Annotated in this window: 39 protein-coding genes and 2 tRNA genes (1 of these 41 running past the window's edge); 31 read left to right on the forward strand and 10 right to left on the reverse strand. The window is 73.0% G+C overall.

Features of this window, described 5'->3' with window-relative positions; all coding sequences use genetic code 11:
* A protein-coding gene (gene clpX / locus AB0C21_RS12200) for an ATP-dependent Clp protease ATP-binding subunit ClpX (protein WP_149261596.1) crosses the window boundary here: on the forward strand, window positions 1-346 show its 3' end. The gene continues 929 nt to the left of window position 1, outside the view; only the last 346 of its 1,275 coding nucleotides appear in the window; the start codon falls outside the window, past its left edge; its stop codon occupies window positions 344-346.
* Between the two features lie 117 nt (window positions 347-463).
* On the opposite strand, the gene AB0C21_RS12205 is transcribed toward clpX, so the two are convergent.
* Window positions 464-1,057 (reverse strand): TetR/AcrR family transcriptional regulator, encoded by a 594-nt coding sequence (locus tag AB0C21_RS12205; protein WP_500204069.1) that lies wholly within the window; start codon window positions 1,055-1,057, stop codon window positions 464-466.
* A 107-nt stretch (window positions 1,058-1,164) separates the two neighbouring features.
* On the opposite strand from AB0C21_RS12205, the gene AB0C21_RS12210 reads away from it, so the two are divergent.
* Window positions 1,165-2,349, forward strand: coding sequence for a GDSL-type esterase/lipase family protein (locus tag AB0C21_RS12210; RefSeq protein WP_500204070.1), 1,185 nt, complete (start codon window positions 1,165-1,167; stop codon window positions 2,347-2,349).
* A 35-nt stretch (window positions 2,350-2,384) separates the two neighbouring features.
* Here the strand turns inward: AB0C21_RS12210 and AB0C21_RS12215 are convergent, their stop codons facing one another.
* Window positions 2,385-3,038, reverse strand: coding sequence for a response regulator transcription factor (locus tag AB0C21_RS12215; protein ID WP_149261599.1), 654 nt, complete (start codon window positions 3,036-3,038; stop codon window positions 2,385-2,387).
* On the reverse strand, window positions 3,035-3,835 hold the full coding sequence (locus AB0C21_RS12220; RefSeq protein ID WP_500204071.1) for a sensor histidine kinase: 801 nt from the start codon (window positions 3,833-3,835) through the stop codon (window positions 3,035-3,037). The genes AB0C21_RS12215 and AB0C21_RS12220 overlap by 4 nt, the downstream gene beginning before the upstream one ends.
* Window positions 3,836-4,009: 174 nt before the next feature.
* On the opposite strand from AB0C21_RS12220, the gene AB0C21_RS12225 reads away from it, so the two are divergent.
* Window positions 4,010-6,631 carry a valine--tRNA ligase gene (locus tag AB0C21_RS12225; RefSeq protein WP_500204072.1) on the forward strand — a complete coding sequence of 874 codons (2,622 nt, stop codon included), beginning with the start codon at window positions 4,010-4,012 and terminating at the stop codon, window positions 6,629-6,631.
* A gap of 155 nt (window positions 6,632-6,786) precedes the next feature.
* Complete coding sequence (locus AB0C21_RS12230) at window positions 6,787-7,734, forward strand: hypothetical protein (protein WP_500204073.1); 948 nt, start codon at window positions 6,787-6,789, stop codon at window positions 7,732-7,734.
* On the opposite strand, the gene AB0C21_RS12235 is transcribed toward AB0C21_RS12230, so the two are convergent.
* On the reverse strand, window positions 7,706-8,908 hold the full coding sequence (locus AB0C21_RS12235) for a folylpolyglutamate synthase/dihydrofolate synthase family protein (RefSeq protein WP_500204074.1): 1,203 nt from the start codon (window positions 8,906-8,908) through the stop codon (window positions 7,706-7,708). The two genes, AB0C21_RS12230 and AB0C21_RS12235, sit on opposite strands and share 29 nt — an antisense overlap.
* Window positions 8,909-9,030: 122 nt before the next feature.
* Between AB0C21_RS12235 and AB0C21_RS12240 the strand changes: the two genes are divergently transcribed.
* The 18 genes from AB0C21_RS12240 to AB0C21_RS12325 all read left to right on the forward strand — a co-directional run bounded on the left by AB0C21_RS12240 (window position 9,031) and on the right by AB0C21_RS12325 (window position 32,734).
* Entirely contained in the window at window positions 9,031-10,401 is a 1,371-nt protein-coding gene (locus tag AB0C21_RS12240; protein ID WP_500204102.1) for a bifunctional folylpolyglutamate synthase/dihydrofolate synthase, read from the forward strand.
* Between the two features lie 5 nt (window positions 10,402-10,406).
* The gene (locus AB0C21_RS12245) at window positions 10,407-10,751 is read left to right on the forward strand and encodes a DUF4233 domain-containing protein (protein WP_500204075.1); all 345 of its coding nucleotides are present in this window, start codon (window positions 10,407-10,409) and stop codon (window positions 10,749-10,751) included.
* Between the two features lie 125 nt (window positions 10,752-10,876).
* A complete protein-coding gene (locus AB0C21_RS12250) occupies window positions 10,877-12,382 on the forward strand; it encodes an MFS transporter (RefSeq protein WP_500204076.1) in 1,506 nt (501 codons plus the stop codon).
* Between the two features lie 46 nt (window positions 12,383-12,428).
* Window positions 12,429-12,839 carry a nucleoside-diphosphate kinase gene (gene ndk, locus AB0C21_RS12255; protein ID WP_500204077.1) on the forward strand — a complete coding sequence of 137 codons (411 nt, stop codon included), beginning with the start codon at window positions 12,429-12,431 and terminating at the stop codon, window positions 12,837-12,839.
* A gap of 866 nt (window positions 12,840-13,705) precedes the next feature.
* A complete protein-coding gene (locus AB0C21_RS12260) occupies window positions 13,706-14,740 on the forward strand; it encodes a rod shape-determining protein (protein ID WP_067794123.1) in 1,035 nt (344 codons plus the stop codon).
* A gap of 142 nt (window positions 14,741-14,882) precedes the next feature.
* Window positions 14,883-15,860, forward strand: a complete 978-nt coding sequence (gene mreC / locus AB0C21_RS12265; protein ID WP_500204078.1) for a rod shape-determining protein MreC — start codon at window positions 14,883-14,885, stop codon at window positions 15,858-15,860.
* Window position 15,861: 1 nt separating this feature from the next.
* Entirely contained in the window at window positions 15,862-16,461 is a 600-nt protein-coding gene (mreD, locus tag AB0C21_RS12270; protein ID WP_149261608.1) for a rod shape-determining protein MreD, read from the forward strand.
* Entirely contained in the window at window positions 16,458-18,530 is a 2,073-nt protein-coding gene (mrdA, locus tag AB0C21_RS12275; RefSeq protein ID WP_500204079.1) for a penicillin-binding protein 2, read from the forward strand. The genes mreD and mrdA overlap by 4 nt, the downstream gene beginning before the upstream one ends.
* Window positions 18,527-19,711: a rod shape-determining protein RodA gene (rodA, locus tag AB0C21_RS12280; protein ID WP_500204080.1), complete on the forward strand. Its 1,185-nt coding sequence runs from the start codon at window positions 18,527-18,529 to the stop codon at window positions 19,709-19,711. Before mrdA ends, rodA begins: the two co-directional genes overlap by 4 nt.
* Before the next feature lie 61 nt (window positions 19,712-19,772).
* Window positions 19,773-21,695: a TIGR03960 family B12-binding radical SAM protein gene (locus tag AB0C21_RS12285; RefSeq protein ID WP_500204081.1), complete on the forward strand. Its 1,923-nt coding sequence runs from the start codon at window positions 19,773-19,775 to the stop codon at window positions 21,693-21,695.
* A gap of 149 nt (window positions 21,696-21,844) precedes the next feature.
* On the forward strand, window positions 21,845-22,702 hold the full coding sequence (locus tag AB0C21_RS12290) for a TIGR03936 family radical SAM-associated protein (RefSeq protein ID WP_500204082.1): 858 nt from the start codon (window positions 21,845-21,847) through the stop codon (window positions 22,700-22,702).
* A 201-nt stretch (window positions 22,703-22,903) separates the two neighbouring features.
* Window positions 22,904-26,137, forward strand: coding sequence for an Rne/Rng family ribonuclease (locus AB0C21_RS12295; RefSeq protein ID WP_500204083.1), 3,234 nt, complete (start codon window positions 22,904-22,906; stop codon window positions 26,135-26,137).
* A gap of 289 nt (window positions 26,138-26,426) precedes the next feature.
* A complete protein-coding gene (gene rplU, locus AB0C21_RS12300) occupies window positions 26,427-26,741 on the forward strand; it encodes a 50S ribosomal protein L21 (protein ID WP_149261614.1) in 315 nt (104 codons plus the stop codon).
* Between the two features lie 14 nt (window positions 26,742-26,755).
* Window positions 26,756-27,013, forward strand: a complete 258-nt coding sequence (gene rpmA / locus AB0C21_RS12305; protein WP_067640985.1) for a 50S ribosomal protein L27 — start codon at window positions 26,756-26,758, stop codon at window positions 27,011-27,013.
* Window positions 27,014-27,104: 91 nt separating this feature from the next.
* Window positions 27,105-28,502, forward strand: a complete 1,398-nt coding sequence (gene obgE, locus AB0C21_RS12310; protein ID WP_500204084.1) for a GTPase ObgE — start codon at window positions 27,105-27,107, stop codon at window positions 28,500-28,502.
* Window positions 28,503-28,529: 27 nt separating this feature from the next.
* Window positions 28,530-29,636, forward strand: coding sequence for a glutamate 5-kinase (proB, locus tag AB0C21_RS12315; protein ID WP_500204085.1), 1,107 nt, complete (start codon window positions 28,530-28,532; stop codon window positions 29,634-29,636).
* A gap of 16 nt (window positions 29,637-29,652) precedes the next feature.
* Window positions 29,653-30,912, forward strand: a complete 1,260-nt coding sequence (locus AB0C21_RS12320) for a glutamate-5-semialdehyde dehydrogenase (protein WP_500204086.1) — start codon at window positions 29,653-29,655, stop codon at window positions 30,910-30,912.
* Window positions 30,913-30,976: 64 nt separating this feature from the next.
* Window positions 30,977-32,734, forward strand: coding sequence for a TIGR03767 family metallophosphoesterase (locus AB0C21_RS12325; RefSeq protein ID WP_500204087.1), 1,758 nt, complete (start codon window positions 30,977-30,979; stop codon window positions 32,732-32,734).
* A 57-nt stretch (window positions 32,735-32,791) separates the two neighbouring features.
* Here AB0C21_RS12325 and AB0C21_RS12330 read toward each other — a convergent pair whose 3' ends face one another.
* Window positions 32,792-33,826 (reverse strand): M48 family metallopeptidase, encoded by a 1,035-nt coding sequence (locus tag AB0C21_RS12330; RefSeq protein WP_500204088.1) that lies wholly within the window; start codon window positions 33,824-33,826, stop codon window positions 32,792-32,794.
* 90 nt (window positions 33,827-33,916) lie between these two features.
* On the opposite strand from AB0C21_RS12330, the gene AB0C21_RS12335 reads away from it, so the two are divergent.
* From AB0C21_RS12335 to AB0C21_RS12370, 8 genes are all read left to right on the forward strand, one after another.
* Window positions 33,917-35,203, forward strand: coding sequence for a phenylacetate--CoA ligase family protein (locus AB0C21_RS12335; RefSeq protein ID WP_500204089.1), 1,287 nt, complete (start codon window positions 33,917-33,919; stop codon window positions 35,201-35,203).
* Window positions 35,204-35,256: 53 nt separating this feature from the next.
* Window positions 35,257-35,856 carry a nicotinate-nucleotide adenylyltransferase gene (gene nadD, locus AB0C21_RS12340; protein ID WP_149261620.1) on the forward strand — a complete coding sequence of 200 codons (600 nt, stop codon included), beginning with the start codon at window positions 35,257-35,259 and terminating at the stop codon, window positions 35,854-35,856.
* 146 nt (window positions 35,857-36,002) lie between these two features.
* Window positions 36,003-36,416, forward strand: a complete 414-nt coding sequence (gene rsfS / locus AB0C21_RS12345; RefSeq protein ID WP_149261621.1) for a ribosome silencing factor — start codon at window positions 36,003-36,005, stop codon at window positions 36,414-36,416.
* Window positions 36,409-37,071 carry a histidine phosphatase family protein gene (locus tag AB0C21_RS12350; protein WP_500204090.1) on the forward strand — a complete coding sequence of 221 codons (663 nt, stop codon included), beginning with the start codon at window positions 36,409-36,411 and terminating at the stop codon, window positions 37,069-37,071. Before rsfS ends, AB0C21_RS12350 begins: the two co-directional genes overlap by 8 nt.
* A gap of 79 nt (window positions 37,072-37,150) precedes the next feature.
* A tRNA-Ala gene (locus AB0C21_RS12355) sits at window positions 37,151-37,223 on the forward strand.
* A 357-nt stretch (window positions 37,224-37,580) separates the two neighbouring features.
* Window positions 37,581-37,811, forward strand: coding sequence for a hypothetical protein (locus AB0C21_RS12360; protein ID WP_500204091.1), 231 nt, complete (start codon window positions 37,581-37,583; stop codon window positions 37,809-37,811).
* Between the two features lie 114 nt (window positions 37,812-37,925).
* Complete coding sequence (locus tag AB0C21_RS12365; RefSeq protein ID WP_500204092.1) at window positions 37,926-38,306, forward strand: hypothetical protein; 381 nt, start codon at window positions 37,926-37,928, stop codon at window positions 38,304-38,306.
* Window positions 38,307-38,395: 89 nt separating this feature from the next.
* Window positions 38,396-38,468 (forward strand) — tRNA-Ala (locus AB0C21_RS12370).
* 45 nt (window positions 38,469-38,513) lie between these two features.
* Here the strand turns inward: AB0C21_RS12370 and AB0C21_RS12375 are convergent.
* From AB0C21_RS12375 to AB0C21_RS12385, 3 genes are read right to left on the reverse strand one after another with little or no spacing between them, the layout of a single operon-like run.
* Entirely contained in the window at window positions 38,514-39,614 is a 1,101-nt protein-coding gene (locus AB0C21_RS12375; protein WP_500204093.1) for a baeRF2 domain-containing protein, read from the reverse strand.
* Window positions 39,615-39,671: 57 nt separating this feature from the next.
* Window positions 39,672-40,181 carry a DUF1360 domain-containing protein gene (locus tag AB0C21_RS12380; RefSeq protein WP_353821894.1) on the reverse strand — a complete coding sequence of 170 codons (510 nt, stop codon included), beginning with the start codon at window positions 40,179-40,181 and terminating at the stop codon, window positions 39,672-39,674.
* A gap of 60 nt (window positions 40,182-40,241) precedes the next feature.
* The gene (locus AB0C21_RS12385; RefSeq protein ID WP_500204094.1) at window positions 40,242-40,499 is read right to left on the reverse strand and encodes a DUF7218 family protein; all 258 of its coding nucleotides are present in this window, start codon (window positions 40,497-40,499) and stop codon (window positions 40,242-40,244) included.
* A gap of 68 nt (window positions 40,500-40,567) precedes the next feature.
* On the opposite strand from AB0C21_RS12385, the gene AB0C21_RS12390 reads away from it, so the two are divergent.
* Window positions 40,568-43,801: an ATP-binding protein gene (locus AB0C21_RS12390; protein WP_500204095.1), complete on the forward strand. Its 3,234-nt coding sequence runs from the start codon at window positions 40,568-40,570 to the stop codon at window positions 43,799-43,801.
* Between the two features lie 96 nt (window positions 43,802-43,897).
* Here AB0C21_RS12390 and AB0C21_RS12395 read toward each other — a convergent pair whose 3' ends face one another.
* Both AB0C21_RS12395 and AB0C21_RS12400 read right to left on the reverse strand, forming a co-directional pair.
* Window positions 43,898-44,719: an ABC transporter permease gene (locus tag AB0C21_RS12395; protein WP_500204096.1), complete on the reverse strand. Its 822-nt coding sequence runs from the start codon at window positions 44,717-44,719 to the stop codon at window positions 43,898-43,900.
* Window positions 44,716-45,693, reverse strand: coding sequence for an ATP-binding cassette domain-containing protein (locus tag AB0C21_RS12400; protein WP_500204103.1), 978 nt, complete (start codon window positions 45,691-45,693; stop codon window positions 44,716-44,718). Before AB0C21_RS12400 ends, AB0C21_RS12395 begins: the two co-directional genes overlap by 4 nt.
* Window positions 45,694-46,482 lie beyond the last annotated feature (789 nt).

The raw sequence follows: 46,482 nt of genomic DNA on the forward strand, positions 1-46,482 counted from the left end.
CTCCGTGCACAACCTGGACCGCGAGGCCCTGATCAACATCCTCACCGAGCCGAAGAACGCGCTGGTCCGCCAGTACCACCGCCTCTTCGAGCTCGACGGGGTCGACCTGGAGTTCACCGACGACGCCCTGGAGGCCATCGCCGACCAGGCGATCCTGCGCGGCACCGGTGCCCGCGGCCTCCGCGCGATCATGGAGGAGGTGCTCCTGTCGGTGATGTACGAGGTGCCGAGCCGCCAGGACGTCGCCCGCGTCGTCATCACCCGCGAGGCGGTGCTGGAGCACGTCAACCCGACCCTCGTTCCGCGCGACCGCCCCAAGCGCGAGCCGCGGGAGAAGTCGGCCTGACGCCGCACGAAACGGTCTGAGACCACCGAAGAGCAGCGGGCGCCCACCGGGCCCCGCTGCTCTTCGCCTTTCCCGGCCAGGGCCTGTCTCGAAGTGGGCCGGGACTTTGGAACACGGCTAGGGGCGCGGCTCTTGCGCGGCGGTGCGGGACGGGTGGTTCCTGAGGGCGAAGTCGACCGTGTCCAGCGCCCACGACCAGGACGCGTCGGCGTCGCGGCGGGTGTGGCCGAAGGCGCCCGCCAGTTCCAGGCTCACATAGCCGTGGAACACGCTGCCGAGGAAGCGCACGGCGTCGGTCTGGTCGGGCTCCGGAAGGTCGTATCCGCGCAGGATCGCCCTCGTCATCTCCGCGTGCCGGGGCCCGGCGCTCGCCGCCGCGGTCTCGGGGTCGAGCTCGAACCGGGCCGCGGCGTACCGCCCGGGATGCTCCGCGGCGTAGGCCCGGTAGGCGCCGGCGCAGGCGACGAGGGCGTCCTTGCCCGCGCGTCCCGCCACCGCGCCCGCGACCCTGTCGGCCAGTTCCTCCAGCGCCAGCAGCGCGACCCGCACCTTCAGCTCCCGCGCGTTCTCGATGTGCGCGTACAGGCTCGGGTCCTTGACGCCGAGCCTGCGCGCCACCGCCGAGACGGTCAGCCGGTCGAAGCCGGTCTCGTCGGCCAGCTCCGCCGCCGTCCGGGCGAGGCGTTCGGGGGTGATGCCCGCGCGCGCCATGGGACCTCCATGCCTTAAATGATTTTGTATTTGCCTAAATATATTAGGTAGCCTCGCCACCGCAACGCCCGCCGCCGCGCGGGCCACCCGCCGGCAGGGAGGCCGACATGACCGAGTGGACCACGACGCCCATCGACGCGCGCATCCTGCGCGGCGCGCTCGAACTGGAGCGCACCGGCCGCGGGGTGCTGCCGCACCGGCTGCCCCTCGCAGCCCGCGCGCAGTTCCCGGACGAGTACCTGGCGAGGACGGAGGAGCAGCCGTCGGGCGTGCGGCTGGCCTTCCGCACCCGGGCCACCGCCGTGGAACTGGACGTCCTGCCCACGAAGCGGGCCTATCACGGCACTCCGCCGCAACCGGACGGCGTCTACGACCTCGTGGTCGACGGCCGCCCGGCGGGCCGGGGCACCGTGCCCGGAGGGAACCTGGCCGTCATCGACATGGCGACCCAGAAGGCCGTCACCACGCCGGGCGAGCCGGGCACCCTCCGGTTCGCGGGGCTGCCCGCCGAGGCCAAGGACGTGGAGATCTGGCTGCCGCAGGTCGAGACCACCGAGCTGATCGCGCTGCGCACCGACGCGCCCGTCGAGCCCGTCCCGGACAGGGGCCGCCCGGTGTGGCTGCACCACGGCAGCTCGATCAGCCACGGCTCCACCGCCGCGAGCCCCACCTCCACCTGGCCCGCGGTGGCCGCCGCCCGCGGCGGGGCCGACCTGGTCAACCTGGGGTTCGGCGGCAACGCGCTGCTCGACCCGTTCACCGCGCGGGCGATCCGCGACACCCCCGCCGACCTGGTCAGCGTCAAGATCGGCATCAACGTGGCGAACGCCGACGCGATGCGCCTGCGCGCGTTCGTGCCCGCCGTGCACGGCTTCCTCGACACCGTCCGCGAGGGGCATCCCGACACGCCGCTGCTGCTCGTCTCGCCGATCCTGTGCCCCATCCAGGAGGACACGCCGGGCCCCCTCGCCCCCGATTTCGAGGCCACGCGCCTGCGGTTCCGGGCCATGGGCGACCCGGCGGAGGTCGCGGCCGGGCGCCTGACGCTCACCGTCATCAGGGACGCGCTGGCGGCCATCGCCGAGCGGCGCGCCGAGAGCGATCCCCACCTGCACTACCTCGACGGACGCGCCCTCTACGGCGAGGCCGACTACGCCGAGACGCCCCTGCCGGACGAGGTCCACCCCGCGCCCGAGAGCCACCGGCGCATCGGCGAACGCTTCGCCGCCCTGGTCTTCGAGGACGAGAACGGCGCCTTCGCGCGCCGCTCAGCCGGAGCCGGGCACCGCTGAACCGGGGGAGTGGAGCGCCGCCGGGCCGGGGCGGGTCAGCCGCGCGACTCGCCGAGGCCGGCCTCGCGGGCCAGCACGATGGCCTGGGCGCGGTCGGCGACGTGCAGCTTCATGAAGATGTTCGAGACGTGGTTGCGGACGGTCTTCTGGCTGAGGAAGAGCGTCCCGGCGATCTCGGTGTTGCTGCGGCCCTGCGCGACCAGTTCGAGGACCTCCCGCTCCCGCTCGGTGAGCTGCGGGAACGCGGCCTGCCTCGGGTCGGGCATGTCGGTGAAGTAGGTGAGCACGCGGCGCGCGATCTCCGGGCCGTAGATGGCCTCGCCCGCCGCGACCGCCTTCACGGCGCGGGCGATCTCCTCCGCGCCCGACTCCTTGAGCAGGTAGCCGCGGGCGCCGGCGCGCATCGCCGCGAAGACCGAGTCGTCGTCGCGGAACATCGTCAGCACCAGCACGCCGATGCGCGGGCTGGTGCGGGTGATGGTGCGGGTCGCCTCGATGCCGTTGCCGCCGGGCATGTGCAGGTCCATGACGACGACGTCCGGCTGGAGTTCCGCCGCCAGCCGCACCGCGTCGGGCCCGTTCTCGGCCTCGCCGACGACCTCCACCCCGAGCGCCTGCAGCAGGCCCTTCAGCCCCTGCCGGAACACCGGGTGGTCGTCGGTGATGAGCACCCGGATGGTCTCGGTCATCGTCGCCCGTCTCTTTCGATGGATGGACGATGGTACCCGGCGGCGGTCTCCGCGGCGGCGAGCGGGAGCCGGACGGCGACGACGGTGCCGCCGCCGTTCCGGGACGTGATCGCGCAGCTGCCGCCGACCTCGGCGGCCCACTCCTTCATCGCGGCCAGGCCGCGGCGCGGCCGCGGCTGCCCGCCGTTGCGGGCCGTGTCGGCCAGGCCGGGCCCGGTGTCGGCGACCATCAGGTGCAGGTCGGTGTCGCGGGTCAGCCTGACCGTCGCGACGCTCTCCGGGGCGTGCAGCCGGACGTTCGTCAGCGCCTCCTGCGCGATCCGGTACGCGGCGACCTCCACCGCGGCCGGCAGGCCGGCGGGCTCGCCGTCGAACCGGACGTCCACCCGTTCGCAGCAGCCCTCGGCGAACGACTCGATGGCCGCGACGAGGCCGAGGTCGTCCAGCGCGGGGGGCCGCAGCCCGTGCGCCAGGTCCCGGATCTCCCCGACGGCCGTGGCCAGCCGGTCCCGGACCTCGGCGAGCAGCGGGTCCATCCGCTCCGGCTCGCCGGCGAGCGTGATGCGCGCCGCGTCCAGGGACATCGCGAGGCTCGCGAGCGTCGGGCCGAGCCCGTCGTGCAGATCGTTGCGCAGCTGCCGCCGCTCCTCCTCCCGGCTGGCGAGGATGCGCTCCCGGGAGCGCTGGAGGTCGGTGGTCAGGCGGCGGAGGTGAGGGAGGGTCGCGGCGCGCGCCGCCACGGCCCCCGCTGTGAACGCGCCGGCCAGCACGGCGGCGCGTGCCAGTACCGCTCGCATCCCTTCCCTCTCCCTCCGCCTGCCGTTGCGGGACTACGCCGCCCACCCTTTCCGGCGGGACGACCCGATGTCAGGTGACCAGTGTCCCGAACGCGGCGGGAAACCGCTCTCCGCCCCGGTTCCGCGCGCCGTCGCGGCCGTCCCACCCCCGGCGTCCCCGTAGAATCGTCAGCCGTGACACAGCCCAGCAATGAGCGCGGCCAGGGCGCCGCCGCGGACGTCGACCTTCCCACCCAGTACCGACCGGCCGATGTAGAGGGCCGGCTCTACGAGCGGTGGGTATCGGCGGGGCTGTTCACCGCCGACCCCGAGCGCGCGCCGGAGCGGCCCGCCTTCTCCATCGTGATCCCGCCGCCGAACGTGACCGGTTCGCTGCACATGGGGCACGCCCTCGACCACTCCATCCAGGACACCCTCGTCCGGCGCCGCCGGATGCAGGGGCACGAGACGGTGTGGGTCCCGGGCATGGACCACGCGGGCATCGCCACGCAGATCGTGGTGGAGCGCGGGCTCGCCAAGGAGGGGCTGTCGCGGCACGACCTCGGCCGCACCGACTTCATCGAGCGCATCTGGCGGTGGAAGGCGGAGTCCGGCGGCCGCATCCTCGGCCAGATGCGCCGCCTGGGCGACAGCGTCGACTGGACGCGCGAGGCGTTCACGATGGACGACGACCGCGCCCGCGCCGTCCGGACGATCTTCAAGCGGCTGTTCGACGACGGGCTCATCTACCGCGCCGAGCGCATCATCAACTGGTGCCCGCGCTGCCTGACGGCGCTGTCGGACATCGAGGTCGAGCACGAGGAGGTCGACGGCGAGCTGGTCTCGCTGCGGTACGGGTCGGGCGAGGACGAGATCGTCGTCGCGACCACCCGGGCCGAGACGATGCTCGGCGACACCGCCGTGGCCGTCCACCCGGAGGACGCCCGGTACGCGCACATGGTCGGGCGGGAGATCGAGCTCCCGCTGACCGGCCGCCGCATCCCGGTCGTCGCCGACGAGCACGTCGACCCCGCGTTCGGCACCGGCGCCGTGAAGGTGACCCCCGCGCACGACCCGAACGACTTCGAGATCGGGCGGCGGCACTCGCTGCCGTCCCTGTCGGTCATGGACGAGCGGGGCGTCGTCACCGCGCCCGGCCCCTTCGAGGGCCTCGACCGGTTCGAGGCGCGGCCGGCGGTCGTGGCCGCGCTGCGCGAGCAGGGCCGGATCGTCAAGGAGGTCCGCCCCTACAAGCACTCGGTCGGGCACTGCCAGCGCTGCGCCACGGTCGTCGAGCCGCGCGTGTCGCTCCAGTGGTTCGTGAAGGTCGAGTCGCTGGCGCGGGCGGCGGGCGACGCCGTCCGCGACGGCCGCGTGAAGATCCACCCGCCGGAGATGGCGTCCCGCTACTTCGAGTGGGTCGACAACATGCACGACTGGTGCATCAGCCGCCAGCTGTGGTGGGGCCATCGGATCCCGGTCTGGTACGGGCCGGACGGCGAGGTCGTCTGCCCGGGCCCTGACGAGGAGCCGCCCGCCGGCTGGACGCAGGACACCGACGTCCTCGACACGTGGTTCTCCTCCGCGCTCTGGCCGTTCTCCACGCTCGGCTGGCCGGACGAGACCCCCGACCTGAAGCGGTTCTACCCCACGTCCGTCCTGGTCACGGGGTACGACATCCTGTTCTTCTGGGTCGCCCGCATGATGATGTTCGGGCTGTACGCGATGGACGGCGTCCAGCCGTTCGACACCATCGCGCTGCACGGGATGGTCCGCGACCAGTTCGGCAAGAAGATGTCCAAGTCGTTCGGGAACGTCATCGACCCGCTCGACTGGATCGACGCCTACGGCGCCGACGCGACCCGCTTCACGCTGCTGCGCGGCGCGAACCCGGGCGGCGACGTCCCGGTGGCCGAGGAGTGGGCGCAGGGGTCGCGCAACTTCTGCAACAAGCTGTGGAACGCGACCCGGTTCGCGCTCATCAACGGCGCGCACGTCCGCGGCGACATGCCCGCCGAGATCTCCACGGTCGACGCCTGGATCCTGTCCCGGCTGCACGCGGTGATCGAGGAGGTCGACGCGCACCTGGAGGGGTTCGACTTCGCCAAGGCGTGCGAGGCGCTCTACCACTTCGCGTGGGACGAGGTCTGCGACTGGTACGTGGAGCTGGCCAAGGTGCAGCTCGCCGACGAGCGCGCCGAGGCGACCCGGCGGGTGCTCGGCGAGGTCCTCGACAACCTGCTGCGGCTGCTGCACCCGGTCGTCCCGTTCGTGACCGAGGAGCTGTGGACGTCCCTCACCGGCGGGGAGACGGTCGTCACCGCGCCGTGGCCGGCGGCCGACCCGGGGCGGCGCGACGGCGCCGCAGAGGAGCTCGTCGCCTCGCTCCAGCGGATGGTGACCGAGGTCCGGCGGTTCCGCGCCGACCAGGGTCTCAAGCCCGGCCAGCGGGTCGCCGCGCGGATCGACTGGAACGGCTCGGCCCTGCACCGCCACGAGGACGGCATCCGCTCGCTGCTGCGCCTCACCGATCCCGAGGACGGCTTCTCCTCGACGGCGTCCCTGCCGGTCGAGGACGTGAAGGTGCACCTCGACACCGCCGGCGTGATCGACGTCGCCGCCGAGCGCAAGCGGCTGGAGAAGGACCTGGCCGCCGCCCGCAAGGAGGTCGACCAGGCGCGGCGCAAGCTCGGCAACGAGGCGTTCATGGCCAAGGCGCCCGAGGCGGTCGTCGCGAAGAACCGCGACCGGCTCGCCCAGGCTGAGGCCGACATCGGCAGGCTGGAGGCTCAGCTGGCCGCGCTCCCGGCGGGCTGAGCGCGGCGCCGGCGGGCGCATCCTGACGGCGGGGCCGACACGACGATCTTTCGGCGCGGCGGCCCCGCCGCCGTTACGATCCGGTAGGGCCTGTAGGCCTTTGCGGCATTGGAAGCATCGGGAGTGCAATGGCCGAATCACCACCTCGGTCCGGCATGCCGGACTCCCCGTCCGGCGACGACCTGGACGCGGCGCAGGCCGGCGGGGACGCTTCCGGGCAGGAGGCCGCCCCCGCGCCCTTCGGCGGCATGCGCCCCTGGTGGTCGGTCGACATGGGCGACGGGACCGGCCCGCACGCGCTGGTGAACGGCACCGGTCCCCAGCCCCTGCCGAGGAACGGCACCGGCCCGCACCCCATGCCCGGCTCGGTGAACGGCTCGGGCTCGCATCCGGTCGTGGGAGGCACGGGCCCGCACGGCGTCCTGCGGGACGGCTCGGGGGCGCATCCGGTGGTCCGGAACGCCACCGGACCGCTGCCGCCGGTGACCGGCGCACCCGCCGGGTCCCGCCGCATACCGAAGCTGCTGCTGGTGGCGGGCGCCGCCGCGGTCGCCGGGACGGTGCTGGTCGCGGGCGTGCTGGCCTGGCGGACCGGCGGCGCCCGCAAGGCGGCCGAGACGGCGGCGGGCCCCGCGGCGTCCGACAAGGTGATCAACGCGGGCCCGACGGCCGGGGGACTGCGCAAGGACCCGCTCACCGCGCCGCAGGCGAGCGCCGCGTACCCGTTCGTCGCGGGCGCCTTGGAGGCGGGCGGCGTGCCGGTCGCGAAGAGCGGCCTGGCCGTCTACACCGAGGAGCCGGTGCGCAGGGTCAGCCTCCTGTTCGCGGGCGGGACGGGCCGCATCGGCGACCCCGCGGACTTCCTGCAGAAGACGCAGCCCACGACGTTCATCGCCGGGCAGGACGCCGACCCGGGCCGCAAGGGCGGCAAAGCGGTCTGCGGCACGTTCGCCGTCCTCGCCGAGACCCACACCTACTGCGCGTGGGCGACCCGCGACTCCTTCGGCGTGGTCGCGTCCAACAGGCCCTCGGTGAACCCGCAGTTCCCGCTGATGGCCGATCTGATGCACCGCATCAGGAAGGACGTCGAGAAGCCGAAGTGACGTAGAGGCAGTCGGTGTCGGCGTCCAGCGCGTCCAGGACGAGCCCGGTGAAGTAGACCGTGCCGAGGGCGACCACTCTGTGGCCCAGCGTCGCCAGCGCCTCGGGCGTGACGGCGGTCGACTCGACGACGTCCCAGTGGGGCGGCAGGGCGTGGGTGAAGCGGAGGTGCGGCAGCGGCAGCCGCACGAACGTGACGGGCAGCGCGCCCAGTTCGGCGATGGCGCCGTCCAGGTCCTTGTGGTCGGGGAGGCAGACGACGGCGTGGTCGATCGTCCCCCACGCCTCCCGCGCTGCGGCGAGGGCGGCGGCGATCCCGGTCCGGTCGATCGCGGAGTCGACGAGCACCCGCGTGGCCGATCCGGGCACGTCGTGCCAGGACAGGCGGCCTGGCAGGACGATCGTGGACAGCACGTCCCGCACCGCGCCCGCGGGGGGCTCGGCCACTCCGGGGAGGCGGCGGGCGGCGGCCACGCCGAGTTCGGCCGCCGCGCGCCCGAGACCGGCGGGGAGCAGGTCCGGGGGGATTCCGCTGGTGCCGGGCTCCACGAACTCCGCGGCGGCGAGCACCCGCGCGACCTCGGCCGACTGGGGAGCCGACAGGACGCGCGTGCGCGGCCCGGCGACGCCGAGCTTCTCCTCGGCGATCTCCGCCTCCGTGTCGCCGAGGACGCCGGCGTGCTCCCGGAAGACCGGCGTGATCGCGGCGACGTCCGGCGGGAAGAGGGCGACCTCGTCCGACCGCCCGCCCATGCCCGCCTCCAGGACGAGCGCGTCCGCCCCGGCGCGGCGCGCGTGCAGGACGCCCGCGATCGTGAAGAGCCCCGACGGCGACAGGTAGCCCCCGGACGGGGGCGGGAGGGCCGTGACGGCCTCGTCGAGGGCGTCCGCCAGGAAGGCGAGCTCCTCGGGGGAGACGGCGTGACCGTCCATCCTGATGCGGTCCCGATGGCTGCGCAGTCCCGGACTCGTAACGGTGCACACACGGAGCCCGGCGGCCCCGAGGAAGGCCGACGCGTACGTCGCCGCCGTCCCCTTGCCTTTGGAGCCGACGACGGTCAGGACGGGAACGCCCGGCGCGAGAAGGCTGAGCGCCCCGGCGAGGGCGCGGGCCCGCCCGATGTCGCGGGTCTCGCCCGGAGCGCGCCGCTCCCACTCGCGGAAGAACACCTCCATGCCTCCAGTGTGGCCGCCTCCAGTGCGGGCCCGGGCGGGGGCGCGCCCACCGCCGAGTAGGCTCTGTGACCGTGAGTCAGGTATCCGAGCCGTCCGATTACAGGGCCACCGTCGCCGCGATCATGGGGCGGGGGGTCGAGTGGGACATCGACCCGACCCTCGACCGGATCGCCGACCTGGTCGACGTCCTGGGCGGGCCGCAGCGCGCGTACCCGGTGATCCACATCGCCGGGACGAACGGCAAGTCCAGCACCGCGCGGCTCATCGAGGCGCTGCTGCGCGAGCGCGGCCTGCGCACCGGGCTCTACACCAGCCCCGAGCTGACGACGCTGCGCGAGCGCATCGCGATCGACGGCGAGCCGATCAGCGAGGAGCGCTTCGTCGAGACGTTCAACGACGTGCTGCCCTACCTCCAGCTGGTCGACGGCAAGCACGAGACGCGGCTGTCGTTCTTCGAGGTGCTCACCGCGATGGCCTTCGCGGCGTTCGCGGACGCGCCGGTCGACGTGGCGGTGGTCGAGACCGGCATGGGCGGCGCCTGGGACGCCACGAACGTCGCCGACGGCGCCGTCGCGGTGATCACGCCGATCGGCCTGGACCACACCCGCTACCTCGGCGACACGCTGGAGCAGATCGCGGGGGAGAAGGCGGGCATCATCAAGCCGGGCGCGGTCGCGGTGCTGGCGCAGCAGCCGGTCGAGGCCGCCGAGGTGCTGCTGCACCGGGTCGTGGAGACCGGCGCGGCGGCGGCGCGCGAGGGCGTCGAGTACGGCGTGCTCAGCCGGGACGTCGCGTTCGGCGGCCAGCAGATCGCGATCCGCGGCCTGCACGGCGTCTACGACGAGATCTTCCTGCCCCTGTTCGGCGAGCACCAGGCGAGCAACGCCGCGACGGCCCTGGCGGCCGTGGAGGCGTTCGCCAGCGGCGCCCCGACCCGGGGCGAGCCCAACCTGGAGGCCGCGACCCGGATCGCGCCCGGCGAGTCCTTCCTCGGCGGGCAGGAGGGGCAGCTCGACCCGGCGCTGGTCCGCAGCGGCTTCGCCAAGTCGGCCTCGCCGGGCCGGCTGGAGGTCGCCCGGTCGGGCCCGACCGTCCTGCTGGACTCGGCGCACAACCCGGCGGGGATGGCCGCGACCGTCGCCACGGTCACCGAGTCGTTCGGCTTCACCCGGCTCGCCGGGGTCCTCGCCATCGCCGCCGACAAGGACGTCGCCGGGGTCCTCGACCAGCTCGAACCCGTGCTGGCCGAGCTCGTGGTCACCCGCAACTCCTCGCCGCGCTCGATGCGGCCCGAGGAGCTGGCCGAGATCGCCGAGGGGATCTTCGGCCCGGAGCGCGTCCATGTCGCCGAGCGCCTGGACGACGCCATCGACCGGGCGATCGGGCTCGCCGAGGAGACCGGCGAGTACCGGGGCGCCGGCGTACTGATCACCGGCTCGGTGGTCACCGCGGGCGACGCCCGCACCCTGCTGCGCGTCGAGGAAGGCCGGTGACGGGCATGAGCCCACGGACCGCCGCGAACCCGGCACGGAGGCTGTTCGCCACCGTGCTGGCGTGCGAGGCCATCGTGATCGCGCTCGCGATCCCGGTGGCGGTGACGGTGCTGGACGTGGACGGCGCGACCGCCGGCGGCGTGTGCGGCGGGCTGGCCTTCGCCTGCGTGCTGCTGGCGGGCCTGCTGCGGTTCCCGTGGGCGGTCGCCGCGGGCACGGTCCTGCAGGTGCTGATCATCGCGACCGGGTTCATGGTGCCGGCCATGTTCTTCCTCGGTGTCGTGTTCGGGGCGCTTTGGGGTACGGCCATTTGGCTGGGACGCAAGGTGGGGAACGCTCAGCCGCGCTAGGTTCGCGGGGACGGCACCATTGCGTCCGCCAATTCTCGCCAATCCCAATTATTGCCTTAATTTGGACTATTCTTCCTTTCCGGGAATGCGCGTGCGGCGGATGACGACGTCCTAAGGAGCACGCCGTGTCCTCCCACGCACGCGAACACCCGCCCGGCGGCCTCGCCAGGGGGCGGCCCGCCACCGGGCCCCAGCCGCGCTTCCCCGAGGGTCCCGCCCGGCGGCGGCTCGCCATGCTCGGTGCGCTGCTGCTGACGTTCACCGCCCTGCCCGCCGCCGTCCTGGTCGTGCCCGACGCGTCCGGCGACGTCGTCCCGGCCGCCGCGAGCGCCCTCGCACTCGGCGACGCCGAGATCCCCGGGCTGCTGCGCGCCACCGGGCTGTCGCTGCCCGCGCTGCTGGTCACCGTGCCGCTCGCCGCCGTCGCCGCCCGCCGGTTCCCCGCGTGGTTCGTGCTCATGGGCGGGCTCGCGGTGCTTCTCGCCGGCACCGGCGCCGTCCGCCTCGCCGACTCGGTGCCCCTCGTCGGGGCGGTCAGGGCCCTCCAGGGCGCGGGCGCGGGCATCGTCCTGCCCGCGAGCCTCGTCCTGGTGTGGGAACGGCGGAGCCGCGCCCTGACCGCCGCCTGGGCCGGGGCCCTCGCGGGCACGCTGATCCTCGCGATGCCGCTGGCGCTGAAGGCCGTCCCGCCGCCCGCCGACGGCACCGCCGTCCCCGACTGGCGCGTCGCGCTCGCCCCCTACCCGCTGCTCGCCGTGGCCGCCGCCGCGGCGGCGCTCGCCCACCCGCTCCTGTGCGCACGCCCCCGACGGCCGCTCGCGTTCCGGCGCACCGAGCGCGGCCAACTGCTCCTCGTGCTCGTCCCCGCGGGCGGCTTCGCGTTCCTCGCCGTCGCCGCCGCGCACAACTGGTCGCCCGGCGCCCGCCTCCTCCTCGCCGGCCTCGCGCTGCCCGCCCTGGCCGGACTCGCCCTCACCGGCGGCCGGGACTCGGCGGGCAGCCCGTTCGGCTGCGCGGTCGTCATGATCGCCACCGGGCTGCTCTGCCACCCGGTCGCCGGCCCGCTGGCCGGGCTGGCCGCCGCCCGGGCCGGCGCGGGGACCGGCGGCCCGCCGCTGCTCCCGTTCGCCGTCGCGGCCGCCGCCGCGCTCGCCGGGGCGCTCGCGGCCACCCGCACCGGGGCGCGCGGGGCCGTCCGCGCCGGCTACCTCCTCATGATCGTCGCCGTGCCGCTCGGCCTCGCGGGCGGCGCCCCCGGCCGCTGGGCCCTGCTCGCCCCCCTCGTCCCCCTCGGCGCCGGCGCGGGTCTCGCCCTCGCCGCCTCGCTGCGGGACGCGAAGGCGGGCGCCGCGCTGTTCGGGCTGTCGCTGTGCTTCCCCGCGGTGCTGGCCGGGCAGCTGCTCGCCCTGTCGGCGCAGGCGGCGCGGTTGCAGCGGACGCACCCCGTCACGGAGGCCCAGCAGCTGCACGCGCTGCTGGAGGGCTACCGCGTGTGGCTGGTCATCGCCCTGGCGGCCGCCGTGCTGCTCGCCGGCGCCACCGCCCGCCTGTGCGCCGGACGCGCCGGGCGGCCGCGCGCCCGCGCCGCGCGGCACCCCGGGAATGCCGCCGCGGACCCGAGAGCCGGGTAGTATTCGCGCGCTCAACGAATCCGAAAATTCTCGAGGAGAAACACCCGTGTCCGAGCGCACTCTTGTCCTGGTCAAGCCCGACGGCGTTCGCCGCGGCGTCGTCGGCGAGGTCATCTCCCGGATCGAGCGCAAGGGCCTGACGCTCGTCGCGCTGGAACTGCGGACCCTCGCCCGCGAGACCGCCGAGGCGCACTACGAGGAGCACGCCAGCAAGCCGTTCTTCGGCGAGCTGGTCGAGTTCATCACCGGCGGCCCGCTCGTCGCCATGGTCGTGGAGGGCCCGCGCGCCATCGAGGCGTTCCGCGCCCTCGCCGGCGCCACCGACCCGGTCAGCGCCACCCCCGGCACCATCCGCGGCGACTTCGCCCTGGAGATCGGCGAGAACATCGTCCACGGCTCCGACTCCACCTACTCCGCCGAGCGCGAGATCAAGCTCTTCTTCCCCGAGTTGGGCTGAGTCTGCCCAGGGGGGCGACCCCCTGGAACCCCCGTCACGACGCAGGCGATCCTCACGCCGCCGTTGCGGTCGCTGTGCCCGTGACGGCAGGTGCGGCGTCGCTGCGGTCGCCTGCGTCGGCGGGCAGGCGCGCTGCGCTCGCTGCACTCGCTCCACGCGCCTGCCCGCGCCCCGGCGAAGGTTCAGTCCAAGAGGGTGTGAACCGTGCACGTCCAACGCTCTTGGATGTGCCACCCCATCATGCTCTTGGAGTGGACCTGAGCGGGATCGCGGGTCGGGCGGCCGGAAGGCGCTCTAGGCGCCTGGAGGCCGCACGACCCGCCGAGCCGGGCGACCGCAGCGCCACGCACAAACCCGCACGGGCACAACACACCGAAACCGTGGCGTGAGGATCGCCCGGCTCGTGACGGGGGTTCCAGGGGGTCGCCCCCATGGGTAAACACGTTTACATTCCAGGGGCGGTTCGGGGAGCGGTAACGGGGGGCTCTGGCGGGTCGCGGTGCTCATCATGAGGCGGTAGATCCTCGTTCGAGGGTTGGGCTTTTCTGCGGGGGTGCGGGCGGTGTCGTGGCGCCGATTCGTTCGTGTCGGGCGCGGGGGCTGTGTTCGGGCGGCGGCGACCCCCTAAGATCCTCGTTTACCCGATGGCGTCGGGTGTCCGCGGGTGCCGTGCGCACTCCGGTCGACCGTGCCGCGGGGCTGCCGGAGATCAGTCCGCCGGGTTCTCTTTATGGAAAACCGGGCTGGTCAGGACGCGTTTTTTTCGCGACGCGCGGCGCGGGGGTGACTGCCCGCGGAGGTGCGCGCACGTTACGATGGACGCGCCGCTATACACGCCCGTCAATCATGAAGGGCTCCCTTTCTTCATGGGTAACAAGCTGTCGTTTCTTGGCCGTGACATGGCGGTCGATCTTGGTACCGCCAACACCCTGGTGTACGTGCGCGGGCGTGGCATCGTCCTGAACGAACCCTCCGTGGTCGCGATCAATACCAATACCGGGAAGATCGTCGCGGTGGGCATCGAGGCGAAGCGGATGATCGGCCGCACACCGGGCAACATCGTCGCGGTCCGTCCGCTGAAGGACGGCGTCATCGCCGACTTCGACGTCACCGAACGGATGCTGCGCTACTTCATCCAGAAGGTGCACAAGCGCCGGCACTTCGCCAAGCCGCGGATCGTCGTGGCCGTGCCGAGCGGGATCACCGGGGTGGAGCAGCGCGCGGTGAAGGAGGCCGGCTACCAGGCCGGAGCCCGCCGCGTCTACATCATCGAGGAGCCCATGGCCGCCGCGATCGGCGCCGGGCTGCCCGTCTACGAGCCCACCGGCAACATGGTCGTCGACATCGGCGGCGGCACCACCGAGGTGGCGATCATCTCGCTCGGCGGGATCGTCACCAGCCAGTCGGTGCGCGTCGGCGGCGACGAGCTCGACCAGGCCGTGATCTCTTTCTCCAAGAAGGAGTACTCCCTGATGCTCGGGGAACGCACCGCGGAGGAGATCAAGATGGCGATCGGGTCGGCCTATCCCGGCGGCGACGAGGAGCCGCACGCCGAGATCCGGGGCCGCGACCTCGTCAGCGGGCTGCCGAAGACCGTCGTGATCTCCGCCGAGGAGGTCAGGCGGGCGATCGAGGAGCCGGTCAACGCCGTGGTGGACGCGGTGAAGACCACCCTCGACAAGTGCCCGCCCGAACTGTCCGGCGACATCATGGACCGCGGGATCGCGCTCACCGGCGGCGGCGCGCTGCTGAAGAACCTCGACGAGCGGCTCCGCGAGGAGACCGGGATGCCCATCCACCTGGTGGACAACCCGCTCGACTCGGTGGTGCTCGGCACGGGCAAGTGCGTCGAGGACTTCGAGTCGCTCCGGCAGGTCCTCGTGCCGGAGCCGCGGCACTGATTCGGACGTGGCCCGCCAGGGGGCGTGAGGGGACGTCCCTCCGGCGGGCTTATTCGGACATGGTCCGCCGAGGGGGGCGTGGGGGCGTCCTGCCTCGCGAGGCACCGGGCTCCCGGCGGACCAGGGAACGGGAGGTCGGTGCGTGAAGGACACCCGTCGCACCCGCGTGGTCCTCGGCGCGCTGCTCGTCGTGGCGCTCGCGATGATCACCATCGACTACCGCGGTGGGCAGGACTCGCCGCTGCACGGCCTGCGCGGCCTCGGCGCGACGGTGTTCGGCCCGGTGGAGCGGGCGTCGGCGTCCGTCGTGCGGCCGGTGGGCAACACCTTCGACGCGATCACCGACGCGCCCGGCGAGCGGCGCCGCGCCGACCGGCTGGCGCGGCAGAACCAGCGGCTGCGCGAGCAGCTGCGCTCCAGCCGCCTCGACCAGGACCGGTCCGAGCAGCTGCGCAGGCTCCTCGGCACCGCCGGGATGGGCGGCTACCGGATCCACGCCGCGCAGGTGATCTCCGCCGGGCAGGGCTTCGAGGACACCGTCACCATCGACGTCGGCAGCCGCAGCGGCATCAAGCCCGACATGACCGTGATGAGCGCCGAGGGCCTCGTCGGCCGCATCACCCGCGTCGGGCCCGCGACCTCCACGGTGCTCCTCGCCACCGACCAGACCTCCTCCATCGGCTCCCGCCTGGAGGACTCCAAGGAGATCGGGATCACCCAGGGACGCGGCCGCCGCGGCCTCGGCCGGGGCGGCGCCACGCCGCTGCGCTTCCAGCTGCTGGACGCCGCCGCGCCGATCCGGGTCGGCCAGCGGATCGTCACGCTCGGGTCGCAGGGCCAGAAGCCGTACGTCCCCGGCGTCCCGATCGGCACCGTCGAGCGGATCGAGAAGTCCACCAGCGGGCTGACCCGCACCGCCTACGTCCGCCCGTTCGTCCGGTTCACCAGCCTCGACGTCGTCGCCGTCGTGGTCGCCCCGCCGAAGACCGACCCGCGGGACGCCGTCCTGCCGCCCAAGCCCCCGCCGCCGCCGTCCCCCACCCCGACCCCCTCGGCGAGCAAGAGCCCGAAGCCGCGCCACTCGAAGAGCCCGTCCACGAATCCGACCCGGGGGGACTGACGTGCTGAACCCGCCCGAGGCGTCGCCGGCCGGCCGCGCCGCGGTGACCGCCGTGGTGATCGTCGTGACGCTGATCCTGCAGGTGTCGGTGGCGAACCGGCTCCCGCTGCCCGGCGGCGTCCAGCCCGACCTGGTGCTGCTGGCCGTGGTGGCGCTCGCGCTCGTCGCCGGCTCCACCACCGGGATGGTGGCCGGTTTCCTCGCGGGCCTCGCCGCCGACATCATCCCGCCCGCCGACCACACCCTCGGCCGGTACGCGCTCGTCTACTGCCTCATCGGGTACCTGTGCGGCGCCGCGTCCGCCGAGATGGACCGCCAGTCCGCCGTGCCGTTCCTCGCCGTCGCCGCCGGCGCGCTCGCCGGGACCGTGCTGTACGCGGGCACCGGCATGATCCTCGGCGACCCGCGCGCCGAGTGGGGCACCGTGTCCAGCATGGTGCCGCTGCAGGTGCTCTACGACGTCATCGCGAGCCCGTTCGTCGTGTGGGCGGTGCTGCGCGCCACCCGCCGGTACGAACGCGGGGAACGCGTCCGGGGCGACCGCCTCGCGGTGCCCGCCGCCCGCTACCGCGCGATGTCGGGGCGGAGCGGGAACCTGTGAACCCGAGGACCCACTTCCGCCTCGTCGTCCTGTACGTGCTCGTCGGCGCGCTGCTGCTCGTCCTGATCGGGCGCATGTGGGCGCTCCAGGTCCTGGAGGGCGAGCACTACAAGGCGATCGCCGCCCAGAACCGCACCCGCGACATCGTCGTCCCCGCGACCCGCGGCATGATCCTGGACGACCGCGGCCGGCCCCTCGTGCGCAACCGCAGCGCGCTCGTCGTGTCGGTCGACCGGACGACCCTGTCGCGGCAGAAGGACGGCGGCAAGACCGTCCTGCAGCGGCTCGCCGACGTGCTCGGCGTGAGCCACGACGAGATCACCAAGCGGATCCGGCTGTGCGGGCCCGGGATCAAGCGGCCGTGCTGGCCCGGCTCCCCGTACCAGCCGATCCCGGTCGAGGACCACGTCGACCCCAAGCGCGCCCTGCAGATCATGGAGCGGCAGGAGGACTTCCCCGGGGTCACCGCGCAGGTCCAGGCCGTCCGCGACTACCCCCAGCCGGAGGGTGCGCGGCCCGCGCAGATGCTCGGCTACCTCCAGCCGGTCACGCAGGAGGAGCTCGACAAGCGCAAGGGCCTCAAGGTCACCGGCTACAGCGGCGTCGACCTGGTCGGGCGCGACGGCCTGGAGGCGCAGTACGACTCGCTGCTGAGCGGCGAGCCCGGGTTCCGCAAGGTGCTGGTCGACAGCCAGGGCCGCGTCACCGGCACCGCCGAGGAGCAGCCTCCGATCGCCGGCAGCAACCTCGTCACCAGCATCGACGCCGGTGTGCAGGGCGCCGCGGAGGACGCCCTCAAGCACGCGATCGACGGCGCCCGCAAGCAGGGCCGCCCCGCCGACGCCGGCGCCGCGGTCGTGATGGACGTGCGCACCGGCCGGATGGTCGCGATGGCGAGCTACCCGACCTACGACCCGGGCATCTGGACCGGCGGGATCTCCCAGGACGAGTACGACGCGCTGCTCGGCAAGAAGCAGGGCGAGCCGCTGATCTCCCGGGTCACCCAGGGGCAGTTCGCGCCCGGCTCCACCTTCAAGATCTCCTCGGTGTCCGCCGCGGTGGAGGACGGCAACAGCCTGACCGGCACCTACGACTGCCCCGGCTCGCTGAACGTCGGCAACCGCGCCTTCCGCAACTTCGAGGGCGAGGAGCTCGGGGCGATGTCGCTGCACACGGCGCTCGTCAAGTCCTGCGACACGATCTTCTACCGGTTCGCCTACCAGGAGTGGCAGCGCGACGGCGGGATGAAGCCGAAGAAGAACCCCTCCGACCCGATGGTGAAGATGGCCCGCAACTTCGGGTTCGGGTCGCGCACCGGCATCGACCTGCCCAGCGAGAGCGAGGGCCGCATCCCCGACCGGGGATGGAAGAAGAACTTCTGGAACATCACCAAGGCCGCCAACTGCAAGGGCGCCAAGGAGGGCTACCCGGAGGTCGCCAAGACCGACCCGGCCCGCGCCGCCTACCTGAAGGCGGTCGCGACGGAGAACTGCACCGAGGGCTACGTGTGGCGGCCCGGCGACGCGGCGAACTTCTCGGTCGGGCAGGGCGACGTCCTGGTGACGCCGCTCCAGCTCGTCCGCGCCTACGCGGCCGTCGCCAACGGCGGCAAGCTGATGACGCCGCGGCTCGGCGTCGCGCTCGTGCGGCCCGACGGCACGGTCGTCCGCCGGATCGACGCGCCGCCGCCGCGGAAGCTGCCGGTCGACGGGAAGGTGCTCAAGTACATCCGGGCCGCCCTCGGGGACGTGACCAAGAGCGGCACCGCGTCCGGGGCGTTCTCCGGTTTCGACTTCAAGCGCGTCGACGTCGGCGGCAAGACCGGCACCGCGGAGGTCTACGGCAAGCAGGACACGTCCTGGTTCGCCTCGTTCGGCCCCGTGGACAAGCCGCGCTTCGCGGTGGTCGCGATGGTCTCCCAGGGCGGGCAGGGCGCGCAGACGTCCGCGCCGGCGGTCCGGGAGATCTGGGAGGCCATGTACGGGACGAAGGACCGCAAGCCCATCCTCCAGGACGGCAAGCTCCCGTCGGAGCTGCCGCGGATGCCCGCCGAGGGGACGGCCCCATGATCACAGGCTCCGGGGTCGGCAGCGTCGACGCCTACGCCGCGCACCGGTCGTGGACCAGCCGCGTCGCCGAACTGCGCCGCCTCGACCTGCCGATGCTGCTGGCCGTGCTGGCGCTGTCGGTGGTGGGCGCGCTCCTGGTCCGCTCGGCCACCTTCCACCTGCTGACCGAGCAGGGCAAGGACCCGGAGGGCTTCCTCAAGCGGCACATCCTCAACCTGATCATCGGGTTCCTGCTCGGCGGCCTGGTCACCGTGCTGGACTACCGGCTCCTGCGCGCCTACGTCCCCATCCTGTACGGGCTGGCGTGCGTGGGGCTGCTGGCCGTGCTCACCCCGCTCGGCTCGACGATCAACGGCTCGCACTCGTGGATCGTGCTCGGCGGCGGGTTCCAGGTACAGCCGTCGGAGTTCGCGAAGGTCGGGCTCGTGGTGCTGCTGGCGATGATCCTCGGCGAGCCGAGGGACGGGGAGATCGGCCCCGGCCGGCGGGACGTGCTGCTCGCGCTCGTGCTCGCCGGGGTGCCCGGCCTGCTGATCATGCTGCAGCCCGACCTCGGCACCACGCTGGTGTTCATCGCGGTGGTGCTCGGCATGCTGGCGATCTCCGGGGCGCAGAAGCGCTGGCTGGTCGGGCTGGTCGGCGGGGGCGTCGCCGCGGGCGCCGCCGTGTACTTCTTCGGGCTGCTGAAGGCCTACCAGATCGCCCGCTTCACCGCCTTCCTGAACCCCGAGGCAGACCCGCGCGGCGCCGGCTACAACGCCCAGCAGGCCCGCATCGCGATCGGGTCGGGCGGGGCGTTCGGCAAGGGCCTGTTCAACGGCGAGCAGACCGGCGGCCACTTCGTCCCCGAGCAGCAGACCGACTTCATCTTCACGGTGGCGGGGGAGGAGCTCGGCTTCGTCGGCGCCGCCGTGATCATCGCGCTGCTCGGCGTGGTGCTGTGGCGCGGCCTGCGCATCGCCACCCAGGCCGCCGACCTGTTCGGCACGCTCGTCGCCACCGGGGTCGTGTGCTGGCTGGGGTTCCAGACGTTCGAGAACGTCGGGATGACGATCGGCATCATGCCGATCACCGGGCTGCCGCTGCCCTTCGTGTCCTACGGCGGGTCCGCGACGTTCGCCAACATGATCGCGTTCGGGCTGCTGCAGGCCGTGCACGTGCGCCGCCGCCCGTTCGATTAGCGACCGGCGACCGCGTAGGCTGGACGTTCTTCCCCACGTCCCCTGCACGGAGGGTTCCGTCATGCCGGTCGAGTCGCTCTTCCCGCGCCTGGAGCCGCTGCTCCCGAGCGTGCAGAAGCCGATTCAGTACGTTGGCGGCGAGCTGAACTCCCAGCTCAAGGACTGGGACGAGACCACGGTCCGGTGGGCGCTGATGTACCCTGACGCCTACGAGGTGGGGCTGCCGAACCAGGGCGTCCAGATCCTCTACGAGATCCTCAACGAGCGCGACGGCGTGCTCGCCGAGCGGACGTACTCGGTGTGGCCCGACATGGAGGCCGTCATGCGGGAGCACGGCATCCCGCAGTTCACCGTCGACGCGCACCGCCCGGTCGCCGCCTTCGACGTGTTCGGCGTGTCGTTCTCCACCGAGCTCGGCTACACCAACCTGCTGACGGCGCTCGACCTCGCGGGTATCCCGCTGGAGGCCGCCGACCGCACCGACGGCCACCCGATCGTGATCGCCGGCGGGCACGCCGCCTTCAACCCCGAGCCGATCGCCGACTTCGTCGACGCCGCCGTGCTCGGCGACGGCGAGGAGATCGCGCTCGCCATCACCGAGGTCGTCCGCGAGTGGAAGGCCGAGGGCGAGTCCGGCGGGCGGGACGAGCTGCTCATGCGCCTCGCCGCGTCCGGCGGCGTGTACGTCCCGCGCTTCTACGACGTGACCTACCTGCCCGACGGCCGCATCCAGCGGGTCGCGCCGAACCGTCCCGGCGTCCCGTGGCGGGTCGAGAAGCACACCGTCATGGACCTCGACCAGTGGCCGTACCCGAAGAAGCCGCTGGTCCCGCTCGCCGAGACCGTGCACGAGCGGTTCAGCGTGGAGATCTTCCGCGGCTGCACCCGCGGCTGCCGGTTCTGCCAGGCCGGGATGATCACCCGTCCGGTGCGGGAGCGGTCGATCACCACGATCGGCGACATGGTGGAGCAGGGGCTCAAGGAGTCCGGCTTCCAGGAGGTCGGGCTGCTCAGCCTGTCCAGCGCCGACCACAGCGAGATCGGCGACGTCGCCAAGGGCCTCGCCGACCGCTACGAGGGCACCAACACCTCGCTGTCGCTGCCGTCCACGCGCGTGGACGCCTTCAACATCACGCTCGCCAACGAGTTCTCCCGCGGCGGCCGGCGCTCCGGCCTGACGTTCGCGCCGGAGGGCGGCTCCGAGCGGATGCGCAAGGTGATCAACAAGATGGTCTCCGAGGACGACCTGATCCGCACCGTCACCACCGCCTACGAGAACGGCTGGCGGCAGGTCAAGCTGTACTTCATGTGCGGCCTGCCCACCGAGGAGGACGAGGACGTCCTCGCCATCGCCGACATGGCCAAGCGGGTCATCAAGGCCGGGCGGGACGCCACCGGCCGCAAGGACATCCGCTGCACCGTGTCCATCGGCGGTTTCGTGCCCAAGCCGCACACCCCGTTCCAGTGGGCCGCGCAGTGCGACCACGAGACCGTCGACCGCCGCCTGCGCGCCCTGAAGGACGCCCTGCGCGGCGACAAGGAGTACGGGCGCGCCATCGGCCTGCGCTACCACGACGGCCAGCCCTCGATCGTCGAGGGCATGCTGTCGCGCGGCGACCGGCGCGTCGGCAAGGTCATCCGCGCCGTCTGGGAGGACGGCGGCCGCTTCGACGGCTGGAGCGAGCACTTCTCCTACGAGCGCTGGACGGCCTGCGCCGAGAAGGCCCTGGCCGGCGAGCCCGTCGACCTCGCCTGGTACACCGTCCGCGAGCGCGACGAGGTCGAGGTGCTGCCCTGGGACCACCTCGACGCGGGGCTCGACCGCGAGTGGCTCTGGCAGGACTGGCAGGACGCCGTCGACGAGACCGAGGTCGAGGACTGCCGCTGGACGCCCTGCTACGACTGCGGCGTCTGCCCCACGATGGGCACCGAGATCCAGATCGGCCCGACCGGCCGGAAGCTGCTCCCGCTCGACGTGGTGTAACCGGATTCCTCCGTGGAAACCCCTGACCTGTAAGGGTTTCGGGCTTACCGGGCCGGTGCCTGGCGGAACCGGCTCCGGCGCCCCGTACTCTATAGGGAGACCTTTATTTCGACTCGACACGAGTAGGAAGGACCAGAACCCTGCCACCCATGCCGGAGGGTCCGGCGCCGGCCCCCGTGACCCAGCGACTGCGCGTCCGCTACGCCAAGCGGGGCAGGCTGCGGTTCACGAGCCATCGCGACATTTCCCGGGCCGTGGAACGCGCCGTACGGCGTGCCGGGATCCCTGTCGCGTTCAGCGGCGGATTCACCCCCCACCCGAAGATCTCGTACGCGGGTGCGGCGGCGACAGGGGTGGCCAGTGAGGCCGAATACCTCGAACTCGGGCTCACCGAGTCCCGCGACCCTGCGCGGGTGCGAGCCGATCTCGACGCGGCCCTGCCTTCCGGACTCGACGTCCTCGACGTCGTGCCGGTACGGGCGGACCACGGCGGCGCCCCGGTGAAGCCGGGCGCGTTCACCGACCGGCTCGAGGCGTCCGAATGGCGGATCCGGCTGGACGGCGTGGCCGAGAGCGACGCCGCCGACGCCGTGGCCGCCTTCATGGCCGCCGAGAACATCGAGGTGGAACGCCTCACGAAGAAGGGACGGCGCCGTTTCGACGTGCGCGCCGCCGTGTCCGCCTGCGAGCTGGACCGGCGCGCCGCCGAGGCGGCGGATGCCCCTTGTGCGATACTTCGAATGGTTGTTCGGCATTCCACACCCGCCGTTCGACCCGACGACATCCTCACCGGACTGCGCCAGGTCGCCGACCTCGCGCCGCCGTCACCGCCGCTGGTGACCAGGCTGGCGCAGGGGCCCCTCGACGCGGACACCGGTGGCCTCGCGGATCCCCTGGATCCCGACCGGGAGACCGGCCAGCCGTCCGGCGACGACGCCGAGACGGCCCGCGGCCATGACCGGCCGCAGTCCGGGGACGCCGCGAGCGCGGATGCCGTCAGCGCCTGACCGTGGGACCGAAGCCGTGGAGGCACGGAACCGGTCCGCAGGGTACGGCCGGCGCACCCCCGACGACTTCGTCGTCATGGCCGGACCACCGTCCGGCCGTGGCGGCACCGACTGACGAGGTGCTCCCGCGCGGCGCACCGCACCGCCCCGCCCTGGCGGGACGGGCGGACGCGCCCGGGAGCCTGACGGGAGATTGCCCGGATGCTTGAGAACGAAGCCGACGCGGCCCCGGCCGAAGGCGCCGACGACGGGACCGTTGACAACGAGACCACGGAGAGCACGGAGAACGCGCAGGCCGCGCAGGCCGAGGGCGCGCAGAGCGAGGGCGCCGAGAGCGCGAGCACGGGCGTGACGTCGCGTCCGCGCCGTGCGAGCCGGCCCGCCGGTCCGCCGCCCGACGTGGACGACGCCGCCGCGGCCCCCGCCGCGCAGCCGGAGCCCGCCGCCGAGCAGCCCGCCGCCGCCGAGGCCCCCGCGGCGTCCGCCGAGCAGCCTGCGTCCGCCGAGCAGCCTGCGTCCGCCGAGGAGCCCGCGGCGCCTGCCGAGACGCCCGAGCCGGTCGAGGCGGCCGAGCCGCCCAAGCGGACCCGTACCCGCGCCCGCAGGACCACTAAGGCCGCCGCCGAGACGCCCGAGCCCGTGCCGATGACCGGTGCCGAGACCTCCCCCGAGGCCCCCGCCGAGCCGGCCGCCGAGCAGTCCGCGGAGTCCGAGCAGCCCGCCGAGCAGCCCGCCGAGCAGCCCGCCGAGGAGGCGGCCCCGGCCCCCCGCACCCGCACCCGGCGCCGCACCACCAGGGCCGCCGCCGAGGTCCCCGCCGTGCCGCAGGTCCCGGCCGTCCCGGTCGCCGGGGAGCAGCCGACCCCCGAGCAGGTGTCGGAGACCGAGCCCGCGAGCGGCGTCGGCGTCCCCGGCGTGACGTTCCAGCCCCCGATGGTCGTCTTCCAGCCGCCGCAGCCCAAGGCCGAGGCCCCCGCCCGGCCGAAGGCCGCCGAGGCCGAGCCCGCCGAGCCCGCCGCCGAGGAGGACCTCGACCACGGGCCCGCGGACGAGGACGACTCCGAGGACCGCCCGTCCCGCCGTCGCCGCCGCCGCGGCGGCCGCGGCCGCGGCCGGGGCGGCAAGGAGGGCGCCGAGGACGAGGCCCTGGCGGAGGAGGCCGAGGCCGAGGAGCCCAAGGACGAGGAGCCCGCCAAGTCCGCCAAGCCCGCCAAGGGCAAGACGGCGAAGGGCAAGGCGTCCAAGGCCAAGGACAAGGAGCAGGAGAAGGAGCCCAAGGCCGAGCAGCCCGAGCAGGGCGCCGCCGAGGGCGAGGGCGAGGACGAGGGAGAGGGCGGGACGAGCCGCCGCCGGCGGCGCCGCAGGCGCAGGTCCGGGGCCGACGGCGAGGCCGGCGCCGGCACCGACGACCCGCCGAACACCGTCGTCCACGTCCGCACGGCCCGCGAGGAGCGCGCCGACGCCGAGGCCGAGGTCCAGTCCGTGCGGGGCTCGACCCGCCTGGAGGCCAAGAAGCAGCGCCGCCGCGAGGGGCGCGAGCAGGGCCGCCGCCGCCCGCCGGTGATCACCGAGGCGGAGTTCCTGGCGCGCCGCGAGGCCGTCGAGCGGGTCATGGTGGTCCGGCAGGAGGGCGAGCGCACCCAGATCGCCATCCTGGAGGACGACGTGCTCGTCGAGCACTACGTCAACCGCGCGACGCACCAGTCGTACGTCGGCAACGTCTACCTCGGCAAGGTCCAGAACGTCCTGCCGTCGATGGAGGCGGCGTTCGTCGACATCGGCAAGGGCCGCAACGCCGTGCTGTACGCGGGCGAGGTGAACTGGGACGCCTCCGGGCTGGAGGGCCAGCCGCGCCGCATCGAGTCGGCGCTGAAGTCGGGCCAGTCGGTGCTCGTCCAGGTCACCAAGGACCCCCTCGGTCACAAGGGCGCCCGGCTGACCAGCCAGGTCTCGCTGCCCGGCCGGTACCTGGTGTACGTGCCGGACGGCTCGATGACCGGCATCAGCCGCAAGCTGCCCGACAAGGAGCGCAGCCGCCTCAAGTCGATCCTGAAGAGGGTCATGCCGGAGAACGCCGGCGTGATCGTCCGGACCGCCGCCGAGGGGGCGACCGAGGAGGAGCTCGCCCGCGACGTCTCGCGCCTCGCCGCCCAGTGGGACAGCATCCAGAAGAAGGTCAAGACGGCGTCGGCTCCGTCGCTGCTCCACGGCGAGCCCGACCTGACGATCCGCGTCATCCGCGACATCTTCAACGAGGACTTCTCCAAGCTCGTCGTGTCCGGGGACGAGGCCTGGGACACCGTCTCCGAGTACGTCGAGTACGTCGCCCCGCATCTGGCCGACCGGGTCGAGCGCTGGACCGGCGACCAGGACGCCGTGTCGGCGTTCCGCATCGACGAGCAGATCGCCAAGGCCATGGACCGCAAGGTCTGGCTGCCGTCCGGCGGCTCCCTGGTGATCGACCGCACCGAGGCGATGACGGTCATCGACGTCAACACCGGCAAGTTCACCGGGCAGGGCGGCAACCTCGAGGAGACCGTCACCCGCAACAACCTGGAGGCGGCCGAGGAGATCGTCCGCCAACTCCGGCTCCGCGACATCGGCGGCATCATCGTGATCGACTTCATCGACATGGTGCTGGAGAGCAACCGGGACCTGGTGCTGCGCCGCCTCGTCGAGTGCCTGTCGCGGGACCGTACCAAGCACCAGGTCGCCGAGGTCACCTCGCTGGGGCTGGTCCAGATGACCCGCAAGCGGGTCGGCCAGGGGCTGCTGGAGGCGTTCTCGGAGACCTGCCAGTCCTGCAACGGCCGCGGCATCCACGTCCACCTGACGCCGGTCGAGCCGAAGGCGGAGAAGGCGGCCGGCAAGGAGTCCGGACGCCGCCGCAAGCGCAAGGGCGAGGTCGAGAAGGCCGTCGAGGAGAAGCTGTCCCGGCACGAGGCCAAGCCGAAGGAGCCCGCCGAGGTGCCCGCGCCGGAGCCCGTGAAGGAGCCCGTGAGCGAGGCCGTCCCCGAGCCGGCGCCGGTCGTGGAGGCCAAGGCCGAGCCGGTCCGTTCGCGGCCGAAGAAGTCCGGGCCCGCGAAGCGTCCGGCCGGCCCGCCGCCCGAGATCGACGAGCCCCCGGCGCAGGCGGCCGTGGAGGCCGCCGAGGCCGCCGTCGAGACCGCCGACACCGCTCCGGGCGCGCTGGACTCCGCCGAGCCGGTGCCGGTCGGCCCGAACGGCGCCGAACCGCCCGAGCCCGAGGCCGCGGGAGCCGAGGCCGCGGGAGCCGAATTGAACGGGGCCGAGGTGACCGCCGGCGCGTCCGCCGCCGAGTCCAAAGGCTCCGCGCCCGCCGGCGACCAGGACGCCGGCGAGCCCGCCCGCCGGCGCCGCACCCGCCGCCCCCGCGCGGCGGCGCAGGCCGCCGACGGCGAGTCCTCCGACTGACGGGGCCGGGCGCCCTGACCGGACGCGTTCGCGTTCCGGTCAGGGCATCCGGTACCCTTGACCTTCGGCGCGCTCTCGGCGCGTCGCCCGAACCCGCACCGCGAGCCCCGTCCGGGGATCGGTCGGTGCTCACCTCACCGATCCGGTGAGGACAAGCAGAGAGCGCCAGGGTCCTCCTGGTGTGCCGCCCTCGGCCCGGTGCCGGGGGTAGGCCCCCGTCCGGGGGCTGGTAAGCCACGCGTGGGACCGGTTCACTCCGGAAGCGCGCGCAGACGAAGGGTTTTCCGCGGTGTACGCGATTGTCCGCGCAGGCGGCAGGCAGGAAAAGGTCGCCGTCGACGACGTGCTGACCGTCGACAAGCTGGCCGGCGACGTCGGGTCGACCATCAAGCTCCAGCCCCTGCTGGTCGTTGACGGCGACGACGTCGTGAGCGCCACGGCCGACCTCGCCCGCTACGAGGTGACCGCCGAGATCCTCGGCGCGGTCAAGGGCCCGAAGATCAACATCATGCACTACCGGAACAAGACCGGGTACAAGCGGCGGATGGGTCACCGTCAGCCGTACACCGAGGTCAAGATCACCGGTATCAAGGCCGGGAAGTAAGGGAGAGCGGTCTCATGGCACACAAGAAGGGCGCATCGTCCAGCCGTAACGGTCGCGACTCCAACGCCCAGCGCCTCGGCGTGAAGCGCTTCGGCGGCCAGGTCGTCAACGCCGGCGAGATCATCGTCCGCCAGCGCGGCACCCACTTCCACCCCGGCCCGGGCGTCGGCCGCGGCGGCGACGACACGCTGTTCGCGCTGGTCGCGGGCGCGGTGCAGTTCCGCCGCTACCGCGGTCGCAACGCGGTGAGCGTCGTCCCGCCGGCGGAATAGTCCGCCGGGCAGAGCGACTTTTCGAAGGGGCGGACCGTTTCCGGTCCGCTCCTTCGCCGTTTTTCACCGAGGTTTCCTGAGGAGAGTCACCGTGGCCGCTGGAGCGGGATCGGGCGCGCAGTTCGTCGACCGGGTGGTGCTGCACGTCGCGGCGGGCAACGGCGGCAACGGCTGCGCCTCGATCCACCGGGAGAAGTTCAAGCCGCTCGGCGGCCCGGACGGCGCCAACGGCGGCCGCGGCGGCGACGTCGTCCTCGTCGTCGACTCGAACGCCGCGAGCCTCCTGGAGTACCACCGGCGCCCGCACCGCAAGGCGGGCAACGGCAGGCCCGGCCAGGGCAGCCTCCGGACGGGCGCGGACGGCGACGACGTGATCCTCCCCGTCCCCGACGGCACCGTCGTGAAGTCGGGCGACACCGTCCTTGCGGACCTGGTCGGCGAGGGCACCCGGTTCGTGATCGCCAAGGGCGGCAGCGGCGGCCTCGGGAACGCGGCGCTGGCGACGGCCAAGCGCAAGGCGCCCGGGTTCGCGCTGCTCGGCGAGCCGGGGGAGGAGCGCGACGTCGTCCTCGAACTGAAGAGCGTCGCCGACGTGGCGCTCGTCGGGTTCCCGAGCGCGGGCAAGTCGTCGCTGATCGCCGCGCTGTCGGCCGCCAAGCCGAAGATCGCCGACTACCCGTTCACGACGCTGATCCCGAACCTCGGGGTGGTGAGCGCGGGCGACACGACGTTCACGGTCGCGGACGTGCCGGGCCTGATCGAGGGCGCCAGCGAGGGCCGCGGCCTCGGCCTGGACTTCCTGCGCCACATCGAGCGCTCCTCCACCCTCGCTCACGTGCTCGACTGCGCGACGATGGAGCCGGGCCGCGACCCGGTCAGCGACTTCGAGGTCATCGAGCGCGAGCTCCAGGCCTACGACCGCGTGCTGGGCGACCGCCCGCTGTCGGACCGTCCCCGCATCGTCGTCCTGAACAAGGTGGACGTGCCCGACGCCCGCGAACTCGCCGAGATGGTGCGGCCCGAGTTCGAGGCCCGCGGCCTGCGGGTGTTCGAGGTGTCGGCGGCGTCGCACGAGGGGCTGCGGGAGCTGTCGTTCGCGATGGCGGCGATGGTGGCCGAGTACCGCGCCTCGCTGCCGCCGGCGGAGCCCACCCGCATCGTCATCCGGCCCGAGCCGGTCGGCGGGGACACCGACTTCGAGGTCAGGATCCTCGGCGACAACACCTACCTGATCACCGGGACGAAGCCGGTCCGCTGGCTGCGCCAGACCGACTTCGCCAACGAGGAGGCCGTCGGCTACCTGGCCGACCGCCTCGCCCGGCTCGGCGTGGAGGACGCGCTCGCCGAGGCGGGCGCCGCCGCCGGCGCCACCGTCCTGATCGGGACGCCCGACGACTCGATCGTCTTCGACTGGGAGCCGGAGGTGGCGGCGGGCGAGGGCACGAGGGGCCCGCGCGGCACCGACCGCCGTCTCGACGGCTGGTCCTAAGAACACCAGATTGGAGCGGGTCTGGTCATGAGTGGGCGTGAGGCGGTCGCCAAGGCGCGGCGGATCGTGGTGAAGGCGGGCTCGTCGTCGCTGACCACGCCGCAGGGCACGATCGACGCGAACCGCATCGACGCGCTGGTGGACGTCCTCGCCGCGCGCCGCGGCGAGGGAACCGAGATCGTCTTCGTGTCGTCCGGCGCGATCGCGGCGGGGCTCGGGCCGCTCGGGCTGACCCGCCGCCCGCCCGACCTCGCGACCCAGCAGGCGGCGGCGAGCGTCGGGCAGGGCCTGCTGTTCGCCCGCTACACCTCCTCGTTCGCCCGGTACGCGCTGACGGTGGGGCAGGTGCTGCTCACCGCCGACGACATGATGCGCCGCTCGCACCACCGCAACGCGCAGCGCACCCTGGCGCAGCTGCTGGCGATGGGCGTCCTGCCGATCGTGAACGAGAACGACACGGTCGCCACCGACGAGATCCGGTTCGGCGACAACGACCGGCTGGCCGCGCTCGTCGCGCACCTGATCCGCGCGGACGCGCTGGTCCTGCTGTCGGACGTGGACGCCCTCTACACCGGGGACCCGCGCCGTCCCGGGACCCGCCGCATCGACGAGGTGCACGGCCCGGACGACCTGCGCGACGTCGAGCTCGGCGGGTCCGGGCGGGTCGGCACCGGCGGCATGGTCACCAAGGTGGAGGCGGCCCGGATCGCGGGTATCCCGGTGGTGCTGACGAACGCCGCGTCGGCGGCGCACGCGCTCGCCGGCGACCAGGTCGGGACGCTGTTCCACCCGGCGGCGGGCCGCCGCATGTCGACCCGCGACCTGTGGCTGGCGCACGCGACGACGGGCCAGGGCCGCGTCATGCTGGACGCGGGCGCGGTCGAGGCGGTGGTGCGGCGCCGCAAGTCCCTGCTTCCGGCCGGCGTGACGGGCGTGGACGGCGACTTCGCCGCGGGCGACCCGGTCGACCTCTGCGACACGGCCGGCGAGGTCGTCGCCCGCGGCCTGGTGAACTACGACGCGTCCGAGATCCCGGAGCTGATGGGGCGCTCGACACGCTGGCTGGCCCGCGAGCTGGGCGCCGAGTACGAACGCGAGATAATCCACCGCGACCATCTGGTGATACTGCGATGACAGGGAGTGCCTGCTGATGAGCGACGAGCGCGAGGAGTTCCTGCGGGTGGCGCGGCGCGCCAGGGATGCCGCCGCCGGGCTGGCTCCGCTGCCGCGGTCGGCGAAGGACGCGGCGCTGCACCGGATCGCCGAGGCGCTGGTCGCCGCCGCCCCGGAGATCGTCAAGGCGAACGATGCCGATGTCGCGCGGGCCCGCGCGAACGGCACCTCCGAGTACATGATCGACCGGCTGAGCCTGTCGGAGGAGCGGATCGCCGCGATCGCCGACGCGGTCCGGAAGGTCGCCGCGCTGCCGGACCCGGTGGGGGAGACGGTGCGCGGGAACGTGCTGCCGAACGGGCTGGAGCTGCGGCAGGTGCGGGTGCCGCTCGGCGTCGTCGGGATCATCTACGAGGGCCGCCCGAACGTGACCGTGGACGCCGCCGCGCTGTGCCTGAAGAGCGGGAACGTGGCGATGCTGCGCGGCTCGTCGTCGGCGTACGACTCCAACACGGTGCTCGTCGAGGTGATGCAGGGCGCGCTCACCGGCACCGAGGTCCCGCCGGACGCGGTGCAGCTGGTCCCGGGCACGTCCCGGGAGTCGGTGCGGCACCTGATGCGGGCGCGCGGCCTGGTGGACGTGCTGATCCCGCGCGGCGGCGCCTCGCTGATCAACTCGGTGGTGGAGGAGTCGACCGTCCCGGTGATCGAGACGGGCGTCGGCAACTGCGCGGTGTACGTGGACGCCGCCGCCGACGTCGACATGGCCGTGGACGTCCTGCTGAACGCCAAGACGCAGCGTCCCTCGGTGTGCAACGCCGCCGAGACGTTCCTGGTGCACGCCGACATCGCCGACACGTTCGTCCCGCGCGCGCTTGAGGCGCTGAAGAGCGCCGGTGTCACGGTGCACGGCGACGACCGCGTCCGCTCCTACAGCGGGGACGTCGTGGAGGCGACGGAGGACGACTGGTACGCCGAGTACCTGTCGCTCGACATCGCCGCCCGCGTGGTGGACTCGCTGGACGAGGCCGTGGCGCACATCCGCCGGTACGGCTCGGGGCACACGGAGGCGATCGTCACGACGTCCCAGCCGGCCGCGAAGCGGTTCGTGGCGCTGGTCGACTCGGCGGCCGTGATGGTGAACGCCTCGACGCGCTTCACCGACGGCGAGGAGTTCGGGTTCGGCGCGGAGATCGGCATCTCGACGCAGAAGCTGCACGCGCGCGGCCCGATGGGGCTGCCGGAGCTGACGTCGACCAAGTACGTGGTGGTGGGGGAAGGACACGTGCGCGGCTGAGGTCCGGATTTGTGACATTTTTGCCATTGATGTCACGTGTGCGGGTGTGGTCTGATTCACGATTGTGACTCGTCAGTACAGCCGCCGCCGCGTCATCCAGGGCGCCGCCCTCGGCGCGGGGATCGCCACCACCGGACTGGCCGCCTTCCCCGCACGCCCCGCCGCCGCGGCGGCGCCGGCGTTGCGCGGTCCCGCAGCCGGCACCACCCTCGACCGGACGTACCTGCTCGGCGCCGCCGGCGCCGGCGGGTACCGCAAGGTGACCGCCGGGCCGGGGGAGCCGCACCTGCTGCGCCGCGACCTCGGCGGCGCCGCGTCCGCGCGCCGGGCCGCAACCCGCCGCGGCATCCTGGCGTTCGGCCACCTCACCGACGTGCACGTCATCGACGCGCAGTCCCCGGCCCGCGTCGAGTTCATCGACCGGCTCAAGGACGGCCTCGACCTGCTGCCGGTCGAGGGCGCCTACCGGCCGCAGGAGATCCTGTCGACGCAGGTCGCCGAGGCCATGGTCCAGGCGATGAACAAGGTCGGGCGCGGTCCGGCGACCGGGCTCGGCCTCGCCTTCACCATCAACACCGGCGACGCCGCCGACAACGTGCAGTACAACGAGATCCGCTGGATCATCGACCTGCTGGACGGCGGGCGCATCCGCCCCGACTCCGGCGACCCGAACCGGTACGAGGGCGTCATGGACTGGGCGTCCTACGACCGCTCGTTCTGGCACCCCGAGGGCCCGCCGCCCGGCGCGGAGGCCGACCTCCCGAGCGCCAGGTACGGCTTCCCGCGCGTGCACGGCCTGATCGACGCCGCGCGACGGCCGTTCCAGGCGACCGGCCTCGACGCGCCGTGGCTGGCCGTGTTCGGCAACCACGACGGGCTCGTCCAGGGCAACCTGCCGACCAACCCGCTGGTCACCGGCCTCGCCACCGGCGGAATCAAGATCGGCGCTCCGGCGGACTCCGGGCAGGCCGAACGCCTCGCCCGGATGATCAGCGGGGGCGACGCCGCCGAACTCGTCCGGCTCAGCCGCGAGCAGGGCGGCGCGGGCGGCCTGTTCCGGCCGGTGACCCCCGACCCGAACCGCCGCATGCTCTCGCGCGCCGAGGTCGTCGCCGAGCACTTCAAGACCACCGCGTCCCTGCGCGGCCACGGCTTCACGCTCTCCAACCTGCGCGACGGTACCGCCTACTACGCCTTCGACAAGGGCGTCGTGCGCGGTCTCGTCCTCGACACCGTGAACCCCAACGGCTACTCCGAGGGCTCGCTCGACAGGAAGCAGTTCGCGTGGCTGGAGGCGCAGCTCAAGGCCGGTAGCAGCCGCTACATCGCCCCGGACGGCACGGTCGTGAAGCACGCCGCGAAGGACCGGCTGTTCGTCCTGTTCAGCCACCACCCCATCGGCTCGCTGGAGAACCCGCTGGGCGGCGACCGCGTCCTCGGGGACGAGGTCGAGGCGCTCCTGCTGCGCTACCCGAACGCCGTCCTGTGGGTGAACGGCCACACGCACCGCAACCAGGTCATCCCGCACGCGCGCAAGGGCGGCGGAGGGTTCTGGGAGGTCAACACGGCCGCGCACATCGACTTCCCGCAGCAGAGCCGCATCGTCGAGCTCGCCGACAACGGCGACGGCACCCTGTCGGTCTTCGCGACGATCCTCGACTCCGCAGGCCCGGCCTCCTACGGCGGCCGCCTCACCGACCCGGTCCGGCTGGCGTCGCTGTCGCGCGAGCTGTCGGCCAACGACTGGCAGGACCGCGAGGAGAACCGCCGCGGCGAGGCCGCCGACCGCAACGTCGAGCTGCTGATCCCTAGGCCCTTCTGACAGGAACGGCGAAGGGCCGCCGCGTCCGTGTCGCGGCGGCCCTGGCTCGGTGCCCGGTCAGTTCCCGGACGTGGGCCCGTTGTCGCGCCGGGTGAACCGGTCGAACAGCCCGCCCGCCGCACCGGCCGCCGCGTCGGCCATGTCGCGGACCTTGCCGACGAACGGGTCGGCCGTCCGCTCCCACGACTCCCGGTAGGACTGGGCGGCTTCCCTGATCCCGTCGCGGACCGACGCGCTGTCGTCCTCGTCGCGGCGCGGGTAGTCCCCGGCCAGGATGCGCTCGTACTCGCCGCTGCGCGCCCACCGGTCGATCTCGGCGAACCGGATCACCGCGAACGGGTGCGTCTGCCCGAGCAGGTTCATGAACTTCAGCAGCCCGTCCCGCACGTCGCCGGCCGCGTCGTACTCGCGGGCCTGCTGCAGGAACGCCTCGCTGCTCATCTCGCCGAGCCGCGTCCCGCCGGCGAGCTTCATGTTCACCCGCTTGGCCGCGTCGAGGTCCTGCCCGGCGAGCAGCCCGGCCCGGTCCGACGACAGCTCCGCCTTCCGGAACCACTCGCGCAGCCCGATGATGATCGCCGCGATGCCGACGTTGCCGAGCGGCAGCCAGGCCAGCCGCGCCCCGAGCTGCAGCAGGATCTGCATCATCGTCTGGTACACCGCGTGCCCGGACAGGATGTGCCCGACCTCGTGCCCGACGACGAACCGGAGCTCCTCCTCGTCCAGCAGGTCGATCAGGCCGGTGTTCAGCACGATGAACGGGTGGTCGGAGCCGAGCGCCATCGCGTTCGGCGTCGGGTCCTGCCGGACGTACAGCTCGGGGACCTCCGGCATGTCCAGGATGTACGAGGCGTCGCGGACCATGTCGTAGATGTGGCGGAACTGGTCCTCGCCGACGCGCACCGTCCCGCCGAGGAACATCAGCCGCAGCGCCCGCTCGTTGACCAGCCCGGACAGCTTGCGCAGGACGACGTCGAACCCGGAGAGCGAGCGCAGCGCCACCAGCGCCGACCGGTCCGCCGGGTGTTCGTAGGCCCGGGAACTGATCCCCGGGAACCGAGTACGTGCTCGATCCGGTGTGTTCTCCGTCATATCTGGCATGGTAGTTCCGACGATCAACCGTGCCCGAGGGTTCCCCGCCGCGGAAGCCCGTCCGGCTCTGGCCGCGCCCGGGAGGCAGCCATGTTCGACCCCAAGGCCGAGGCGATGTCCCTCGACGAGCGCGCCGCGCTCCAGCGGCACCGGGTGTGGGGGCTGGTCGACCGGCTCCTCGCGGCAGGGGGCGTGCAGGGGCGGCGCCTGAAGGAGGCCGGGGTCGGGCGCGGCGCCGACGTGACGCTCGCGGGGCTCCGCGACCTCCCGTTCACCACCAAGCAGGACCTGTGGGACCACTACCCGTTCGGGATGCTCGCCGTGCCGCGCGACCAGGTCGCCGCCGTGCACGGGTCCAGCGGGACGCGGGGGCGCCCGACGCTCGTCGCCTACACCAAGGCCGACCTCGACCTGTGGGCGGCGATGTGCGCGCGCTCCCTGTCCTGCGCCGGGGCGTCGCCGGGCAGCATCGTGCACAACGCCTACGGGTACGGGCTGTTCACCGGCGGGATCGGCATCCACCAGGGGGCCGTGGCGCTCGGCGCGACCGTCGTGCCGATGTCGGGCGGCATGACCGACCGGCAGGTGCGCATGCTCGCCGACCTCCGCCCCGACATCCTGACCTGCACTCCCGCGTACGCGCTGCGGCTGGGGGAGGCCGTCGCCGAGGCCGGGGTGGAGCCGGACTTCCTCAAGGCAGGGCTCTTCGGCGCCGAGCCGTGGTCGCAGGAGCTGCGCACGGCCATCGAGGACGTCCTGCCGATCAAGGCGATGGACATCTACGGGCTCTCGGAGATCATCGGGCCGGGTGTGGCCACCGAGTGCCTGGAGCAGGACGGCCTGCACGTCAACGAGGACCACTTCATCGTCGAGACCGTCGACCCCGCCACCGGCGACCCCGTCGAGGACGGAACGCCCGGCGAGCTCGTCTTCACCACCCCGACCAAGCAGGCGCTGCCCCTGCTGCGCTACCGGACGGGCGACATCGCGTCCCTCGCCCGCGGCGAGTGCGCCTGCGGTCGGACCCTGGTCCGGATGAGCAAGGTCCTCGGCCGCGCCGACGACATGATCGTCGTCCGGGGCGTGAACGTGTACCCGAGCGAGGTCGAGCGCGTCCTGCTCGGCTCCGGGCTCGTCCGGCCGCACTACCAGCTCGTCGTGGACCGGCGCAGCCCCTCCGCCCGGCTGCTCGTCGCCTGCGAGGCCGTCTCCGGCGACCCGAAGGCCGAGCTCGTCCACGCCCTGTACGAGACGCTCGGCCTCACCGCCGAGGTGGCGGTGCTGCCCGAGGGCACCGTGCCGAGGGTCGAGGTGGGCAAGGCCGTCCGCGTCGTGACCTGGGAGGACGGCGAGCCGCCGCTGCCGGGCCTGGCCTGAGGGGCCGGGGGCGGGCGTTCCGGGCGCCGGTCCGGCTGGCTATTGTCGTCGCTATGACGCAAAAGCGGCGCCTGGGGATCATGGGCGGCACGTTCGACCCGATCCACCACGGGCACCTCGTGGCCGCAAGCGAGGTCGCGCACTTCTTCTCCCTGGACGAGGTCGTGTTCGTGCCGACCGGCCTCTCGGCCCACAAGGAGATGGGCAAGGTCGCCGCCGCGGAGGACCGCTACCTCATGGCCGTCATCGCCACCGCGTCCAACCCGCGCTTCTCCGTCAGCCGCATCGACATCGACCGGCCCGGCCCCACCTACACCGTCGACACGCTGCGCGACATGCGCGAGATCCAGGGCCCGGACGCCGACCTGTTCTTCATCACGGGCGCGGACGCGCTGGAGAAGATGCTCACCTGGCACGACACCGCCGAGCTGTTCGAACTCGCGCACTTCATCGGCGTCACCCGCCCCGGCCACCGGCTCGCCGACCCCGGGCTGCCCGACGGGCGCGTCTCCCTCATGGAGGTGCCGGCCCTGTCGATCTCCTCCACCGAGTGCCGGGAACGCGTCAACTCCGGCGAACCCATCTGGTACCTCGTCCCGGACGGGATCGTCCAGTACATCAACAAGCGGGGCCTCTACCGCACCGCCGCCTGACGGGACGGCGCCGCCGCCTATTCTGGGATGGAGAACGGGGCCGCAACTGCCATTGCGGTCGAACAACGACAAAGAGGTCGATCGACCGCCGCACGTGAGAGGGTGGGAGCGGAGACGACCCCTACAGGGAGGATCGCGAGCGCATCGTGACCGCATCCGAGAGGGCGGCGCAGCTCGTCCGGATCGCCGCCGAGGCGGCGGGCGACAAGCTGGCCGACGACATTCTTGCCTACGACGTGAGCGAGCAGCTCGTCATCACCGACGCGTTCCTGCTCTGCTCGGCCCCCAGCGACCGGCAGGTCCGCGCCATCGTCGACGAGGTGGAAAAGCGCCTGCGCGAGGAGGCCGAGGCCAAGCCCGTCCGCCGCGAGGGCGAGCGTGAGGGCCGCTGGGTCCTGCTGGACTACGCGGACATCATCGTGCACATCCAGCACGAGGAGGACCGCATGTTCTACGCCCTCGAACGGCTCTGGAAAGACTGCCCCCTCATCGACCTGCCGGCCGCCGTCACCGCGCACCAGGCCCAGCGCGCCCGCGCCGTCGGGAGCCCGAGTGAGTGACGCCCGCCCGGCCCGCGAACCGGGCAGACGCCGGCTCGTCCTCTGGCGGCACGGCCAGACCTCGTGGAACGTCGAACGCCGCTTCCAGGGCAAGACCGACATCCCTCTCGACGAGACCGGGGTCGCGCAGGCCCAGCGCGCCGCCCGCCTCCTCGCCGGGCTCCGGCCCACCGCGCTGCTGGCCTCGCCGCTGCGCCGCGCCGCCGACACCGCCCAGGCCCTCGCCGACCTCACCGGACTGCCCGTCCGCTACGACCGGGACCTCATCGAGCGCGACGGCGGCGCGTGGGAGGGCCTCACCGCCCGCGAGATCCGCGAGCGCTACCCCGCCGAGCACGCCGCGTGGCAGCCGCCCGGCGGCGAGACCAGCGCCCAGGTCGCCAAGCGGGTCGGCGCCGCCCTCGAACGCGCCCTCGACGACCTGGAGCCCACCGGGCAGCTCGTCGTCGCCTCCCACGGTGCCGCGCTCCGCCTCGGCATGTCCCACCTCCTCGGCCTCCCCGAGGAGACCTGGGAGCGCCTCGGCGGCCTGTCCAACTGCTGCTGGTCCGTCGTCACCGAGATGCGGAACGGCGGCTGGCGCCTCGCCGAGCACAACGCCGGCACCCTCCCCGAACCCGTCCTCAGCGACGACCGCCCCGACACCGGCACCTGACGGCCAAAACGATTCGAGACCAGTCCCGCCCGTCCTATACACTGGCGGGGCGCCGCAGGATGAACGTCCATGCGGCGGCGGGGCTATGGCGCAGTTGGTAGCGCGCCTCCATGGCATGGAGGAGGTCTGGGGTTCGAATCCCCATAGCTCCACGAATGGAGTTGGGAGTCCTCTACCCACGGAAAGCGTGGGTCGGGACTCCCTTCTTCATTTCTGCCTGGGGGGCGACCCCCAGACCCCCGGTGTGGGGGCTCCGCCCCCACGCCCCCTCCCGGCTCAGGCCTCCGTCCTTGTACGGGTCGGTGCGTGGTCGGTACGAGCGCTTTCGTTTGGGGCTTCGCCCCTTGCCCCCTTCTTTGGGGGCTTCGCCCCCTTACCCCCCTCTTGGCTTGGTTGTCGGGCATCGGCGGGTGCGGTGTCGGGCCCCTTGGCGAAGGGGGTGGGCCGTTGGGCGTTTGGGGGGTGCTCGGCGGGTGGAGCATCGGCGCGGGGATGGTTTCATGCGGGGTATGGGAAGACACCGCAGGGGGGCGAAGCGCGAGGTCACCGTGGCCGACCTGATCGACGAGCTGCGCCGGTTCGATCCGGACGCCGAGGTGCGGCTGGCGATCCAGCCCCGGATGCCGCAGGAGCACGCCGTGGGGGCCGTCGCGGAGGCGGACGGGATCGTGTGGATCGGTGACGGCGGCGCCCGGGGCTACGCGCCCGACGAGGTCGCCGACCGGCTCGGGTGGGTCTGACCGCAAAGCCTTCACCATGGCGGCGGCTGCCTTTCCCCCGGCCGTGCTTCGCGATGTTGATCATGAGGGAAGGCCCTCACGTGGCGATGCACGATCGAGATGAGGGTTGACCCCATGACAAGCCGGTTCACCGGGAAGAGGCTGCTGCTGGCCGCGGCGGTCGCCGGGGCGTCCGTCACGGCGACGACCGTCCCCGCGCAGGCCGCTCCGCCGCCCGCCCCGGAGACCCAGAAGGTCGACGACTGCACCAGTGCGCTCGACGTGCTGTCGCACCTCAAGCTGCTCCCGCGCGGGGCCGAACCCGGCCGGATACTGTGCGACGTCCGCGACGAGAGCAAGGAGCAGTACTCCAACGAGCTCCACACCGAGCGCACCGACGCGAGCGGCAAGACGGTCGAGAGCGACACGCTCCTCGGCGCGTACGAGTGGCTCAGGAGCCTCGTCGTCCAGGTGCCGGCGGCCAACGACCTGCTGTACGTCTTCACCGCGAAGTAGCCCTGCCGCGGTCGGCGGCCGCGGAGGCGCACCTCCGCGGCCGCGCGTCCCGAGCGCTCCCAACGTGCACTAAGCTTTTCCTCGACCGAGGGGCTATGGCGCAGTTGGTAGCGCGCCTCCATGGCATGGAGGAGGTCTGGGGTTCGAATCCCCATAGCTCCACAAACGAGGTGGGAGTGGCGCAGAGCGCCACTCCTTTTCGTTTGCTCAGGCGGTGAAGCGCAGGACGGCGCCCACGTGTTGGTCGGGGGTCGGGCCGTCGGCGGGCAGGACGACCAGTTCGCCGTCGGTGGCGGCGGCCGCTCTCACCAGGGCGGCGTCCGCGCGGACCTCGCGGGGGTCGGATACGCCGAACTCCTCGCGCAGCTGATCCGCGGACGTGGCGACCTCGGACGGGTCGGGCCCGACCCACAGCCGGGCCTGCGAGTCCGGCTCGTCCACCAGCAGGAGCGTCTCCACGCGGGCCTGCCGCACGGCCTCCGTCGTCGCGTCCAGGCCGGAGACGGCGCGCTGGCCGTTCGCCAGCTCCCGGTCGAAGCGCTCGGCCACGGTCAGGACGCGCTCGGTGGACTTCAGCTGCAGGAGGCGGCGCAGCTCGGCGTCCAGGTCCGGGTCGTCGACCGTGGTGTTCTTGTCGGCCTCGACGGTGTGCTCCAGGACGTGCTCCGAGACCTCCTCCAGCACGGCCGTCCGGGCGCGGGTGTCGCCGGCGATCACGACGGCCTCGGCGCCGCAGCGCTCCGCGGCCCTGTCGATCTCGTGCGCGACCTTCTTGGCGTTGATCTTCCAGACGTTCTCCGAGGAGCGCTGGAAGCGGGACTGGTTCCAGTCGCCCGCCTTCACCTTGCGGATGGGGTACTGCTCGTCCCCGTCCACGTCGATGCGCTCGTGCTTCCCGTCGGCCGTGACGCAGTCGATCGCGCCGCCGCGCCGGTCGACGACCGCGAGCAGGTGCGGGAACCGCTCGCCGCGCTCGGCGAGGTAGGGCAGGACGTCGGGGAGCGGGGCGAGGGTGGCGCGCGTGCTGCGGGGCGGGCCAGGGAGGCGGTCGCCGTACACCACCTCGCCGTCGGCGGCGAAGATCACGATGCCTTCGGAGCGGCGCATCTCCAGGTCGTCCCGGATGGTCTGCTCGATCGCGCGGAGCGTGGCCTCGGGGGTGTCCTGGGCCTCCAGCTCCGCGCGCAGCGCCCGCCACCGCAGCTCGGCGGCCTTGGACGCGTCCTCGGTGGTCCGGGTGAGGTCCGCGTACACCGACGCGTACGGGCCCGGCCGTTGGTACAGCGTTTTGAGGAATGCCAGATCCATGGGTTGGCCGTACCCCCCGTATTCGTGGCAAACGTGCAAAGAGTGATGTGCGGGGCGTCAGTCCTCGGCGGACTGCTGGAGCCGCGCGTAGGCGAGCTGCAGCCAGTCCGAGCCGGCGACCGCGGTCATCGTGGCGCCGGCGAGGCGGGTGGCGTCCGGGGCGAACACCAGGCCCGCCGCATAAGCCGTCGCGACCCACTGGGCCGTGCAGAACGGGCAGGTGATCAGCTCGCCGACGGCGTGCCGGACGCCCTTGCCGCGCACCTCCTCCGACAGCTCGGCAGGGCCGGCCGTCCCGGAGTAGCGGGTGAACGGGGCGCGCAGGGGGCTCGTCACCGGGTCCTTGGTGATGAGGCGGGACGCCTTGTGGGTGGTGATCGTCATCAGCGCCAGGTCGGCGAGGCCGATCGCCGGGGTCCGGTCGCGGAGGCGGCGGCCGAGCAGCGCCAGCGTCCCCGTGGTGAGCGCGTAGACGGCCAGGGTGCCGAGGTAGGAGCCGAGGGGACGGTCCTGCCCGGCGGCGTACTCCTCCTTCTGCCTGCGCGCGGTGTCGACGACCGCGTTCATGGGTTCTCCTTCCGGCCCGGGACGATCAGGCAGAACTCGTCGCCCTCGGGGTGCACTCGCCTAGTGGTCGCGCAGCGCCTTCACCAGCTCCGACTTGTTCATCGAGGAACGGCCCTCGACGCCGATCTCGCGGGCGCGCTCGAGCAGCTCGTCCTTCGTCCAGTCGTCGTAGGAGGGGCTCTTACCGCCCTTGCGGCCGACCTTCTTGCTTCCCTGGTTCGCGGACGCGTTGGCGATCCGCGCCGCCTTCTCCTTGCTCTCTCCCTTGTCGCGGAGCTTCTGGTACTTCTTTTCGTCCTTGATCTGTGCTCTGGGCATGTCGAAACACGTACCCGGCTCGCGAGATCCACACATCGGGGACAATGACACGCGGGAAGGGGGCACGCGTGCGCATCGGCATCCTGGGGCCGCTCGACGTGCGGGACGAGGCCGCGCGGCCCGTCGAGGTCGCGGGCCGCAGGCTGCGCGCCCTTCTCGTGCGGCTGGCGGCCGAGGCGGGCCGTCCCGTGTCGGCCGAGCGGCTCCTGGACGACCTGTGGGAGGGAGCGCCCCCCGGCGGGAACGCCCTGCAGGCGCTCGTGTCCCGGCTGCGCGGCGTCGCCGGGCGGGACATGGTCGAGCACGGCCCCGCGGGCTACCGGCTCGGGATCGACCCGGGCGAGATCGACGCGGTCGCGTTCGAGCGCGGCGTCGCCGCCGCCAGGGCCGAGGACGATCCCCGCGCGCGGGCGGACGGCCTGCGCGCGGCGCTCGCGCTGTGGCGCGGGCCCGCCTTGGCCGACGTCGCCGACGCCGACTTCGCTCACGCGGCCGTCGCGCACCTGGAGGAGCTGCGGCTCGCCGCGGTCGAGGACCGGGTCGACGCCGAGATCGCCGCCGGGCTCCCCGTCCCGCCGGTCGCCGAACTGGAGCCCCTCGCCGCCGCGAACCCGCTGCGCGAGCGGCTGTGCGGCCAGCTGATGCGCGCCCTGTACGCGGCGGGGCGGCAGGCCGAGGCGCTGGAGGTGTACGAGGAGACGCGGCGCGCCCTGGCCGACCGGCTCGGCGTCGACCCGTCCCCGGAACTGGCCGCCGTCCACCTGTCGATCCTGCGCCGCGAGACGACCGCCCGGGCGCCGGAGCCCGCGCCGCCGCCCCCGTCCGGCCCGCGGTCCGCGCGCACCAACCTGCCCGCGCGGCTCACCAGCTTCGTCGGGCGGGAGGAGGAGTCGCAGCGGGTCGGCAAGCTGCTCCGCGAGACCCGGCTCGTCACCCTCACCGGCCCCGGCGGCGCGGGCAAGACGCGGCTCGCCGGGGAGAGCGCCGGCGCGCTGGTCGACGAGATGCCGGACGGCGTGTGGTTCGTCCCGCTCGCCCCCGTCAGCGGTCCGGGCGACGTGGTGCAGGCGGTGCTGGCGGCGCTGGGCGTTCCCGAGAGCGTCCGTCCCACCGAGACCCGCGCGGTGGTGCGGCCCCTCGAACGGCTCACCGACTTCCTCGCCGCCAAGCGGATGGTGCTCGTCCTCGACAACTGCGAGCACCTCATCGACGCCGTCGCGCGGCTCGTCGACCACGTCGTCGCGCACGCCGACGGCGTCCGCGTCCTCGCGACCAGCCGCGAACCCCTCGGCATCACCGGCGAGTCGCTGTGCCCGGTGCCGTCCCTCCCGCTGCCGGAGGAGGGCACCGCCGACCCGGCCGACGCCCTCGGCTACGCCTCGGTGCGGCTGTTCGCCGACCGCGCCGCCGCCGTCCGCCCCGGCTTCGCGGTCGACGCCGGCACCGTCGCCGACGTCGTCGAGATCTGCCGTGCGCTCGACGGCATCCCGCTCGCGATCGAACTGGCCGCCGCGCGGCTGCGCTCCCTCACCCCCGGCCAGGTCGCGGCCCGCCTCGGCGACCGGTTCCGGCTGCTGACCGGCGGCAGCCGCACCGCACTGCCCCGGCACCGGACCCTGCGCGCCGTCGTCGACTGGAGCTGGGACCTGCTGGACGAGCGGGAGCGCGCCGTCCTGCGCCGCCTGGCGGTGTTCGCCGGCGGCGCCACACCGGACGCCGCCGTCCGCGTGTGCGGCCTCGACGCGCCGGACGCGCCCGACCCCCGCGACGTCATCGACGTGATCGCCGCGCTCATCGACAAGTCGCTGGTGATGGCCGACGGCGACACCGACGTCCGGTACCGGTTGCTGGAGACCGTCCGCGTGTACGCGGGGGAGCGGCTGGAGGAGGCCGGCGAGACCCGGCGCGTCCGCGACGAGCACGCCGCGTACCTCGTCGAGTTCGCCGAGCGCGCCGAGCCCGAGCTGCGCCGCCGCGACCAGCTGCTCTGGTCCGCCCGGCTGGCCGCCGAACGCGAGAACTTCACCATCGCCTTCCGCCATGTCACCGAGGTGGGCGACGTCGAGACGGCCCTGCGGCTCGTGGCCGGGCTGGTGTGGTTCTGGATCCTGCGCGACATGGAACGCGAAGCGGGCGGCTGGACGATCGCCGTCCGCGACATGGCGGGCGGCGCCGCGCCGCGCGGCCTGGAGGAGCCTTACGCGATGTGCGTCGTCTCCGCCGCCCTCGTGAGTGAGATGACCAAGGAGGAGGGGCCGACGCAGGAGTCGCTGCGCCGGGCCATGAGCGAGGCGGCGGCCGTGGTGCCCCCCTCACCCTCGCATCCCGTGCTCGCGCTCGCCGAGACGGCGTCCAACGTGCTCAGCGGAGACATGGAAGAGGTCAGGCGTGGTCTGGGCCGCATTCGCGACCACGACGATCCGTGGGTGCGCGCCGTCGTCCGCGTCATCTTGGCGCACCTGGGGATCAACTACGGTGAGATCGACGACGCCGCCGAGCAGGCGGCCGACGGCTACGCGCGGTTCCGCGAGCTCGGCGACCGGTTCGGGATGATCGTCGCGCTGAGCGGGATGATGCAGACCGCCGTGGCGCGCGGCGACCTGGCGGAGGCCGTCCGGCTCGGCGAGGAGGCGTACGGGTACGCGACGGTCGACGTCAGCCCCGAGCAGGGCTCCCAACTGCTCGCGCAGCTCGCGTGGGCACGGGCCCAACTGGGTGAGGTCGCCCGCGCCCGCGCCGACCTGGAGCGCGCCATGGCGCAGTCCGAACGCATCGGCGACTTCGCCGACGCCGCGACCGCTTCCCTCATGCTGTGCGAGATAGCGCTGCTGGAAGGCGACCGCGCCGCCGCCCGCGCCCACGCCGATCGCGCGTGCGGGTGGATCGAGTCGCGCGGGCACCGCCCCGACATCGTGCAGGTCGCCCGCCGGACGTCCAGCCGCCTCGGCTGCCTCGCGGAGGAGGTCGGCGACCTGGAGGCCGCCGCGCGCCGGCACGTCCAAGCGCTGAGCGGTCTCCGGAACGACACGTTCATGGGGAACCCGACCGTGGCCGCGCTCGTCGAGGGCGTCGCCGCCTACGCCGCCGCGCGCGGGCGGCACGTGCGGGCCGCCGAGCTACTGGGCACGGCGCACAAGCTGCTCGGCTACCGCGACACGGCGAGCTACGAGGTCCGCCGGACGCTGCCGCTCGTCAGCGGCGTCCTCGGCGAGGAGGCGTTCGCCGCCGCGTACGAGCGCGGCCGGCAGGTGACCCGGGACGAGGTGTTCGATCAGGCGGAGGAGCTGGTCGCCTCCGTCTGAGCGGCACCGTGCCCGGCCCCGGTTCGCCGGGACGGGCAAGGCACGCCGCCCCGAACGGTTCTCCGGGGCGGCGCGCCTTCCGACGCGGACCGGCCGTCATGCCCTCCGCGAGTACATGCGCATGGCCAGCGGGAACGTGACGAGGACGATTCCCGCCGCCCAGGCGAGCGTGTACCAGGCGTGGTTCCCGATCGGGCCGCCGACGGTCAGCGCGCGCACCGACTCCGCCAGATGCGTGACCGGGTTGACCTTCGACCACGCTTCCAGCCAGCCCGGCATCGTGGACGTGTCCGGCACGAGGATGCTGCTGCCGAACGTCAGCGGCATCACCCAGATGAACGAGAACCCCTGCACCGTGTCGGGCGTCGGCGCGACCAGCCCCACGAGCACCGAGATCCAGCAGACGGCCAGGTAGAACACGTACGCCAGCGCGAAGGCCGCCAGCACCGACAGCGGATCGGTGTGGAACCGGAACCCGAGGGCGGACCCGAACCCCACGAGCACCGTCATCACGGTGATGAACCGGACCGTGTCGCCGAGGACCGTCCCGAGCAGCGGTGCGGAACGGGCGATCGGAAGGCTGCGGAACCGGTCGAACACGCCCTTGTGGATGTCCTCGTTCAGCGCCGTCCCGAGCCCCATCGTGGCGAACATCGCCATCTGCGCGACGAGGCCCGGAAGCAGCTTCTGCAGGTAGGAATGCGTGTCGCCGGCCACCGCGCCGCCGAACACGTACAGGAACAGCAGCAGGAACACGATCGGCATCAGCGTCGTGTCCAGCAGCTTCTCCGGTGAGTGCTTCAACTGGGCGACGTTGCGCCACGCCAGGGTGAGGCCGTGCCGCAGCGTCCGCCGAGCGCTGATGCGCGCGGGCGGCTCCGCGGCGGACGGACGGCCGTCGACGGTGATGGCGGTCATGCGACGCTCCCCTCGGAAACGAGCTCGGACTTGGGCTCTTCGGCCAGATGGCCCGTGAGTGTGAGGAACACCTCGTCGAGGCTCGGCATCCGCAACGCCAGCTCCGCCGCCACGATGGACGCCTCGTCCAGCCGCCGCACCAGAACCGACAGCAGCCGCGGATCGTGCACGGGCGCCGTGACGAGGCCCGTGGCCTGCTGCACCTCCGGCCGCTCACCGGTCAGCTCCGCGACGATCGCGGTGAGCTGCGCGGCGCGGAACGGCTCGGCCGCCCGGACCACCAGCGTCTGCCGCCCGACCTGCGACTTCAGGCTGTCGGAGGTGCCCTCGGCGATGACCCGCCCGTGGTCGAACACCGCGATGCGGTCGGCGAGCGCGTCGGCCTCCTCCAGGTACTGCGTGGTCAGCAGCACCGTCGCCCCGTCGGCGACGACCTCCCGGACGGTGTCCCAGACCTCGTTGCGCGCCCGCGGGTCCAGCCCGGTCGTCGGCTCGTCCAGGTAGATGATCTCCGGGTGGTTGATCAGGCTCGCCGCCAGGTCCAGCCGCCGGCGCATCCCGCCCGAGTACGTCTTCACCGCGCGGGACCCCGCGTCGGTGAGCCGGAACCGGTCGAGCAGCCGCCGCGCCCGCGCCTTCGCCTCCGCGCGGCCGAAGTCCAGCAGCCGGGCGATCATCACGAGGTTCTCGAAGCCCGTCAGCTCCTCGTCGACCGACGCGTACTGCCCGGTCAGTCCGATCTTCGCCCGGACGCGCACCGCGTCCTTGACCACGTCGTAGCCGGCCACCTCGGCGCGCCCGGCGTCCGGCTTGAGCAGCGTCGCCAGCACGCGCACCGCGGTGGTCTTGCCGGCTCCGTTCGGGCCGAGGACCCCGAGGACCGTGCCCCGGCGAGCCGTGATGTCCACACCGTCCAGGGCCTTCGTCTCCCCGAACCGTTTCCGGAGACCCTCCGCGCGGATTACTTCGTCCATCTGGATGCCTTTCATCAGTCCTTCGCTGTGACGGTCACCACCGTGGGGGAAGGCGCTGACGTGGCGCGGACACCGGCGGGGGGACGCTGACGCGGCACTGACGGGGCACTGATTCCGCCGAATTGAACCGCGTATGACCTGCGGGTTTCGCGGGAGGGACGAACAAGGGGCCGATCCCGATTTGACGGCTCTTCCGGGGCTGCCTAATCTCTGTGGTGCCCCAAGGGGATGCGGGACGCCGAGAGGCGGACGGCCCCGGGGGACACGGACAGAGGAAAACGGTTCGCAGGGTGCTGCAGGCCGAGGTACTCTTGAAGTACAAGCCCGGACGGGATGCAGGACGCCGCGAGGTGGCCGGCCCGCAGGGCGCCTCCTACGGAACGATCTTTCCAGGTCTCTTTGGCCTGGGGATGTGTCGTCGCGTGGGGGACGGGCACACCTCCGACTCGTCAAAAAGATCTTCACGGATCGGCTTGACAGCGGAGATGGGTCTGGTAAGTTAGCAGGGTTGCCCCGGAGCCGGGGTCCGCGGGAGCGGGATTCGGCGCGGTGGGTGTCCGTTTCTTGAGAACTCAACAGCGTGTTAAAAGCCAGTGCCTTTATCGGCTCGGTCGATTGTTCGGCCGGGTCGCCCCGTGCCGCCCCATCTGATGGGGTGGTGGGGATTTCTTTGAGGCAATGCCGCCCCTTTTCGGGGGTGGTGATGCTGGGATTGTTTCCTGAGGTTTGGCCGGCTGGGGTTCGCCCCCTGGTTGGTCGTTTGGACCTTGATGGAGAGTTTGATCCTGG

This window comes from Spirillospora sp. NPDC049024, from assembly GCF_040649235.1.
In the GTDB taxonomy this organism is placed as follows: domain Bacteria; phylum Actinomycetota; class Actinomycetes; order Streptosporangiales; family Streptosporangiaceae; genus Spirillospora.

Coding starts and splice junctions, on each gene's coding strand:
- nadD (WP_149261620.1), top strand. CDS start 35,257: ATGACGCAAAAGCGGCGCCTGGGGATCATGGGCGGCACGTTCGACCCG.
- AB0C21_RS12335 (WP_500204089.1), top strand. CDS start 33,917: ATGTTCGACCCCAAGGCCGAGGCGATGTCCCTCGACGAGCGCGCCGCG.
- proB (WP_500204085.1), top strand. CDS start 28,530: ATGAGTGGGCGTGAGGCGGTCGCCAAGGCGCGGCGGATCGTGGTGAAG.
- AB0C21_RS12380 (WP_353821894.1), bottom strand. CDS start 40,181: ATGAACGCGGTCGTCGACACCGCGCGCAGGCAGAAGGAGGAGTACGCC.
- rpmA (WP_067640985.1), top strand. CDS start 26,756: ATGGCACACAAGAAGGGCGCATCGTCCAGCCGTAACGGTCGCGACTCC.
- AB0C21_RS12400 (WP_500204103.1), bottom strand. CDS start 45,693: ATGGACGAAGTAATCCGCGCGGAGGGTCTCCGGAAACGGTTCGGGGAG.
- AB0C21_RS12330 (WP_500204088.1), bottom strand. CDS start 33,826: ATGACGGAGAACACACCGGATCGAGCACGTACTCGGTTCCCGGGGATC.
- AB0C21_RS12385 (WP_500204094.1), bottom strand. CDS start 40,499: ATGCCCAGAGCACAGATCAAGGACGAAAAGAAGTACCAGAAGCTCCGC.
- rodA (WP_500204080.1), top strand. CDS start 18,527: ATGATCACAGGCTCCGGGGTCGGCAGCGTCGACGCCTACGCCGCGCAC.
- AB0C21_RS12320 (WP_500204086.1), top strand. CDS start 29,653: ATGAGCGACGAGCGCGAGGAGTTCCTGCGGGTGGCGCGGCGCGCCAGG.
- AB0C21_RS12260 (WP_067794123.1), top strand. CDS start 13,706: ATGGGTAACAAGCTGTCGTTTCTTGGCCGTGACATGGCGGTCGATCTT.
- AB0C21_RS12295 (WP_500204083.1), top strand. CDS start 22,904: ATGCTTGAGAACGAAGCCGACGCGGCCCCGGCCGAAGGCGCCGACGAC.
- AB0C21_RS12290 (WP_500204082.1), top strand. CDS start 21,845: ATGCCGGAGGGTCCGGCGCCGGCCCCCGTGACCCAGCGACTGCGCGTC.
- AB0C21_RS12215 (WP_149261599.1), bottom strand. CDS start 3,038: ATGACCGAGACCATCCGGGTGCTCATCACCGACGACCACCCGGTGTTC.
- AB0C21_RS12220 (WP_500204071.1), bottom strand. CDS start 3,835: ATGCGAGCGGTACTGGCACGCGCCGCCGTGCTGGCCGGCGCGTTCACA.
- AB0C21_RS12240 (WP_500204102.1), top strand. CDS start 9,031: ATGGGGCGGGGGGTCGAGTGGGACATCGACCCGACCCTCGACCGGATC.
- AB0C21_RS12395 (WP_500204096.1), bottom strand. CDS start 44,719: ATGACCGCCATCACCGTCGACGGCCGTCCGTCCGCCGCGGAGCCGCCC.
- AB0C21_RS12375 (WP_500204093.1), bottom strand. CDS start 39,614: ATGGATCTGGCATTCCTCAAAACGCTGTACCAACGGCCGGGCCCGTAC.
- AB0C21_RS12235 (WP_500204074.1), bottom strand. CDS start 8,908: ATGGAGGTGTTCTTCCGCGAGTGGGAGCGGCGCGCTCCGGGCGAGACC.
- AB0C21_RS12230 (WP_500204073.1), top strand. CDS start 6,787: ATGCCGGACTCCCCGTCCGGCGACGACCTGGACGCGGCGCAGGCCGGC.
- AB0C21_RS12285 (WP_500204081.1), top strand. CDS start 19,773: ATGCCGGTCGAGTCGCTCTTCCCGCGCCTGGAGCCGCTGCTCCCGAGC.
- AB0C21_RS12205 (WP_500204069.1), bottom strand. CDS start 1,057: ATGGCGCGCGCGGGCATCACCCCCGAACGCCTCGCCCGGACGGCGGCG.
- AB0C21_RS12360 (WP_500204091.1), top strand. CDS start 37,581: ATGGGAAGACACCGCAGGGGGGCGAAGCGCGAGGTCACCGTGGCCGAC.
- AB0C21_RS12365 (WP_500204092.1), top strand. CDS start 37,926: ATGACAAGCCGGTTCACCGGGAAGAGGCTGCTGCTGGCCGCGGCGGTC.
- AB0C21_RS12210 (WP_500204070.1), top strand. CDS start 1,165: ATGACCGAGTGGACCACGACGCCCATCGACGCGCGCATCCTGCGCGGC.
- AB0C21_RS12245 (WP_500204075.1), top strand. CDS start 10,407: ATGAGCCCACGGACCGCCGCGAACCCGGCACGGAGGCTGTTCGCCACC.